The 57,671-nt window shown below is 45.7% G+C and carries 46 protein-coding genes and 1 pseudogene (1 of these 47 running past the window's edge); 21 read left to right on the top strand and 26 right to left on the bottom strand.

The annotated features are described in order from the left end of the window. The 10 genes in view from DWY57_RS07425 to DWY57_RS07380 are tightly spaced (at most 25 nt apart) and all read left to right on the top strand, a layout consistent with a single transcriptional unit that may run on beyond the window. Positions 1–1,842, top strand: the 3' portion of a protein-coding gene (locus DWY57_RS07425; protein ID WP_119961507.1) for an LruC domain-containing protein. The gene continues 441 nt to the left of window position 1, outside the view; 1,842 of the gene's 2,283 nt are visible here — the last part of the coding sequence; its start codon lies beyond the left edge, outside the window; it ends in the stop codon at positions 1,840–1,842. Positions 1,843–1,867: 25 nt separating this feature from the next. After that, positions 1,868–2,227 carry a response regulator gene (locus tag DWY57_RS07420; RefSeq protein WP_119961506.1) on the top strand — a complete coding sequence of 120 codons (360 nt, stop codon included), beginning with the start codon at positions 1,868–1,870 and terminating at the stop codon, positions 2,225–2,227. A gap of 18 nt (positions 2,228–2,245) precedes the next feature. Next, the gene (locus DWY57_RS21525) at positions 2,246–3,412 is read left to right on the top strand and encodes a sugar transferase (RefSeq protein WP_119961587.1); all 1,167 of its coding nucleotides are present in this window, start codon (positions 2,246–2,248) and stop codon (positions 3,410–3,412) included. Between the two features lie 21 nt (positions 3,413–3,433). Then, positions 3,434–4,282, top strand: a complete 849-nt coding sequence (locus DWY57_RS07410; protein WP_119961505.1) for a TolC family protein — start codon at positions 3,434–3,436, stop codon at positions 4,280–4,282. Positions 4,283–4,289: 7 nt separating this feature from the next. After that, complete coding sequence (locus DWY57_RS07405; RefSeq protein ID WP_119961504.1) at positions 4,290–6,449, top strand: hypothetical protein; 2,160 nt, start codon at positions 4,290–4,292, stop codon at positions 6,447–6,449. After that, entirely contained in the window at positions 6,450–7,907 is a 1,458-nt protein-coding gene (locus tag DWY57_RS07400; RefSeq protein WP_117601350.1) for an O-antigen ligase family protein, read from the top strand. A gap of 23 nt (positions 7,908–7,930) precedes the next feature. Continuing rightward, a complete protein-coding gene (locus DWY57_RS07395) occupies positions 7,931–9,136 on the top strand; it encodes a glycosyltransferase family 2 protein (protein WP_117601351.1) in 1,206 nt (401 codons plus the stop codon). Beyond that, complete coding sequence (locus tag DWY57_RS07390) at positions 9,133–10,254, top strand: glycosyltransferase family 1 protein (protein ID WP_117601352.1); 1,122 nt, start codon at positions 9,133–9,135, stop codon at positions 10,252–10,254. Before DWY57_RS07395 ends, DWY57_RS07390 begins: the two co-directional genes overlap by 4 nt. Before the next feature lie 12 nt (positions 10,255–10,266). Beyond that, positions 10,267–11,469, top strand: a complete 1,203-nt coding sequence (locus DWY57_RS07385; protein ID WP_117601353.1) for a glycosyltransferase — start codon at positions 10,267–10,269, stop codon at positions 11,467–11,469. Continuing rightward, entirely contained in the window at positions 11,466–12,419 is a 954-nt protein-coding gene (locus tag DWY57_RS07380) for a phosphoribosyltransferase family protein (RefSeq protein ID WP_117601354.1), read from the top strand. The genes DWY57_RS07385 and DWY57_RS07380 overlap by 4 nt, the downstream gene beginning before the upstream one ends. On the opposite strand, the gene DWY57_RS07375 is transcribed toward DWY57_RS07380, so the two are convergent. Beyond that, a complete protein-coding gene (locus DWY57_RS07375) occupies positions 12,399–13,430 on the bottom strand; it encodes an acyltransferase (RefSeq protein ID WP_243634656.1) in 1,032 nt (343 codons plus the stop codon). The two genes, DWY57_RS07380 and DWY57_RS07375, sit on opposite strands and share 21 nt — an antisense overlap. 362 nt (positions 13,431–13,792) lie before the next feature. On the opposite strand from DWY57_RS07375, the gene DWY57_RS07365 reads away from it, so the two are divergent. Beyond that, positions 13,793–15,079: a hypothetical protein gene (locus DWY57_RS07365; RefSeq protein ID WP_226791187.1), complete on the top strand. Its 1,287-nt coding sequence runs from the start codon at positions 13,793–13,795 to the stop codon at positions 15,077–15,079. 417 nt (positions 15,080–15,496) lie between these two features. On the opposite strand, the gene DWY57_RS07355 is transcribed toward DWY57_RS07365, so the two are convergent. Continuing rightward, a complete protein-coding gene (locus DWY57_RS07355; protein ID WP_117601355.1) occupies positions 15,497–16,423 on the bottom strand; it encodes a hypothetical protein in 927 nt (308 codons plus the stop codon). Between the two features lie 871 nt (positions 16,424–17,294). Between DWY57_RS07355 and DWY57_RS07345 the strand changes: the two are divergent. Next, positions 17,295–17,480 (top strand): annotated as a pseudogene (locus tag DWY57_RS07345) (N-acetylmuramoyl-L-alanine amidase); the annotation flags it as partial. Between the two features lie 149 nt (positions 17,481–17,629). On the opposite strand, the gene DWY57_RS07340 reads toward DWY57_RS07345, so the two are convergent. From DWY57_RS07340 to DWY57_RS07290, 11 genes are all read right to left on the bottom strand, one after another. Then, positions 17,630–18,403, bottom strand: coding sequence for a glycosyltransferase (locus DWY57_RS07340; protein WP_117601357.1), 774 nt, complete (start codon positions 18,401–18,403; stop codon positions 17,630–17,632). A gap of 145 nt (positions 18,404–18,548) precedes the next feature. Beyond that, positions 18,549–20,078 (bottom strand): sugar transporter, encoded by a 1,530-nt coding sequence (locus DWY57_RS07335; protein WP_117964517.1) that lies wholly within the window; start codon positions 20,076–20,078, stop codon positions 18,549–18,551. After that, positions 20,072–20,977 carry a glycosyltransferase gene (locus DWY57_RS07330; RefSeq protein ID WP_117964516.1) on the bottom strand — a complete coding sequence of 302 codons (906 nt, stop codon included), beginning with the start codon at positions 20,975–20,977 and terminating at the stop codon, positions 20,072–20,074. Before DWY57_RS07330 ends, DWY57_RS07335 begins: the two co-directional genes overlap by 7 nt. Positions 20,978–21,003: 26 nt before the next feature. Further along, complete coding sequence (locus tag DWY57_RS07325) at positions 21,004–22,050, bottom strand: glycosyltransferase family 2 protein (protein ID WP_117601360.1); 1,047 nt, start codon at positions 22,048–22,050, stop codon at positions 21,004–21,006. Positions 22,051–22,083: 33 nt separating this feature from the next. Next, on the bottom strand, positions 22,084–23,112 hold the full coding sequence (locus DWY57_RS07320; protein WP_119961503.1) for a glycosyltransferase family 2 protein: 1,029 nt from the start codon (positions 23,110–23,112) through the stop codon (positions 22,084–22,086). Between the two features lie 6 nt (positions 23,113–23,118). After that, complete coding sequence (locus DWY57_RS07315; RefSeq protein WP_227186882.1) at positions 23,119–24,153, bottom strand: glycosyltransferase family 2 protein; 1,035 nt, start codon at positions 24,151–24,153, stop codon at positions 23,119–23,121. A gap of 16 nt (positions 24,154–24,169) precedes the next feature. Then, positions 24,170–26,071: an asparagine synthase C-terminal domain-containing protein gene (locus DWY57_RS07310; protein ID WP_117601363.1), complete on the bottom strand. Its 1,902-nt coding sequence runs from the start codon at positions 26,069–26,071 to the stop codon at positions 24,170–24,172. Between the two features lie 37 nt (positions 26,072–26,108). Then, positions 26,109–27,278, bottom strand: a complete 1,170-nt coding sequence (locus DWY57_RS07305) for a glycosyltransferase family 2 protein (protein ID WP_119961502.1) — start codon at positions 27,276–27,278, stop codon at positions 26,109–26,111. A 639-nt stretch (positions 27,279–27,917) separates the two neighbouring features. Beyond that, positions 27,918–28,586 (bottom strand): bifunctional 4-hydroxy-2-oxoglutarate aldolase/2-dehydro-3-deoxy-phosphogluconate aldolase, encoded by a 669-nt coding sequence (locus DWY57_RS07300; RefSeq protein WP_022401191.1) that lies wholly within the window; start codon positions 28,584–28,586, stop codon positions 27,918–27,920. A 98-nt stretch (positions 28,587–28,684) separates the two neighbouring features. Next, a complete protein-coding gene (locus DWY57_RS07295) occupies positions 28,685–29,050 on the bottom strand; it encodes a four helix bundle protein (RefSeq protein ID WP_117601365.1) in 366 nt (121 codons plus the stop codon). Positions 29,051–29,095: 45 nt separating this feature from the next. Further along, positions 29,096–30,121, bottom strand: coding sequence for a sugar kinase (locus tag DWY57_RS07290; protein WP_117601366.1), 1,026 nt, complete (start codon positions 30,119–30,121; stop codon positions 29,096–29,098). Between the two features lie 271 nt (positions 30,122–30,392). Here DWY57_RS07290 and DWY57_RS07285 point away from each other — a divergent pair, with 271 nt between their 5' ends. The 5 genes from DWY57_RS07285 to DWY57_RS07265 all read left to right on the top strand — a co-directional run bounded on the left by DWY57_RS07285 (position 30,393) and on the right by DWY57_RS07265 (position 36,505). Continuing rightward, positions 30,393–31,448: a LacI family DNA-binding transcriptional regulator gene (locus tag DWY57_RS07285; RefSeq protein WP_117601367.1), complete on the top strand. Its 1,056-nt coding sequence runs from the start codon at positions 30,393–30,395 to the stop codon at positions 31,446–31,448. 114 nt (positions 31,449–31,562) lie between these two features. Continuing rightward, entirely contained in the window at positions 31,563–33,074 is a 1,512-nt protein-coding gene (locus DWY57_RS07280) for an altronate dehydratase family protein (protein ID WP_117601368.1), read from the top strand. Between the two features lie 176 nt (positions 33,075–33,250). After that, positions 33,251–34,561 (top strand): Na+/H+ antiporter NhaC family protein, encoded by a 1,311-nt coding sequence (locus DWY57_RS07275; protein ID WP_117601369.1) that lies wholly within the window; start codon positions 33,251–33,253, stop codon positions 34,559–34,561. A gap of 174 nt (positions 34,562–34,735) precedes the next feature. Next, on the top strand, positions 34,736–35,284 hold the full coding sequence (locus DWY57_RS07270) for a 30S ribosomal protein S16 (RefSeq protein WP_117601370.1): 549 nt from the start codon (positions 34,736–34,738) through the stop codon (positions 35,282–35,284). Positions 35,285–35,407: 123 nt separating this feature from the next. Continuing rightward, complete coding sequence (locus DWY57_RS07265) at positions 35,408–36,505, top strand: TlpA disulfide reductase family protein (protein ID WP_117601371.1); 1,098 nt, start codon at positions 35,408–35,410, stop codon at positions 36,503–36,505. 154 nt (positions 36,506–36,659) lie between these two features. Here the strand turns inward: DWY57_RS07265 and DWY57_RS07260 are convergent, their stop codons facing one another. Beyond that, positions 36,660–37,625 (bottom strand): cobalamin biosynthesis protein, encoded by a 966-nt coding sequence (locus DWY57_RS07260; RefSeq protein ID WP_171030455.1) that lies wholly within the window; start codon positions 37,623–37,625, stop codon positions 36,660–36,662. Positions 37,626–38,050: 425 nt separating this feature from the next. Between DWY57_RS07260 and DWY57_RS07255 the strand changes: the two genes are divergently transcribed. After that, positions 38,051–40,258: an anaerobic ribonucleoside triphosphate reductase gene (locus tag DWY57_RS07255; protein ID WP_098032254.1), complete on the top strand. Its 2,208-nt coding sequence runs from the start codon at positions 38,051–38,053 to the stop codon at positions 40,256–40,258. Positions 40,259–40,388: 130 nt separating this feature from the next. Beyond that, positions 40,389–40,895: an anaerobic ribonucleoside-triphosphate reductase activating protein gene (nrdG, locus tag DWY57_RS07250; protein ID WP_117601373.1), complete on the top strand. Its 507-nt coding sequence runs from the start codon at positions 40,389–40,391 to the stop codon at positions 40,893–40,895. Between the two features lie 50 nt (positions 40,896–40,945). Here the strand turns inward: nrdG and DWY57_RS07245 are convergent, their stop codons facing one another. Continuing rightward, complete coding sequence (locus DWY57_RS07245) at positions 40,946–42,292, bottom strand: threonine/serine exporter family protein (protein ID WP_117601374.1); 1,347 nt, start codon at positions 42,290–42,292, stop codon at positions 40,946–40,948. A gap of 112 nt (positions 42,293–42,404) precedes the next feature. Here DWY57_RS07245 and DWY57_RS07240 point away from each other — a divergent pair, with 112 nt between their 5' ends. Beyond that, positions 42,405–43,127 carry a DUF6064 family protein gene (locus DWY57_RS07240; RefSeq protein WP_117601375.1) on the top strand — a complete coding sequence of 241 codons (723 nt, stop codon included), beginning with the start codon at positions 42,405–42,407 and terminating at the stop codon, positions 43,125–43,127. A 28-nt stretch (positions 43,128–43,155) separates the two neighbouring features. Here DWY57_RS07240 and gpmA read toward each other — a convergent pair whose 3' ends face one another. Next, complete coding sequence (gene gpmA / locus DWY57_RS07235; RefSeq protein ID WP_119961501.1) at positions 43,156–43,902, bottom strand: 2,3-diphosphoglycerate-dependent phosphoglycerate mutase; 747 nt, start codon at positions 43,900–43,902, stop codon at positions 43,156–43,158. 36 nt (positions 43,903–43,938) lie between these two features. Next, positions 43,939–44,235 (bottom strand): hypothetical protein, encoded by a 297-nt coding sequence (locus DWY57_RS07230; protein WP_005837364.1) that lies wholly within the window; start codon positions 44,233–44,235, stop codon positions 43,939–43,941. A gap of 243 nt (positions 44,236–44,478) precedes the next feature. Here DWY57_RS07230 and fldA point away from each other — a divergent pair, with 243 nt between their 5' ends. Then, positions 44,479–44,985: a flavodoxin FldA gene (fldA, locus tag DWY57_RS07225; RefSeq protein ID WP_119961500.1), complete on the top strand. Its 507-nt coding sequence runs from the start codon at positions 44,479–44,481 to the stop codon at positions 44,983–44,985. 125 nt (positions 44,986–45,110) lie between these two features. Here fldA and DWY57_RS07220 read toward each other — a convergent pair whose 3' ends face one another. From DWY57_RS07220 to DWY57_RS07175, 9 genes are all read right to left on the bottom strand, one after another. After that, on the bottom strand, positions 45,111–47,675 hold the full coding sequence (locus tag DWY57_RS07220) for a glycosyltransferase family 1 protein (protein ID WP_119961499.1): 2,565 nt from the start codon (positions 47,673–47,675) through the stop codon (positions 45,111–45,113). A 30-nt stretch (positions 47,676–47,705) separates the two neighbouring features. Further along, entirely contained in the window at positions 47,706–49,367 is a 1,662-nt protein-coding gene (locus tag DWY57_RS07215) for a glycogen/starch synthase (RefSeq protein WP_117601379.1), read from the bottom strand. A gap of 295 nt (positions 49,368–49,662) precedes the next feature. After that, positions 49,663–50,082: an ATPase gene (locus DWY57_RS07205; RefSeq protein ID WP_005827396.1), complete on the bottom strand. Its 420-nt coding sequence runs from the start codon at positions 50,080–50,082 to the stop codon at positions 49,663–49,665. Positions 50,083–50,115: 33 nt separating this feature from the next. After that, positions 50,116–51,942 carry a V-type ATPase 116kDa subunit family protein gene (locus tag DWY57_RS07200; protein WP_117601381.1) on the bottom strand — a complete coding sequence of 609 codons (1,827 nt, stop codon included), beginning with the start codon at positions 51,940–51,942 and terminating at the stop codon, positions 50,116–50,118. Further along, positions 51,939–52,544: a V-type ATP synthase subunit D gene (locus DWY57_RS07195; protein ID WP_117601382.1), complete on the bottom strand. Its 606-nt coding sequence runs from the start codon at positions 52,542–52,544 to the stop codon at positions 51,939–51,941. The genes DWY57_RS07200 and DWY57_RS07195 overlap by 4 nt, the downstream gene beginning before the upstream one ends. Before the next feature lie 120 nt (positions 52,545–52,664). Continuing rightward, complete coding sequence (locus tag DWY57_RS07190) at positions 52,665–53,990, bottom strand: V-type ATP synthase subunit B (protein ID WP_005827389.1); 1,326 nt, start codon at positions 53,988–53,990, stop codon at positions 52,665–52,667. 140 nt (positions 53,991–54,130) lie between these two features. Beyond that, positions 54,131–55,885 (bottom strand): V-type ATP synthase subunit A, encoded by a 1,755-nt coding sequence (locus DWY57_RS07185; RefSeq protein WP_119961498.1) that lies wholly within the window; start codon positions 55,883–55,885, stop codon positions 54,131–54,133. A gap of 19 nt (positions 55,886–55,904) precedes the next feature. Continuing rightward, positions 55,905–56,744 carry a DUF2764 domain-containing protein gene (locus DWY57_RS07180; protein ID WP_117601384.1) on the bottom strand — a complete coding sequence of 280 codons (840 nt, stop codon included), beginning with the start codon at positions 56,742–56,744 and terminating at the stop codon, positions 55,905–55,907. 16 nt (positions 56,745–56,760) lie between these two features. Beyond that, positions 56,761–57,351, bottom strand: a complete 591-nt coding sequence (locus tag DWY57_RS07175; protein ID WP_117601385.1) for a hypothetical protein — start codon at positions 57,349–57,351, stop codon at positions 56,761–56,763. Positions 57,352–57,671: the final 320 nt, after the last annotated feature.

Raw genomic sequence — 57,671 nt, 5'->3', positions numbered from 1 at the left:
CTTGCAACTACACGTACCGCATGGACGCGCAGTGTCAGCATCGAGACCTATTCACCGGAAAAGTCTGAGGCGGAAATCACCGCAATGCTATCAAGCGCCGAAGAAATAAGGCCGAATACCGATTTTCAAAACGGAAAAGCCTACAAAATCTCCAAAGACAATATATATAGGAATAAAATCAGCAAGGACGGCATGGGAAGTGACAATCCGGCCATCATCATCATTGAAGGCAGCTGGGAACCCAATGGAAACAACATGACCGTTGAACGAGGCTTCGAATTCTATGTGATTGACGGAGGGGAAATCGTGATACCGGACGAGCACACCTTCACTTTAGTGCAATCCAGCCGGTTTATCGTCTACGCGGGTGGAACCATCAAAGGGAACGACATCGAATTGACCAATGCATCCGGAGGCAGCTACAACTACAATGCCGGCACCATAGAAATAGATGATTTCCATGTCAGCCAGGGAGGAGTATTCTATAATTGCGGTACCGTACGTGTCGATGAAATGAATTTCGACAGCGGATGCAAATTCATCAACCAGGGCAAAGCCTACATCGGGAAAACCCACAGCAACATCACTATAGACAACGGATGCTATCTATATACGGAAGAATTTGTAGGCACACTGAACATGGGAGACACCTCTTCTGCAGAGATAGAGGATTTCGGGGACCATAGCAACAATTACAACACCAGAATCACAATGGGTGACAACTCCATGATAACCGTACTTGATGAAGCAGAATTGTCACAAGCACAATTTATGGGCTCAAACAATGAATATGCACTGGTAAAAATCAATAAAGTTGAAGATATAGGGAATTTTTCCAGCCAGGGAAACATTCATTATGAAGTGAAAGAAATTGACGATGATATCACTGAGGACATCTGGTGGGAAGCCAAATTCCTTGATGCCATCAAGAATACCGAAGGAACCATATCCAAATGGGGAGAATCCCCCATCACCATTCCCGCCGGAGACTGCACGGGCGAAGGCAATACTCCGAACGAGTCCGGCTCAGAGCCCCCTACAGACCCAGTCTCCTATACGTACGTATTCGAAGACAACTTCCCGTTGGTAGGCGACTATGACTTCAACGACGTGGTCTTGGACGTGGAGACCTACTATCACCGCGAGAAAAAGACGAACCACATCAAGCGCATACAGCTCGACGTGACCCTTGCTGCGGCAGGAGCAAGCAAGCCGTTGGGCGTAGGGCTCCGGATTACCGGAATCAATAAATCCGATATCCGGGAAATCAAGACCGGAGGCGACGATTCGCGTTTCCAGGAGTCATTCAACAGCTCGTACAACAAATTCAAGTACAATAACGCTACTTATATGGAAGATTCCGATCCGAATGTCATAATCCCCATCGCAGGCGAAGTACACAATGTATTTGGAGTTGAATCGGGTAAGATGGTAAATACCGGCATTGGAGTGACCGCCAAAGAGTATACTTATAAAGTCATTATTGAACTGGCAGACCAAAACCGGACAGAACCCCTATTCTCAAAAGACAATCTGGACTTCTTCATCTGTTATCAATATAAAAGCATGGAACAACGCATGGAAGTTCATCTTTACGAATTTTGGGGATATGGCGCCACTGCCGCCGGAACCATACAGCAAGAGAATCTTGACTTAGCAGGCAACAACACATGGGCAATCTGCGTGCCGTATGGCTTCCGCTATCCCAAGGAAACCATCAATATTTCACGCACTGATATCCCCGAAGCAAGCGCATATCCGGAATTCATCTATTGGGCCCAAGACAGAACCCAGTATACGGAATGGTACGAACACCCGGTAGAAGAAAATGTATATAGATAAATATAGCAAACAATTATCATAAGCAATGAAACAAATATTATTTGTAGATGACAAACCTGCCATAGGCAAGGTACTCTCGGTCTATTTAGGAAAAGAAAATGAGCTGGTCTATTTCGAAGATCCCGTCAGAGCCATAGAATGGCTGAATGAGGGGAACGAGCCCGCTCTCATCATTTCGGACATACGCATGCCCAAAATGACCGGAGGTGAATTTCTGGCATATCTGAAAGGCAATTCACTGTTCAAGGACATTCCGGTTGTGATGCTTTCCAGTGAGGAAAGTACCACCGAGCGCATCAACCTGCTCGAAGCAGGAGCCGAGGATTTCATACTGAAACCTTTCAATCCTATGGAGCTGAAGGCCCGCATCAAGAAATTTCTCTAAACAACAAAATCAATGGATATGTTATATTATATCTACATAGGTAGCAACCGCGTCACCATCGGCCACTTGAGCAAAATTGCGGGAGGCATGTTCATGGCTGTTTCATCCTGCAACAAAGCGGCGAAAGTCATCGACGGTATCCGCGAACGGTACAACACATCCATTCTTTACGAAGAAAGTACCCCTCAAAAGGACAGCCAGGACATCACTTTCCTGCACAAGCGCTTCCCCCGTGTCTACATCATCCTCATCACCGAAGGGTTGCAGAAGGAACACCGCAAGCTCTATCTGCAGGCAGGTGTCAACAACACCCTTTCCCCTATGGCCAGCGAAGAGAGCCTCCAGCAAATGACGAAATCCCTCCGGTTGCGCAAGGAGCACAAACTGCAGGAATTCAGCCAGTCACACCGTAAGATATTCAACACCTTCCACCTGCCTATGTGGAAACGTATCTTCGATATACTGTTTGCGTGTGCAGTGCTCGTTGTGCTTTCTCCGCTACTCATTGCCACAGCCATAGCCATCCGCATGGAGAGTAAAGGCAAAGTGATTTACAAATCCCAGCGTGTAGGCAGCAACTACCAGATATTCAACTTCTTGAAGTTCCGCTCCATGTACACCAATGCAGACAAGCGCCTGAAAGAACTGAATGCCCTCAACCAATATAAGATAGAGGAAGAGCTTACGGACGAGCAGCCCGATATCCGCTTCGACGACCTGACCGGCACTTCCGAAGAGGAGGCTACCCTGCTGATTTCGGACGATTTTGTCATCTCCGAAGAAGATTTCCTTAAAAAGAAGGCCCAAGAAAAACAGAATACGTTTGTCAAGATAGAGAACGATCCCCGTGTCACCCGCGTAGGCCGTTTCATCCGCAAGTACAGCATTGACGAACTGCCGCAGCTGTTCAACGTCCTCAAAGGGGACATGAGCATCGTGGGCAACCGCCCGCTCCCCCTCTACGAAGCCGAGCTGCTGACCAGCGACGCATATATCGAACGCTTCATGGCCCCTGCCGGACTGACAGGACTGTGGCAAGTGGAGAAACGAGGTGGCGCCGGGAAGATGTCGGCCGAAGAACGCAAACAACTGGACATTAAATACGCCAAAGAATTCTCATTCTGGCTGGACATGAAGATACTGTGCAAAACGCTGACGGCATTTGTACAAAAAGAGAATGTATAAAATAAAGATAACAGGAATTATATGGCTTTAGAGACAATAAAAAGATATATCAGTTCCATCATTTACAGTGTAATCCTCTTAGGATTGTTGGGGGTGTCTTTGTCTGTGGCTGCGCAGCAGGAGTTGACACGGGAGGAGCGCATCAAGATATTGGAACAGCTCAAAATGGAGGACAAAAAAATAGAAGTCAACACATTGGGTTTAATCAGTTCGAAGACATCAATAGATATTGAGAATTTAGAGTTGCCTCCTCTATCCGTCTTTCTTGATGCAGTAACAGAGAATGCGTCAGTAAAAAGAGCCCAATCCCAAGTAGAGCAAGTCAAGAACCAATATCGCCTGGAAAAAAGGAATTGGTGGAACTACTTCAGGCTGAACGGTAACTATTCTTACGGACGCTACAACATCATAGGCAATGCCAGTGACGAGTTCACCCCTATGTACCAGACAACGATGTCAAGTGCCCAGCACAACTTCAATGTCGGGGCCAGCGTCGGTGTCAGCCTGGGTGATCTATTCAACCGTCCGTTGAAACTGAAAGATTATCGCTACCAGATAGAACAATTGCAATATGTACAAGAAGATGTCATGGAAGAACGGAGACTAAAGGTCTTGGAAGCCTACAATGCAGTTACCGAACAATTAGCCACCATCAAAGCCAAAGCAGAAACGGCTGCCTTGTATAATGCACAAATGAAAATATCTGAAAACAATTTCATACAAGGAGCCATCGACATCATTGCACTTTCTTTAGAGCGTGCGCGCCGCACCGGTGCCGTGACCACGTATGAGCAGAGTCGTGTAGCTTTACACAATTCAATTGTATTATTGGAAATGTTGACTAATGTAAAAGTTATAACAGACAAGTAAACTAATTATGAATATAGTACAATTTTTGGCAAGCTTCTTTTACCGCATCCGTTATTGGTTATTGTGGGGAAGTCTTCTTGTTACGGCATTGGTCATATACTTTACCCAATTTTTACCATACAGTTATACGGTAAACAGTAGTTTATATGCAGGCGTAACCAATAGTACCAATTTGGATGGAAGCCAGCTTATCAACATCAACAGTACTTTCGACAATATCATTAATATTGGCAAGTCCAAAAACACTTTGGCAAAGGTTTCCGTTCGACTGCTTGCAACCAATCTTGTACACGGTGATGAATGGAAAGACAATATGTACATTCAAGCCAAACATTACAGACAACTTGTCCAAATCCTTCCAAAAGAAGTATTGGCTTTGGTAGACCGTTCCTCTTTGGATAAAACCGTAACTAATTTAATGAATTACAGAAAGGAGAACAGTAGCAATTTTGTCTATTCCATATTCAACCGCCCTTATCCGTTTTATAGCTATAACGCATTAAATTCAATCACCATTAAACGATTGGGTACCAGTGACCTGATAGAATTGGTATATACCTCCTCCGATCCCGGTATTACGCAAAACACCCTCAAGATATTGGAAGATGAACTGTTAAAGGCTTATGAGCAACTCCGGTTCAGTGCCACAAACAGTGCTATCGCCTATTTTGAAGAACAAGTGCGAATAGCCAAAAAAGCACTTACTGCAGAAGAAGATGATTTGACAGACTATAGTGTTCAAAAACAAGTCATCAACTACGACGAACAATCCAAGGCATTGGCTTTGACCAAATATGCGACAGACGACCGTATGGAAGCAGTGCAACGAAATTATGGAAGTGCAGTAGCCTTGCGCCAAATGTTAGAGAATAAAATGGACATACGGGCCAAGATTATACGCACAAATACGAATTTATTACAAGAGTTGGAAAAAGTCAGCACCTTGAACCAAAGCATTCTCGAACAAGAAATTTTTACCACAGAACAAAGTCAGAAGAAAAGTGATAAACTTCAAAGAGAAAAAGATGCTCTGCAAAAGGCAGAAGAAAAAATAAGCCATCTCTCCGATAATTTAAACGAGTATGGTTTCTCCAAGGAGGGTGTAGGCATTCGAGAAATGGTGACAGAATGGCTGACGGCATGCATCAATGAGGCGAAAGCCAAAGCTGAAGTGAAAGTATTGGTTGACCGCCAACGGGACATTATCGGCCAATACCGGGAATTCTCACCCGTAGGCACTCAAATCAAGCGAAAAGAACGTGCCGTAGGCATTGCCGAAGACAATTACCGCCGACAAATAGGAGGCCTTGCTGAAGCACACCTCCGTTTGCAGAATATCAAGATGACAACTGCCAACCTGCAGGTCATAGCATCACCCGAGTATCCGCTGACAGACAATGGCAGAAAAAGAATTATCTACGTCCTTGCGGCATTCTTCGGCAGTTTAATATTCATAAGCGGTTACTTCCTGCTGATTGAATTGTTAGACCGCACTCTCCGAGACCCTGACCGCAGCAAACGTCTGACCGGACTATCTGTCATTGCAGCATTCAACGGTGTAAGCAACTTAAAATTCCGTGGATTCCTCAAGGCTTGCAACCGGCTTGCCGCAGCCTACAGTTGCCGACAATTCAACAACTACTTACATCCGGATCGTCCCACCGTCATAAACCTGCTCAGCATGGAGAAACGTGAAGGGAAATCATTCCTTGCCAAATATTTCATCGATTACTGGGAAACTGAGGGTATGAAAGTGCGCCTTGTAAAATACGACCACGATTTCGACACCCAAAACAAGGGATATGTACAAGCTCAAGAATTGTCTGACTTCTGGGCTTTAAATGAAGCAGAAGAAATACCGGACATTATTTTAGTGGAATATCCTGCTGTCAGTACCGCCACTTTACCTATGTCGGTATTGAAAAAAGCAGATTTCAATTTGCTGATAGCCAACGCTGCCCGATTGTGGGGCAGAGATGACGACACCCGATTGAAACCGTTAAAGGAAGAATTGGAAGGAACTCCTCTATTTATGTATCTCAACAATGCAGACCGCGAAGTGGTTGAAAGCTTTACCGGAGAATTACCTCCTCATACTCCGGTCCACAGTTTCTTCAGCCGGTTGGCACAATTAGGTTTAACATCAAAATCAGCAGCTGTCAAATAAATGCAAACGGATATCAAAGGACATAGCATATCTCCCTTGGCGGTAACATTATTAGTGTTCATCATCGGACTGGGTGCACTCATCTATAGCATATTATTCAGTACTTGGGATATCATTGCATACGTTTGCCTTTCCCCTTTCTTCTTGATAATAGCAATACAAGCATTAAGAAACCCTTTTGCCGGTGTATGTTTCCTATTCACATTCAATTACTTTTTCATTCCCTGGTACAGATACACGCAAGGTAGTGGGTTGAGTGTCTGGTATGATGTTGCAACCGTCACCCTGCTTATAACACTTTTGATATATTCCTATCATCAACAAGGTAAGATTGCATGGAAATACACCAAAAATATTCTGACGTTTGGAGGTTGCATATGGGCCATATATACTGCGGCTGAAATCATAAACCCAACAGCTCTCACGGAAGCTTGGATTTACTCTCGTGGAATCATATACAGCACCCTTGTCATGTCATTAATTGGCGTTTTAACAATGACCTCCTATAAGCGATTGCGCATCATTATGCTTTTTCTGTCCATATTCACATTGACAGCCGTAGCCAAAACTGTTTACCAGAAATATGTAGGTTTTGATGAGACAGAAACAACCATGCTGATTGAAACGGAAATGTACAAGACACACCTTTTATCCGATGTCACCCGATATTTTTCCTTTTTCACAGATGCTGGAAATTTCGGTTCCAACATGGGTTTTGCTGCCATTCTGTTCGGTATCTCGGCTATCTTCGTGAAAGAACGTTTCATAAGACTCTATTATATAATTATTGCCCTTTGTTCCATATATGCCTTGTTCATTTCCGGAACTCGCGGTGCACTGTTTGTCCCCATCGGAGGAAGCATATTGTTTACTTTCCTCAGTAAAAATATCAAGCTCATGGGAGCTACAGTCATATTCGGCTTATTTTTTTATATCTTTTTCGCCCATACCTATATCGGTGAAAGTAACTCTTCAATCAGACGCATGCGCACAGCTTTCAGACCTACAGAAGATGCCTCATACACTGTCCGCAAAGAAAACCAAAAAAGATTGGCTGAATATCTAAAATACAAACCTTTCGGAGAAGGACTCGGTTTGGGAGGGGTAGAAGCCAGAAAATATGGTTCCCGTCTCACAACACTCATTCCCCATGATTCTTTTTATGTCAAGATATGGATGGAAACCGGTATTGTAGGATTAGTGCTTTTTCTTACCATATATGTCAGTACATTGTTAAGAGGTTGCTATCTTATCATGTTTCGGATTAAGAATAACGAGCTACGTGGAATACTCACGGCCATTGCTTGCGGCATTTTCGGACTAATGATAAGCGCCTATGGAAATGCTTTTTTCTTCCAATTCCCTACAGGATTCATGGTTATTTTATTTTTGTCAGTCCTGATTAATGGGGAGCATATCGACCAACTGCTGACCCAACAAAAAATGAAAAAGAAATAGAAAATATTAAATAGAAAACATATATGAACGACATTTTTTCCATATTCAATCCCGACTGGTGGATGGACGAGAACAACAATGCCTTGCAAATGACAGACGCGGTTCTTTTCTTATTGCTGGCCATCCCCGTAGCCTACTTGTTTATCTATGCATTGGCCTCCTTGCGGAAATACAAGAATCCCTATCCACCGTCCCCCAAGCAACATCGTTTCCTGGTCCTCTTTGTTGTGTTGAAAAACGGCAAGGAAGTGATAGAGTCCATCAATCATTTCCTTGATACGCAGATGTATCCGAGAGAAAAATACGACATCGCAGTAGCTGCCACACAACTGTCCGAAGAAGACTTAGTTACGCTGCTCCAGATGCCGGTCAATATTGTCGTGCCCGATAAAGAGCATTGCACAAAGATATATGCCATACAGCAGGTTATGGAGCGTTATTCTCCTCATGAGTACGATGCCATCACCATATTCAATTCAGACAACAAAGTTGTTCCTAACGCATTGGAGCTTTTCAACAACGCCTACTACTCCGGATGCGATGCCATCCAAGCCCACCGCATGACGGAAAACCTGAATACCAACATCGCCGTATTAAACGCCACCAGCGAAGAAATCAACAACCACCTCTTCCGCAAGGCACATACGGCACTGGGATTCTCCTCCGCCCTCATCGGTTCGGGCATGATGTTTGATTTTGAAATGTTCCAGGAAATCGCTCCCAGATTATCAGGAAGCGATTTGGCCAAAGCTACAGAAATGGAACTCTTGAAGGAAAACATATATACCGAATACATGGAAGAAATAGTCTGCTATTGCAAAAAGACGGACGATACATCGGGGTACAGCAAAGAACGCCAACGCTGGTTGGGCTCACAGTATCGCAGCTCCATACTGGCATTGCAACAATTTCCGATAGCCTTCTTACAAGGAAAGTGGGATTTATGCGAAAAATTATTCCAATGGCTACTTCCATCCCGTTTTCTGCTCATCTTATATATCACGATATGTGCCGTGGCAATAACATTCCTGGAGTGGCCGCTTGCTACAAAATGGTATGCACTTTTAGCCGTTTTATTCATCACTTTTTTGATGGCTATGCCCGAAGGGGAAATCAGCCGCAAGTTCCGGAGCGCTTTCTGGTCTCTGCCCATATTGGTAGTCACCTCTTCCATGAGCCACATCACAAGAATCTTTAAACGAAAAAAGAAAAGAAAGGCAGCAAAATGAAAATCGCCATCGAAGCCCAACGCATTTTCCGCAAAGACAAGCATGGCATGGACTTTGTCATCTTGGAAACACTGAAAGAACTGCAAAAGCGGAAAGACGGTAATGAATATTACGTATTCGTTGCCCCGGGAGAGGACCGGTGCCTGGAAGAATCGGAGAATCTCCATATCATTGAGCTTCGCTGCCCTACTTATCCACTGTGGGAGCAGATAGCATTGCCCCGGGCTGTCAGGAAGTTGAAAGCAGACTTGCTGCATTGTACATCGAATACAGCTCCGCTATGGTGTCCCGTCCCATTGGTGCTGACGCTTCATGACATTATTTATCTGGAACCGCGTCAGCATCGCAGTCCTTCCTTCTACCAGGAAATGGGATGGCATTACCGCCGCCTGATTGTTCCCCGCATCCTGAAGAAAGCAAGAAAGATTATTACAGTTTCGCAGTTCGAGTGTACCCGCATACGGGAAGCTTTGCAGCTTCCCAAAGAAGTCATTAAAGCCGTGTACAACGGCTACAGCACTTACTTTACGATGCAGGAAACACCCGATGAGAGTATTGTGCAGAAATACATACCGCACCCGGACTTTCTTTTCTTTCTTGGAAATACAGACCCCAAAAAGAATGCGGCGCGTACCCTGAAAGCATACGCGTTATATCTGCAAGCATCCCAAACGAAACGCCCCCTTCTCATTGCCGATTTAAAAGAAGAATATATCGACCAGCTTCTTCAGCAAGAAGGAATCACCGGGATAAAAAAACACCTGTATTATCCGGGATATATCAGCAACAAAGATTTAGTAACCCTTTATAATGCAGCATTTGCATTCCTCTATCCTTCCTTGCGTGAAAGTTTCGGAATTCCTATGCTGGAGGCTATGGCTTGCGGCACTCCTGTAGTGACGAGCAACGTTTCGGCAATGCCCGAAGTTGCCGGTAAAGGTGCCATTTTAGTCGACCCTCAAGAACCGCAAAAAATAGCAGATGCCTTGCTACGTCTGGAGAATGATGCAACATTCTATCGGCAACAAGTAAATTACAGTCTGGAACGTGTAAAACTGTTCTCCTGGAAACACACAGCAGAAGAATATGTAAAGATATATCACAGTATTCACCAGTAATCGGCAAACATCATGAGAGACTTCATCATCACCAGCCTGCAAACATGGGACATCGAAATAGGTAGTACCATCAAGAATACTGCATTGGAAATTTCAAAGCAGAACCGGGTGCTCTACATAAACACTCCGATGGACATTTCCATCCGGCTGAGAGGGAACAAACAATCTCCATCCTACATCCGGCGTATGGCTGTCATCAAAGGAGAGGCTTCACCACTCCGGCAAATCAACGCCAACATGTGGGTACTGGACTGTCCTTTCACCGTGCTCTCGGCCAATTTCCTGCCCGCATCGCTTTTCAATATCGTCAACAGAAAAAACAATGCCCGCATAGCCCGATGGATTGTAGAGCAGGCCACCGCGCTCGGCTTCAAGAATTACATTCACCTCATTGATACAGACATTTACCGCAGCCGCTATCTGAAGGAGTATATCCATCCGGCTGTCAGCATCTATTATCGGCGCGACTACATCATAGGCGAGGCCTACTGGCGCAGACACGGCACCCGCCTTGAACCGGAACTGGCTGCTTCGGCCGACCTTGTTCTGGCAAACTCCACCCGCTTTGCTGCAGAACTGCAAGCCTACAACCCGCATACCTACCCCATCGAAACCGGAGTAAACCTGACGCTATACAATCCTGCCAAAGAGTATGAAACGCCCGATGATGTACAAAATATTCCACATCCTATCATCGGATATATGGGTACGATAAACAGTACCCGCCTTGACGGAGAACTGCTTTATCAGATAATAAGTCAGCGTCCCGATTATAGTTTTGTGTTCACCGGCCCGGAAGATGATATTTTCCGTCGGGACCGTATCCATAGTTTGAAAAATGCCTATTTCACCGGACAAAAAAAAGTGGACGAATTACCGGCCTACATAGCTGCCTACGATGTCTGCATCAATCCGCAAATGGTGAACGAGATTACCGACGGCAACTATCCGTTGAAAATAGACGAATATCTGGCTATGGGTAAACCCACTGTCGCAACCAGTACCCACACCATGCGCAACATATTCGCAGGTCACACGCACCTGGCCATCAACCCGGAGGAATGGCTTGCGGCCATAGACCGTGCTGTGACCGAAGCTGACGACAAAGAACTGGCCAAACAGCGCATAACCTTTGCCGAGACCCACAGTTGGGGGCATAGCGTGAAGAAAATCTATGAAATAATCGACTCATTCCTAAAGAAGAAAACTACATGAACTATCGTAACATAGACGACTTGAACCATTGCATCCTGCAACATCTCAGCATTCTGCCACGGGATTTCGACCTCATTGTCGGTGTGCCCCGCAGTGGCATGTTTCCCGCCAACCTGCTGGCACTCTATCTGAACCTGCCCGTCACAGACATTGATTCTTTCCGCAACGGGCATATTTATCAGACCGGAGAACGGGGGAAAACTTTCAACATGACCCACATACACAAAGTATTGGTTGTGGACGACAGCATAGCCACGGGAAAAGCTGTGAAGAAATGCCGCGAGCTCCTGAAGGACATAGAACATTTATACAACATCAAATACTGTGCCATTTATGCAGTTCCACTACACACTCATTCTGTTGATTATTTTTTCGAAATAGTCGATTATCCCCGTTTCTTCCAGTGGAACATAATGAACCACTCCATCCTGCAAAAATCATGCATGGACATTGACGGCGTGCTTTGCGCAGACCCCACTCCGGAAGAGAACGATGACGGCGAGAAGTACCGTCATTTCCTGCTGAACGCTCCTCCGCTATTCATTCCCAAAGTCACCATTGGCACACTGGTCACTTCACGCTTGGAGAAATACCGTCCGGAGACGGAAGCCTGGCTCCGGAAGAACCATGTGAAATACAATAAGCTTGTCATGCTGGACCTGCCGGATATGGCTGCACGCCAACGGGCGAATTGCCACGCCTCCTTCAAAGCCAAAGAATACGGTTCATCCACCGACTACATGCTGTTTGTAGAAAGCTCTATGCCGCAGGCTGTGGAAATCAACCGCCTGACCAAGAAACCGGTACTTTGTACAGAAACTTTCCGGATGATTTATGAGTCCAAATCACTATACTATAATCTGAAGTCGGGAGAAACATGCCCGTGGCTACGGCGTTTTATGATAAGGGTGCGCAACAGACTGAGAGCATTATCTCCTTCCAAGAAATAGCATTCGCAGCATTTTGGAACAGTTAAACAGTTTATCTACTAATACCGGCCCGATTGTTGCAATAAAAGTTGCAGACAGCAATATGGGGACAATCGCATCAATCCCCATCATTTTCAGTATAATCCGCCCACCGGAAGTACCGAAACCATGAAAAAGATAAATACTGTACGCATAGCCGCCTATCCAGACAAAAAAACGGTTGTGCCACTTCGATGCCAGCAGCAGGAACAAGGTGGGAATCAACGTCACGGGATAAAGCAGCATGCTCAAAGAGGCACATTTACCGGGATAGAACCACACTATCTGCATCAAGACAATCCCCCATAGCGCCACGGCAAGCAAGACACGCCTGACAGCCAAACGACTGTAGAGCGACACAGCAAAACGGCAGGCAGCCACGCCGACAAAGAAATAGGGCAACTGCCCCAAAGCGCCCTTGAAACTGAACAGGTCGGGAACCTCATGCAGAATCCATACATCATTTATCCTACTGAAAATCAGCGCCACAATGCAACAAACAGCCCACTTGCCCGGAGTGTCCATCCACTTCCGGCTGTCCATCCACCATTGCACTACAAAAATCAAGAACAACGACGGCAGATACCAATATATGGTATAAGGGAATACATAAATGCGCCACATTTGGCTAAGCTCCCCTTTATTATTAGTGCCCGGCATCAGATACTGTACCAGAAAATACAACGTGCCCACCGCTACCATCGGCACCAGCAGACGCAAAGCTTTCTTCCGGACAAAACTTCCAAAACCGGAAGATGCAGAGAAAGGCTTCAACGCATAAACCCAGCCGGCAATAGCCGTAAACAACGGCATCTGAATATAATCTATCCATACGTAAAGATAACGCAATGGATGTGGAAAATCAATTTTCATGCCCCCACCAGGTCCGGAACCGATAACATGCCCCACCACTACCAATAAAATAGCGATACCACGCAAAGTTTCAATAGATAAGTTTTTTTCCTGATTCACCATGAAACAAATATAGTGCATTTGTTCGAAAGAACAGAATTAAAGAACGTGAAAAAAGAACGGATTTAAAGAACCGCCTTATGTATCTCTTAAAGGTCTTGCAGAATAATACAAAAGTAATTTCCGTTTACCGAAAACTGAGATTTGGGATAACACGTGAGCATATTAACTATCTTCCATTATAAATTCAAGCATAGAGTATGAGGAAAACAAGAGATGTACACACAAGAGTAAGTGTCTGTTTTACTAAATATAATTAATTGTTAAAACAACAATGAATTAAAAAAAAAGTTATAGATTTAAATCGTCAAACAATATCAATTTAAATTATGATTGCAAATTTAGATTGCATCAGTTAATAATTTTCTAAAACTTTTTTTATAATGGGGACAAATGTTTTTTTAAAAGCCGGTTTGCGGAATTCAGATAGCAAACGTTTTTTTAAAATTCTTTGGGTGGTTATACTTGCGTTATATCCTTGGTTATTGTCTGCACAGACGTTTGCTAAGGCAAAGAAGGCAGTATATGTAATTGTTGACGGAATTCCTGCCGACCAGATTGAAAGGCTTCATACACCGGCTATATTCGATATTGCTTCAAAAGGCGCTTACAGTCGGGCATATACCGGAGGAGAAATTGGTGGATATTCACAGACGGCGACAATCTCAGCTATTGGCTATACCAATCTGCTGACAGCAACTTGGTTTAATAAGCATAACGTAGGAGGCAATTCCGACCTGAAACCGAATTACAATTACTGGACGATCTTTCGGATTGCCAAAGAGCAACCCAAAAAATATAAAACGGCTATCTATTCCAGTTGGACGAATAACCGGACAGTTTTGATTGGGGAGGGGAAAAAGGAAACAAACTATCTCAAGATTGATTATGTAAAAGACGGTTACGATTTGGACAGCATCCGTTTTCCGAAAAAAGAGAAGGATTTGCATATTTTCGATATAGACGAACAAATTTCGAAAGATGCAGCTGAAGGTATCCGCACAGATGCGCCCGATCTGAGTTGGGTGTATTTATGGTACACTGACGATGCAGGGCATATTGCCGGTAACGGAGCATTTTTCGATGAATATGTGCGTAAAGCAGACGAGCAGGTTGCCCGCATTTGGGAAGCCGTGAAATATAGGGAGGCCAATTTTGATGAAGAATGGATGGTCGTTATTACCACCGATCATGGACGCGGAGAGAATGGACACGACCACGGGGGACAGTCCTGGCGTGAACGTACGACCTGGGTTTCAACGAATGTACCGGTAAACAGTCATTTCACATCCGGCAATTTGGCAATCACCGATATTGCACCTTCCATCTGCCGGTTCATGGACTTTGAGGTTCCACAATCTGTCTTGTGGGAACAAGATGGCATGTCCTTTGTCGGGGATGCTGACATTTACGATTTGCAGACAATGCCTTATGATAATACGGTCGGTTTATCCTGGAAATGTTATTCGGAGAATGTTCCAGTGACCGTTTATGTTGCCGTCACAAATAAATTCAAAGAGGGAGATGAAGACGAATGGATCAAATTGGTGACGCTACCGGCCGGAAAGAGAAGTTACACAGTCGATCTACAAGCTTTGCCAGAATCGAAGTTCTATAAGTTTGTCATCGTTGCTCCTGGTAATCACTTGAATCGTTGGCTAGAAAAATAAGGGCATGCAAAAACCTTTTCTGTCTAAAGGAGCTTACAAGAACCAACAACAAGTCCAATGGGTATTTCAGGAGGTTTCTTATCGTTCCGATACCCAGGTCAGAAATGGATCCGAAGCTGGCTGAGAAGATTGTTGATACAGAGTTGCCCGGAATTACGAACCGGAGAAGGAAATCATAATCCGACTCCGGTTATTTTTTATGTTTCCAAGAGTGGTAATTTCTCCATTCTGGTATTCATTCACGACGAAATGATCACTGCCTTCAGACCGAGCACCCCAAGATTTATTCAGTTGTTCAATTGTCCGATTGATTTTTTTTGCATTATAAATCAGGTAGCAGGCGAATATTTTTAACGCCAAAGTCCTTACTTTTATCAAAAAATACATATTAAAGATTTTCTTTCATGAAGTAAAAAACTATAGATTCTTTTTTTCCTTATTCATCAAAAACCAGATTTTTCGCTGCCATTCATACACTGCAAATCTCTCATCATCGGAGTCGTCAGTCTTTTCCACATATGTTCTTATACTTGGGGCGGAAGGATATTTGGCCCGGATAATATCATCTATCAGATAGCCGTTCAGCCCCTTGAATTGCTTGAAAAGGAAACTTTTGAACATAAGGTTGATATATATAGGATTATTGCATATATACGTTTTATATGCCTGATATGCTTTAGACTTCATATAGTCTGAAACCCTGCTGCTGAAATTGAGTTTACCAAGCTCTTCTTTTAATGCCTCTTCCAGTTTTTTATACTCAGTAGAGTCCGTTATACTGTACCAATAATGTTCATCGGGTTTAGTTATTAGATCCACCCATGCACTGGCTTCCCAATAATCGGTTACCATTCTTATGGAATCTCTTTGTTCCGGAGACATCGCGTAAAACAAGGAGTCTTTTTCCCAGCCTTCAAAAAGAGCTTCAATAGAATTGATCTTCTCTTGCTTCAGTCGTTCATATATATCCGGTAATTCTTTATCAAGAATGGAAGTTATCTGGAAAGCCCCACTTTCTATTCTACAATTAACACGTGGATTGGTTATGATAGAGTCGTTGAATACAAAAGCGATCTGCCTGCCTATTGCCTTTTCCGTTTCTTTAGCCCATTTGTTCAATTTGTATTTACTGATTTGCCCACTAATCACATTTTTCCCAAAATAGTCCGTTTCCAATCTAAGTGAAATAAAATCTTTTATCGTCACGATAGGTTCTCGGGAGATACTATCTGTTTGTCCGGATAAAATATGATACCAACCATTTTCCCGAAATTTATTTTGGCAAACTGAAAAATATGGAAGGAAAGAAAACAATGCCAATATTCCAAATAATTTTTTACACATAACCTAATGTTTTTTAAATTCTGATTTCAAATACCGTTCTCCTTCGGGTACAATTCTAACAGAGTTCCGGACACATACACTTATTAAGATTCAAAAAATGATGAGAATAACAACGACAGTAATTGTTACAACTATTATTTTTTATGAGTTCCGAGTATTTCATGCTATTCATTGTAGAAATCACTATTAAACCGAAATTCTAAAAGTTTACGCAAATTTAATAATAAAAACAATCAAAAAGCATGATATTTATATATTGTCTAAAAAATGCCCCAAAATCATGCAGTCATGGATTTGGACTTTAAAAAACAATAAGTGGAATGCCAGCTTCAAGAACATCACTATCCTGGTTCCTTCATTAGTGATACAAACTACATTCTTCTCTTATTGTATCAAAGCCATTGCAGAAAAGACATCAGCACACATGCTTTTATCAATTCTAAATATAGGATATAAAATAATATTCAATACCTTTGCAGTATAGGTTAAACTTATTATTCCCGCCAAATACTTTTAGTGTTTAAATCATGAAAAAGAAAATTCTATTCATTCAAACGTTTGGTTTCTTTGCCACTTATCTTTGTCTCGATTTCCTTTTTACAGAAGAAGTTCATATAATTGAAATCTCTTTATCCGCTGTCATGTATTTTGTACTGATGTATTTTCTGAATAGAAATAAGAAGTAAGTTTTTACAATGCGATCCATAGAATAAGGAATCTCCACCTTATTCCAATGGTGCTGTATTATTCCTATAAAACTTCATCCTCTTCTTATTTTTTCATACCTTCGCACCATTTTTTAAGTACAAACGAAAAAACAATGGCAATCATGGAAAAAAATCAATTTAAACGTGACAGATAAATCCTGACCACACGCACGGAATGGCAACACCACTCGCTCCGCGTATTGGTACGTGCTTTGCTGATGGACTATCCGGGAGCAAAAGTAGCGGGACATCACAACCTCAGTCCCGACCATAACAACAACGGAGAAGTGGAACCGATGGAATGGACGAAACAATGCCCGTGTTTTGAGGTGAAAAAAGAGAAGTGGTAACTAAGAAAATGGAGATGGCAAAGCATGACAAAAGCTTTGTCACCTCATTTTTTATTCATACATCTGTTCTAATTAAGCAAAATGCGCATCCAACAAAGTTTAGCCGTATAATATAAATGAGAGAGTAAATCTTTTACTACCTCCAATGATTACTTCTGAGCCCTGAAAATCTTTCGATAAAAATTAAGTTTTGTAAGAATGCTCCGTAACCATGTACGCTTACGCCAACTTCCTTTACTTAAATGAACGGCAATAGTATCATCTGTGACTTGTTTCCAAGCAGCTCCTAATATACGAGAAGGAAGAATGAGCATTCTTTCTTCTAATTGTTGTTCTATTTCATTATTATACTTTAATCCGAATTTTTCAGCAGCCAACGCCAGCACATCTGGTGCTATCTCCTTTGTATACCAACTACCGTCTTCTTGTATAAAATGGCGACCTTCATAGAATTTCATAGCTTCCACTAAATAAGGATGTCCCCTTTCAGCTCCTAATATGGCTGATAACAAACCTAAGCCTGGTACACGTACACCAGGGAAACGATTTGTTCCATCCGGTCCAAGACGTTTACCTGCCATCTCATCTCCCTCTATCATTTCCGGATGATATTCTATAGCAGTAAAAAAGCCATTGGATAATAGTGGATCAAAAGATTTTTTCACCATGACATCGGTATCCATATATATTCCTCCTTCGGTATATAATGCATGTAAACGCACATAATCTGCCACAAAAGCTAAAGCACCTACACTAAAGGCCTCTTTGGTCCATGACAAAGAATTTACATCAAAATCCTTTAAACTCCATAATTTCCATTTATAGTCAGGGAGATTTTTCTTCCATGAATCCATACACACCTGTAAACTATAAGGTATCGGCGTATCATTGAACCAGCAATAATGAATCGTTTTGGGTATCATTTCAAGTCATCTTTAGATTATTTTGCAAAAAGCCTACCACACAAAGATAAAATAAAATTCTAAGAATCAGCATAAGAATAACGAAATAATCGTCCTCTATCCATACACACAGCTTTCCAATATAACGCATCATACACCTTGAAAATTACAAATGAATAAAACGTCCCAACAACGTTCGAATACCCTTTGAAAAGCAATAAAAGAAAATGGTTAAAATCACCAAAAATAACAGTGAAGAAATCAAAGCATAGAAAATCCATTCCAAGTAGCCTTCCATAGGTTCTGATAAAGGTAATAATGAAAGAATGACATCCGCTAATAGCCAAGACAAAGCACACAGACATAAATACAACAAGATATTCTTCCAATAAACACTAACGTTCATTTTAAAACCGTCACGATATAAGAAATAAGGTTTCCAAATGCTTATGACAGTTATGGAACTGGCAACATCCCCCAGTAACACTCCCGGCAACCCCCAATAATACCCGCCAACCAATGCTACCAATATCGTAATTCCAAGTGTAGCAATAGGCGCCCAAGTATCTTGAAAAAGCCCATAACCATAAATAAACTGATCATTCGTGCCACGGAACTGACTGATAAAAAAGTTGGCAAGAATCACTATCAATACAGAATGAGGCAGCACATACTCTGCTCCTAACCATACAATAATAAAAGAATCCATCAAATGATAGAGAGCAAATGTTAAAAAGGAAGCTACCATAAAACGTAAAGAGCTGAGTTCCCAAAATACTTGTTGTATGCGCTTTGAGTCACCTTCGGCAATCAAATTACCCACTCCTGCTCCCGTACTTCCTAAGAAATTATTAACGAGCTGGTTCAATTTCGTCAACAGCAACATGTAATTGCTATAATAGGCTACCAATTTTAAGGAAGTAAACGCGTAAACCAAAAAAGGAAGTAATTGAGACCGCCCCATTCCTGCCAATTGATGTACAAACATTTGGCGTGCCTTGCGTACGATTATCTTATTCTCCGGATATTTTCGACGACCTTCAGCAATACTACACTTCAGCCATGGATATACCCTATTTATCTTCCAGTTAAGTATATATGAATATAAGATGCCAAAAAGTAATTCAATGGCAATCCATAGATAAAAACTACCTATGTAGCAAACAAGCATCATCTGTACCAATATCTTTATAATATTTGCAGTCTGGAAATAGGCCGTTACAACATAATTACGTTGATCGGCTCCTAACAAAGTTTGCCGATAATTAATAAAGTAACTGATGAGGGCAGAAGACAAAAAAGCAAAATAGGCAAAATAGACTACACCTAAATCAATACTGATATTTGCAAATATCAAAGGAAGAAAACAAGCCAATATGAGCCCTACCCCTATAATTATCAATCCGACGTTGCGATAAAGATACCCCAATACAGAAATAATATCTCGTATCTTGTCCTTGTCATCATTAAATAAAGGTTTATAAAGTACAAAACCAATAGATGCCCCAATTCCTAATTCGGCCAAATTCAAGAAACCCAATAAATTTTGTAATGTCCCCATTAGACCCACAAAATCTGCTCCCAACATATCCAAGAATATCTTGCGAGAAAAAAAAGAGATGAATAGGGTAATAAAATAAAAAAGCACATTTACCCGGGCATTCAAATAGCTTTTTTTGAGACGAGACTCTACCATAATTTCAACTTTTCGCAAATATTTTTCATTTTATCCATAAAAACACCCCTAAAGGTACCATACACGATATTCCATTGTTCATTGCATATAAAAATCCACAAGGCTTTGTAATATCCCCGCCTTCCGAAATACTTTCTGCATTGCATCACACGGTAATAGCTGCTCACAAGTCTATCTTCCCGATTTATTTTTCTCAGAAACCGGTTACAGCGACATGCTACCCAAACCCGTGCCAACAAATTGTCGAGCAAAACACTATATTGTAAAGAACCCTCACGTATTGTAGCACAATAAATGGCTACAGAGCATATTGCCACATTCCGAGCGTAATAATCCAAATAATACGAGAACATTACATCATTTCCAGCCAATGTCTCATCAAATTGGATGGAATGCTTCTGAACTATATTTCTGGAAACCATTTTTGCCCAGGGTACATCATTCCGATATTTCAGTCTCTCCGCATCTATGCTTTCAGTCACATCAAAACCTAAAAAATCAGATTGACGTGAACGCATAGGAACTAAAGTTTCCGAATCTGCACTTGTAGCTCTGAATGTTATCAAATCGTAGTCCGTAGCACAATAACAATCCAGTACCTCTAAAAAACCGGGCAGAAAAAAATCATCAGCATCAGCAAACAGCAGCCACTTGCCTCGAGCATGAAGCAGGCCACAATTACGGGCATATCCAGCTCCCTTCCCTTCTTTGGTGAAAATGATTTCCACATCTTCCCGACTACTTCCCGGAAAGTCCATAAAATCCACGACATCAGAAGAACTGTCATCATCAACCACAATAATTTGGATGTCATCACGGAAAGGAATAGAATCCAAACAGCGCTGCAACAACAACGGAGCATTCTTATGAGGTATAATAATAGTATAAGTATAATCCATACTCCTTACTTTTGACAACAAATCAGTTAATACATATGTTTAGGCCCATAAAATACCGGCCCTATATTCAAACGGAACAAAAGACGAATATAGAAATCATATAATATATAGCAGTTGAATCCTAAAAGAACCTTTCCCAATTTATCTGTCTTAAATACCGGATGATAATATTTCAAAAAAACATCCCTACTTTCTGAAATCATCCTCTTCAGATGCTTTACCCTCATCTCACGCGGGATAGTCCTATCCGGCTGATAATCACTTTTCAAAGCTCTTCGGAATGGAACCAGCATAGAATTAACTGTAACTACCATATCTCCCGCTGGTATTTTCCATACTTTCATCATTTCTGCCAGAAGCTGTTGATATTTCACGAAACAACAGTATTCAGATTCAAATGAATGAATACGGTGGGATAGTGAAAAGGAATGTTTCACGTACACATAATTCTGCATATGGTTCAATACAAGATAATCACAATGCAACAAGTACTGATACATAAACAACAAATCTTCAAGACAATGTATATTCTCATCAAAGCGAATTGAAAATTCTTCTATTATACTCCTTGCATAAATTTTTGACACAGCATATCCCATTTCACAAATATTATTCTCTGCAAAAGATTTACCTATACTGGAGAAAGGCAAATAACGATCCGGCAAAGATAAAGAAGGCAAAGAGGTACCATCAGTTCTCCTACACAACATCCCTTGAATCACTAATCCTCTTCCTGAATAGGCTGCCTGCAAATTATAAAGCCCCAAGCAATAATCAGGCAGTATCCAGTCATCCGGATCTACAAAAACCACATACTTCCCGGTGGCGTGATCCAGCCCTCGGTTTCGTGCAACACTGACTCCAGAGTTCTCCTGATGAAATACTCTGACACGATAATCCTTAGATGCCCATTCGTCACAAATTTCTCCACAACGATCGGGACTACCATCATCAATCAGCAATAGTTCAAAATCCGCAAATGTCTGCGAAAGAATACTGGAAACACAGCGCGACAAATATTGTTCCACTTTATAAATAGGAACAATGACGGATATAATAGGTTCTTCTTTCATCTTGAATTTCTATCTATATTATCATATTTATAGTCAATGCATCCCGAAACTTTTTTTGAACCGGAGAAAACGTAACAAAGAAATCCAGCAATCAAAGAAACCGCCTCCCATGTGGCAAAGAAGATATTTCGCTATGCAATCTGCTTTATAATCTGGCATGAATCTTTCTTCTATCCATTCCTTTTCCTTGGACAATAAATCGTCCAGACAAGCCACCCGCTGCCTGAATGGGTAGCCATTAGTATGGAGGGATAGCAGTACACGCTGAAAAACCAGACTTACGGAGTGCCTCAAATAGCGGGTAAGTTCATCCGACAGGCAACAAACGTCCTCAAATCTTTCCATTCTGCTTCTATAAGCTGAAAAAATATTGTACTCATCGCTGTATGTATTCATACGGGAAGAAAGCGTTTCTGCAGAATAGGCTATCCTATAATTATAGTCCATGAAATTGCAAAGACGGATATAATCTGAAAGCAATATGTAATCTATCATAAAAATCAAATCTTCCATGCAATGGACATTACAATCAAAACATAATTTATTTTCACGAATCAATTCTGCACTATATAGTTTTGAACAAGAAAATCCAAAACGGTCAAGGCCATACTCCGCGAAACCTTCACCTATATTACTTCCTATGAATATTTCTGGAAGTGTAATCTTTCCTATTAACTTACCATCAATTGAATATTTTAAAGCTCCTCCCATCACCAAACCAATACCCGTATCGGGCAGGCTCTTATATAAATGCAACAAATAATCCGTGGAAACCCAATCATCTGAATCCACAAAAACAATATATGTACCCTTAGCATGCTGCAATCCTATATTACGTGCAACGCTAACGCCACTGTTCTGTTGATGGAACACCCGTATCCTCGTATCCTTTCCGGCATACTCTTCACAAATCTCCCCGCAACGGTCTGGGCTCCCGTCATCTACCAGCAACAGCTCAAAATTCGTAAAGGTCTGTACAAGAATACTGTCAACGCACTGAGGCAAGTACTCTTCTACCTTATAAACGGGGACTATAACGGATATTTCCGGGACATGATTCATATTCGCTCATTTTGTATGCAACACTGCCTTCATTTTTATAGACAACACCAACAAATAGTAGGCTGACTTTACAAAAGCCTTAAAATACAAATAGCCGGCATACGTAGGAAGCACATAATGGATGTTCTGCAACATCAGCTTCCATTCGGGACGCAGGCCCGTCATCTCCAACAAAGACGCATACTTTTTGTTCCTGAATACCAAATAACTCTGATAATGAAAGGATGTGTCTTTCGTGAAATACAGAATACGGTCAAAATATTTTGCCTTCAGAGTCTCAAAAAAAATATATATATCCCGGTTATCCTGCAAACACCGAGAAGACCGGATAAAATCGTAGATATAACCCAGCACCAGCACACGACATTCCAAATTACGCATAGACGGCGCCCGCATGATGGAGTCTGGCTGCATAGAATAATAGTAAGTGGTCTCACCGACGACATACATACTTTGAGCCATACATGCCAACTTAAATGACCATAAATCATCCTCGTGTACAATTCCCTCCTGGAAGTAGAGTTTATGCTGCAAAACGAGGGGACGACTCACCAGTTTGTTCCATGCCATGACATACCATTTTCCCTGCACATAAGTGGAAAGTACAAGAGCATTCCCTTCATAAAACCCGGTGCCTAATGATAAAGGAGGAGCCCAACGTCTGGCACCGGTCACCTCGTAATTGCCTATCACAAAATCCGGTCGCTTCTGCACCGCTGCATCTGCCAAAAGCTCTATTGCATTCGCAGAAATATAGTCGTCGCTATCCAAGAAGTACAGATAATCGCCAACAGACGCTAAAATACCGGTGTTTCTTGCAGCAGAAAGCCCTCTGTTCTCTTCATGTTCCAGACATCTCACCACCGCTCCGCGCGGATGCGAAGCCACCACCCGTCTGACTATCTCCATAGAGTTATCCGGAGTGCAGTCATTCACAAGAATAACTTCCAAATCCGGCCAGGTCTGGTTCAACACAGACAGCAGACACCGTTCTATGTACTTGGCAACATTATAAACCGGAACAATAATGGAAACTTTCATACTTTCAATCATATTTTCAGAATTTCACCTCATGGCCTTCCACAAACTCTTCCCACCACACAACAAGCGTCAACAGATTGAAATATTGCAAAGCCTTGTTCTGCCTATGCCAGAACCAACCGCCCGCCTTCTCTGCAACTTGTTCATAATCTGTAAGAAACTTCTTCACTGCATCACGACGCAGATAGTTGTCCATAATGCCGGAAGCAAGAATGAATTCCTTAAAGAGAGCACGTCGGGCCCTATCACGGAAGAACAGTGGCATAGGTGCAAAACCGCCCTGCTTCTTCTTCAAGGTAATGGCCTCGGGAAGTAAAGGTTTATAATGGTGCTTTAACAGATATTTAGAAACGGAACGACCCCGCGCAATGTCCAGTACACTGCTGCCCCTGCACTTCAACCCTACCGGTAGCTCCTGCAGGAAATGGAAAAGCTCCAGGTCCATAAAAGGATACGTCAGATTGTTACCGAACATGCGTGCCATGCTGGAAGCCTTGAAAAGAATGATACGGTTGATTACAGTCTCCAAATCGGAAAGAATGGCATGCTGCGCGTAAAGATGCTCGAAACTATGGATATCAGGCCGTAGTGATTTTACCGGCTCAAAATCTTCTTCCGGATTTTGCAGAAGGGCACACAAGGCAGAGTCGGAAAAGCCGAAACGCTCCCCTTCCAGAATATGAAGTATCTTATCCAAATGGAAATTGATGCGGGAAAGCTCTCCGCCGGTATCAAAGGTTTCATGCTCCACCAGACGGCTGATGCCACGCAGCAAGGGACGCAATCCTATGCGGGCGGCTAGATAATGCAACGCCACTTCGCGACCGGAAGTACCGAAATACTGGTCACTGCCGTCACCTCCCAGAATCACGTCGGGCTTGTCATCGCCTATCATGCGCATGGCACAATAGTTTACCATCAGCCCGCCTTCCATAAAAGGCTCACCCAGAAAACGGACAATGTCGGGCAAGGCACTGGTTTCCGTACCGTCAATCTCGTACTCATGATGGCGCGTGCCGAAGGTTTCGGACATCAGACGGGCCATGGGCAGCTCCGTCCAGGCATCTCCTTTAAAGCCCACGGAATAGGAGTCAATCTGGCCGTCGTAAATGCTGCGCAGCGCAGCAAGGTTGGACCCGGAATCATAGCCGCCACTCAGCAGGATGCCTACCTTGCGGCTGTCTCCGATACGCCGACGGATGGCTTGCGCATGCAATTCTCCATAACGGCGGGAATAGGCCTCGACATCCGGATTCCGTTCAGTCGCCACCTTGGGTTCATGCTCAAAAACGCTGTCGCGCTTCAGACAATAAATGTCATCTGCCACCTTCTCATATAAGCCGGGATTTCTTTCCTTCAGCGAATCAAACATGGAATGTACGTTCGCTTGTGTCTCTAACTTTACAGAAGCCCAAACCGGCATCAGATAACCAAGCTCTGTCAACATGTAGAACTTTTCGCCGGCACCTAAAGAATGAACATCGAATAGGGCGAAATTATTCTTCTTCAAAATGCCACGCTGAAGGAATGTACTCAATGAAACCAGATTAGGCTCGAAATTTTCTTCCAGTTGGTCCTCTAAAAATTGCCAGGAAGTGGCAAAATTACCATCAATGTGACAATAGACGGGATAATGCGTGCCATGATGGTCGCGCACCACTCCGCATTCATTTTCTGAATAATATACTATGGTGAACGAACCGTCCAGACGTGAAAAGCCATATGCCGGATCGGATAGAAACGCATCGGCAGCAAGCTTGGCATTGGTATCATCCGGAGTTGCCTGCAAGGTGTCCCGATTATACAAAGTTCCGAAAAAGAAAAGTCTCAGATTATAACTTTCAAAAGAAGATTCCGGCTCTTCTCCCTCTACACAGGCTGTACGCCAATCTTCTAAAGTGATTTTTCCGTATATCATTTGTTTGCTTATAGACTTGTTTATTGTGTATCCCTTTCTATTCCACCACCCCATGCCTGGTATGTATAAAGGTCTTGTTTGCTCCCCTCAGCTTGAAGATGTTTCCTGCCATCAGCAGGAATGTATAGGGTATCTTTTGCAGGGCCATTGCCAGGCGGCTGGTGCAGAACCTTTTGGGAACGGCAACGAGCAGTGCGACAGCGAGCAACACCAAGAGCAGCCACCACTTCAGCCCCCATGTCCAGCGATAAACCGTGAACAACACGGAGAAGAGGAACGTGAAGCCCACCAACAGCAGGCGAGGAATGGAAAGCTGCTGGAAAAGCTTGTCGCAGAAGTCCCAGTTACGCGCAACAAGCGCCTTCCACAGAAACTTGGCGAAAGTCTGGCAGTAGTGCCATTGTGCCGACAGCCAGCGGCGGCGCTGACGGGAGAAATCACCGGTGTTCTGTATCTTCTCATCAAATACAAAGGTTTCGGGCAGATAATAAAAGCGCTTGCCGCGATAGAGCAGGGTCAGCTCCAATTCACGGTCGAAACCGCCTACAGCCTTGATGTCAGCCATCGTATCACGGAACAAGTCATAACGGAACGCCATGCCGGAACCGATAAGGGCGGCCGACAAGCCCAGCTTGGCATGCCCCAAACGGAAAATGGTGTTATTGATTTCCTCACTGATGGCATCGAGCAAGGCCATGTCATTGTTCAGGTTCTTTGCACTCCGGTGGGTCTGCACAATCTCGACTTCCGGATTGGCGAAGAGGTCGTTAATATCACTCAGATAATCGTAAGGGATGACATTGTCCGCATCGAGCACCAAAGCGATGTCATAATTATTACCGATGGCAGTCATGGCGGCATTCAGAGATTTGGACTTGGTACTTTTCTCAAAATGCACTTCAACCAGGCGGACAGGAAGCATAGCGAGGGAAGCGTTGGTTTCGGGCTGCATACGGTCCGAAATGACAACCGTATCAAAACAGTCGGCGGGATAATCCTGCTCCAGGCATGAATGAACACACTCGTGTATCACGGCATCTTCGCGATAGGCAGGAATCAATATGGCAAAACGTTTGTGTTCCTTGGCTGGAGGGGGTAGAGGCAGGTCACGTCGGCGTGACGCCAGACTGTAAACCAATAGATACAGTATGTTTATTGCAAACAATATGTACAAAAGCCAATCAAGTATATTCAATATATGTTCCAAATTCAGGGCTATTTAAGCTTTAGAGCTGCTGCTTGTTTTTAATGGGTATCCGACACAAAGATACAAAAAAGAAGTAGAGTTTGGATAAAATATACAAAAAATGCGAAGAATATAGGAATAAAAAAACGAGCAAGCTCTCACGAACCCCTCGCCCCTATAAGAAAAGCCTTTAAGGCTTTTCTTTTAAACTACATCAATGTTACCTAAAAATCAATCTTTCTCTTTACCTAAAAAAATAAAACTTCAATTACCTATTCTGAAAACTTCAAAATCCAATTTTACCTTTACCTAATTTACCTATTTATTCAAAACATTTAGCTTATGAAAAAAATCTATTTTCAATCCTTTTACCTAATAACTAATATCCTTTATTGAAAACTGTTTTATTATTTATCAAATCCAAATGCAGTTTCCCAACTGCACTGCAAAGGTAAGTGTTTTATCCGCGCGCACAAAATGCCGACACATTTTTCGCGCGTTTTATAACATTGTTTTAGAGTTTAAGAGTATAGTTTACACTTATAAACAATTTGTTGTTCATCGGGAGCATACTTTCCAGTAAAAAACAAGCCACCGAAACGCCGAAACGCTTCGATGACTGTCCCCTTTAAACACCTTTAAACAAAATGAATTTCTTATTTATTTCCTCGCTTCAGCAATATAGCCCAAAGCTTCTTTACATTTTTCCGTAACATAAGTCCAGTCTTCAGCAGCGACCTTATCCTTCGGGAAGAGTTTGGAACCCATACCTACGCAGAACACACCCGCCTTAATCCAAGAGGTCAGGTTTTCCTGGGTCGGCTCCACTCCACCGGTCACCATCAGCTTGGACCAAGGCATCGGAGCCAGCAAACCTTTCACAAGTTTGGCACCAAGCACATCGCCCGGGAATATCTTGCAGAGATCGCAACCTGCTTCTTGCGCGAAGCCTACTTCTGAAACGCTGCCGCACCCCGGAGTATAAGCTACCAGACGACGGTTACAAATCTTAGCAATCTCCGGGTTGAACAACGGGCCTACAACGAAACATGCCCCCAACTGCAAATACAGCGCCGCAGTAGCAGGGTCGACGATGGAACCTACACCCATAGCCATCTCCGGGCACTCTTTTGCCGCAAACTTCACAACTTCCGCAAACACCTCGTGGGCAAAGTCACCACGGTTCGTGAACTCGAACGCACGAACACCTCCATCGTAACAAGCCTTTACTACTTTCTTTGCAACTTCTGCATCCTTATGATAAAAGACGGGCACCATTCCAGTAGAACCAATCTTATTCAATACTGCGATTTTATCAAATTTACTCATCTTTTTATTTACTATTTACAATGTACAATTTGCCATGCGGACTACTTGTACAATGCTTAATTGTCATATTACTTATATATTATACTTACCTCTATATATTATACTTTACCATTTACTTTATCACGCATAGTGAGTATAGATTTTACTACAATCTTCAAAAGCTCCTTGTTTTCAAGATACAAATCCTGCAACAAATCAGGTTTAACAAGTTCCAATTCTATTATAAGCTCCAACCAATAGGCCGTTTCATCAAGTTCTTCCTCTATCATTTTTAATTTGTTTAAGAAATCCTTGTCTGATTTTCCAACACAAGCTGCTCGATAATTGGCACCGGGAGAAGTACCGGAACGGACAATCTGGTTGCCAATAGCTCTACCTGCTGATGTATTAGGCAACTTGTCTACCAGCCTTATTATTCGTACCGCAAACATCTTCAAGCGGTTTTTCATATCATCTCGATTCATCAGCAGCACAAATTGTACATTGTAAATGATAAATTGTAAATGAACTTATCTCTGTACTCGTCCGCTTGCATCCCCCCCTGCCAGCGCTTCTACCTCTTCTGTAGAAACGAGGTTGAAGTCACCGTTGATAGTATGCTTCAAGGCAGAAGCCGCTACTGCAAATTCGAGGGCGGCACCCTGGTTAGGTTTTGTCAGCAGGCCGTGGATGATACCGCCTGAGAAAGAGTCGCCACCACCTACGCGGTCGATGATAGGATTGATGTCGTAACGCTTTGATTCGTAGAATTCCTCACCGTTGTAAATCATTGCCTTCCAGCCGTTGTGGGTGGCAGAGAAAGACTCGCGCAACGTAGAGATGACATATTTGAAGCCGAATTCCTTCGCCATCGCCTTGAAGATTCCCTTGTAGCCTTCAGCGTCCGTCTTGCCGCCTTCCACGTCTGCATCGGGCTTGAAGCCCAGACAGAGTTCAGCATCCTCTTCATTGCCGATGCAGACATCCACATACTGCATCAAAGGCTTCATGATGGACTGGGCTTTTTCTTTGGTCCAGAGTTTTTTACGGAAATTGAGGTCTACCGACACCATAACGCCGTGACGCTTGGCAGCTTCGCAAGCCAAGCGAGTCAGTTCCGCAGCCTTGTCGGAGATGGCGGGAGTGATACCTGACCAATGGAACCAGTCTGCACCTTCCATGATGGCATCGAAATCAAAGTCTGCCGCATCTGCCTCGGCAATGGCAGAGTGTGCACGGTCATAGATTACCTTACTGGGACGCATGGAAGCACCAGTTTCAAGATAGTAGATACCTACACGATCACCACCACGCGCAATGAAATCTGTCTTTACGCCATACTTGCGCAATGCGTTGACAGCCGACTGGCCTATTTCATGTTTCGGCAACTTGGTTACAAAATAAGCATCATGCCCGTAGTTGGCACAGCTGACAGCTACGTTGGCCTCACCACCGCCATATACCACATCAAAAGAGTCGGACTGCACAAAACGGGTATTTCCCGGAGTAGACAGTCTCAGCATTATTTCACCTAATGTAACTACTTTCTTTCCCATAATCTTTCTATATTTTATTTTAATATGAAATTAATTTATTTCCTTTCAATTTATCATCACGAGGTATAAAAAGAACTTAAACACTTGAAAATATGAATAGTAAATCAAAACAACATTCATTCTTCACAGTCTTCGTGTGCGGGCACAAAGATACAACAATTTTTGAAATACAAAAAATTATCATATATTTGTAGCGGAAATATCAAGATTATTATTGTGCACGAGCACAAGACATATACTCTACTTGGTACATTGTAAATTATAAATATAGATGGAAAGAGTCAGAATAAAAGATATCGCCAAGATGGCAGACGTATCAGTGGGAACCGTCGACCGTGTGATTCACGGACGCAGCGGTGTGTCCGAATCCAGCCGGAAACGGGTGGAAGAAATCCTGAAACAGCTGGATTACCAACCAAATATGTATGCCAGTGCACTGGCTTCGAACAAGAAGTACACATTTGCCTGCCTGCTGCCACTGCACGAGAAAGGCGAATACTGGACAGACGTAGAGACAGGCATACACAACGCCGTAGAGACTTATTCTGACTTTAACGTCGCCGTGCACCTCTCCTACTATGACCCGTATGACTATCATTCATTCGCGGAAGCCTCCAGACAGATTCTGTCACTGGAGCCGGACGGAGTGATGTTTGCCCCCACCGTTCCGCAATACACCAAGCCCTTTACGGATGAGTTGACGCAACATAATATACCTTATATATATATAGACTCCAATATAAAGGAAGAGCCCGCCCTATCCTTCTACGGGCAGAACTCGCACCAAAGCGGATATTTTGCCGCCCGCATGCTGATGCTGCTTGCCGGAGAAGACGCGCAGGAAATCGTCATCTTCCGCAAAATAAACGAAGGCATCGTTGGGTCGAACCAGCAGGAACGCCGCGAAATAGGTTTCCGCGAATACATGCAGAAGCATCATCCCGCCTGCCGCATCTGGGAACTGGACCTGCATGCCAAGCGCGACAGCGAGGACACACTGATGCTAGACGAGTTCTTCCAAGAGCATCCTACCGTAAAGAACGGAATCACCTTCAACTCCAAAGCATACATCATCGGGGAATACCTGCTGAAGAAGCAGAAAAAAAACTTCAACCTGATGGGCTATGACCTGCTGCAACGCAATGTAGACTGTCTGAAACAAGGAAGCATCTTCTTCCTCATAGCACAACAGCCCACCCTGCAAGGATTCGACGGCATCAAGGCCTTGTGCGAATACCTGATTCTGAAGAAGGAAATCACAAGGGAAAACTTCATGCCAATTGACTTGCTAACGAAGGAGAATATAGAGTTTTATTACAATAAATAGTTGCATGTACAATGTACCATCTACAATGTACAATTCGGGCATGCGGAAGGGGACTAATACTAGTGCAGCGCAGCCAAATTGTACATTGTAGATGGTAAATGGGGAATTTAAAAAATGGAGGCAAAGTACCTGAAAATCAATCCTTCCGACAATGTTGCAGTGGCTATCACAGCACTTCCGGCTGGTGAAAAACTCACGGTGGACGGAAAGGAAATCACCTTGAATGAGGATGTTCCTGCCGGACACAAATTTGCACTGAAAGACTTTGAGGAAGGCGAAAACGTCATTAAATACGGATACCCCATCGGCCATGCCCGGAAAGCGCAGAAGCAGGGAGACTGGATGAATGAAAACAATATCAAGACCAACTTGTCCGGGTTGCTGGAATACACATACAACCCCGTCAATGTAGACCTCAATACTACGGTCCTAAACCTCAATACTGGCGCGCCAAACCTGACCTTTAGAGGGTACAAACGCAAAAACGGAGATGTAGGCGTGCGCAATGAGATATGGATTATTCCGACAGTGGGCTGTGTAAACGGAATCATCAACCAACTTGCCGAAGGCCTGCGCCGCGAAACGGGCGGAAAGGGCGTGGATGCTATCATGGCTTATCCCCATAATTACGGCTGCTCCCAGTTGGGTGACGACCACGAGAATACAAAGAAAATCCTCCGCGACATGGTGCTGCATCCCAATGCGGGAGCCGTACTCGTGGTAGGCCTGGGATGTGAGAATAACCAGCCAGATGTATTCTGCGAGTTTCTGGGAGACTATGACCGGGATCGCGTAAAGTTTATGGTGACCCAGAAAGTGGGTGATGAATACGAAGAAGGCATGGAGCTGCTGCGCGAACTTTATGCCAAAGTCATCCAGGACCAGCGCGAGGATATTCCCTTAAGTGAATTGCGCGTAGGCTTGAAGTGTGGCGGTTCGGACGGTTTCTCCGGCATCACCGCCAATCCGCTACTGGGCATGTTCTCCGACTTCCTGGTAGCACAAGGCGGCACCAGCGTACTGACGGAAGTACCGGAAATGTTCGGTGCAGAAACCATTCTGATGAACCGCTGCCGCACCAAAGAGTTGTTTGAGGACACGGTGAAGCTGATTAATGACTTCAAGGAATATTTCCTCTCACACGGTGAACCGGTAGGCGAAAACCCGTCTCCGGGAAATAAGGCAGGTGGCATCTCTACATTGGAGGACAAGGCCTTGGGATGCACCCAGAAATGCGGCACAAGCTACGTGGAAGGGGTACTTCCATATGGCGAACGCCTGAAAGTAAAGGGACTGAACCTGCTGTCTGCTCCGGGAAACGACCTTGTAGCCGCCACTGCCCTTGCCTCTTGCGGATGCCACATGGTGCTGTTCACCACAGGACGCGGAACACCCTTCGGAACCTATGTGCCGACCATGAAGATTTCCACCAACTCCACTTTAGCAAAGAACAAACCGGGCTGGATAGACTTCAACGCCGGAGTTATCGTCGAGAACGAACCGATGAAGCAAACCTGCGAACGCTTCATCGAGTATATCATCAAAGTAGCAAGCGGTGAATTCGTGAACAACGAAAAGAAAGGCTACAAGGAAATAGCCATCTTCAAGACCGGAGTAACTTTGTAAATTGAAAATTAAAGACTGATAGATGGAGGGCGGGACAAAACCATTTTGTGCCGCCCTTTGTTTTTGTTACCTTTGCGGCGGAATTGATTTCACCACAGATTACCCCGATTAACATGGAATTGATTGAAAGGTAGAAATCTGTGGTGAACCATTAATCTCAACCAAACAATACAACTATGTCAGCAACAACCGATACAACCCCTAAAACCCAAAGCGGCTGGTGGGCACTCAGCCCGTTGGCGGTGTTCCTTTGCCTCTATCTGGTGACTTCGCTCCTGGTGAACGACTTCTATAAAGTCCCCATCACGGTAGCCTTCCTCGCCTCGTCCTGCTATGCCATCGCCATCACGCGCGGCCTGAATCTGGAACAGCGCATCTACCAGTTTTCCGTGGGCGCCAGTAACAAGAACATCATGCTGATGGTATGGATATTCATCCTTGCAGGAGCATTCGCCCAAAGCGCCAAGCAGATGGGCGCCATTGATGCGACCGTAAATCTGACCCTGCATATACTGCCGGACAACCTGCTGCTGGCGGGCATCTTCATCGCCGCCTGCTTCATCTCCCTCTCGATAGGAACAAGCGTAGGAACTATCGTCGCACTGACTCCCGTAGCCGTGGGGCTGGCGGAAAAGACGGGCATCGACCTGCCCTACATGGTTGCCATCGTGGTGGGAGGCTCGTTCTTCGGAGACAATCTTTCCTTCATATCCGACACCACCATTGCATCGACCAAGACGCAGGACTGCGTGATGAGGGACAAGTTCCGTGTCAACTTTATGATTGTGGTACCGGCAGCACTTATCATACTGGGCATCTATATCTTTCAAGGACTGTCCGTCTCTGCCCCACCACAAGTACAGACCATCGAGTGGATAAAGGTAATCCCCTACCTCATCGTACTGGGTACGGCCGTAGCAGGCGTCAACGTCATGCTGGTACTGCTGCTGGGCATCCTCTCTACCGGAATTATCGGTATCTATACCGGCACCGCCTTCTTCGACTGGTTCGGAGCCATGGGAACGGGCATCACCGGCATGGGCGAGCTCATCATCATCACCCTGCTGGCCGGAGGCATGCTCGAAACCATCCGCTACAACGGCGGCATCGACTTCATCATCTCCCGGCTGACCCGCCACGTCAGCGGCAAGCGGGGAGCCGAATTCAGCATCGCCGCCCTGGTCAGCATCGCCAATCTCTGCACCGCCAACAACACCATTGCCATCATCACCACCGGCCCCATAGCCAAGGACATCGCCATCCGCTTCCACCTGGACCGCCGGAAAACAGCCAGCATACTGGACACCTTCTCATGCCTTGTGCAAGGTATCATCCCCTACGGAGCACAAATGCTGATAGCCGCCGGACTTGCCGGCATCTCCCCCATCAGCATCATCGGAAACCTATACTACCCCTTCTGCATGGGAGCCTGCGCCATACTCGCCATTCTCCTGAGATACCCCAGGAAATACTCGGGAGAAGGATGAGTGATAAGTGATGAGTGATGAGTGGTGTTGTGTGAACATTTAAAAAAAACACCCTCATGCCAACAAATAACTCATAACTCATAACTCATAACTCAAAATCTTTTCTTACCTTTGCACCCGCTATTACGAGATAGTAGCATAATTCAAATCATTAACTAAAAATATTTTAATTAAATGGCAACAAAAATCAGATTGCAAAGACATGGACGTAAGAGCTACGCTTTTTACTCTATCGTTATTGCAGACGTAAGAGCACCACGTGATGGTAAATTTATTGAGAAGATTGGTACTTACAATCCTAACACCAATCCTGCCACAGTAGATTTGAAGTTCGACCGCGCACTTGACTGGGTGTTGAAGGGTGCACAACCTACTGACACAGTTCGTAACATCCTCTCTCGCGAAGGTGTTTACATGAAGAAGCACTTGCTGGGCGGTGTAGCAAAAGGCGCATTTGGCGAAGCGGAAGCTGACGCTAAGTTCGAAGCTTGGAAGAACAACAAACAAAGCGGTTTGGCTGCTCTGAAGGCTAAGGAAGACGAAGCTAAGAAAGCTGAAGCAAAGGCACGTCTGGAAGCAGAAAAGAAAGTAAACGAAGAAAAAGCAAAAGCATTGGCAGAAAAGAAAGCTGCTGAAGCTGCCGCAAAAGCTGCTGCTGAAGCATCGGCTGAAGAGGCTCCTGCAGAAGAAACCCCTGCTGCTGAAGAAACTGCTGCCGAATAATAGTAAGCACAGCATTATCGCTAAAAATGGGATTAAAACTATAAAAATCCTCTCCGGTTCATATCGGAGGGGATTTTTTATTACTATATTTGCAGCTATAATCATTCATTAAAAAAACAAGCAATGAAAAAGTTTACTTATCTGCTCGCTGTAGCCGCTGTGTTTACGGCTTGTAACAGTGGAAACAACGGTTACACCGTAACCGGAACTGTAGAGGGTGCAGCCGACGGCGACACCGTATATCTGGAAACCGTGGAAGGACGCCAATTCGTCAAATTGGATTCTGCTGTCATCAAAGGTGGAACATTTACCTTCAAGGGCACACAAGATACTGCTGTCAACCGCTACATCTCTTACAAAGCCGAAGGAAAAGACGGCGCAGCCATCGACTTCTTCCTGGAAAACGGCAAGATTATAATCAACTTGTCGCAGGAAAACAACTCTGCCACCGGTACTGCCAACAATGATGCCTACCAGGAAATCAGAGCCCAAATCAACGGTCTGAACAAACAGATGATGAGCATCTACGAATCCATGTCGGACACCACACTGACCGACGAACAGCGTGAAACCAAAGGCAAAGAGATGGAAAATCTGGAAAACAGCATGATATCTGCCATCAAAGCCGGCATCAAAAAGAACATCACCAACCCGGTGGGTGTACTCCTGCTGAAGCAGAACTATTACTACATGGATGTGGCAGACCTCAACCCGCTGATGCCCCAAATCCCCGCAGCTTACGACAACGACGAAGCCATCGTCAAGATAAAGAACAACGTTGAGAAAATGAAAGCCACTGCCGTAGGCCAGAAGTTCACAGACTTCGAGATGCAGACGCCGGAAGGAAAAACGGTAAAACTATCCGACTACGTAGGCAAGGGCAAAGTTGTCCTTGTTGACTTCTGGGCAAGCTGGTGCGGCCCCTGCCGTCGCGAGATGCCCAACCTGGTGGAAGCTTACGCCAAATACAAGAACAAGAACTTCGAGATTGTAGGCGTATCCCTGGACCAGAGTGCTGACGCATGGAAAGAAGCCATCAAGAAGCTGAACATCACTTGGCCGCAAATGTCCGACCTGAAATACTGGAACTGCGAAGGCGCACAGCTTTATGCCGTAAGCAGCATCCCCCACACTGTGTTGATTGACGGTGAAGGAACTATCCTTGCACGCGGATTGCACGGTGACGAACTTCAGGAAAAGATAGCTGAAGCTGTTAAATAATAAAGCCGGACACACCGGAAGCTAAAGAAGAATGCCACACTTCGCAAAGGCAAATGCTATTGATTGCGCCTTGCGAAGTGTGGCATTTCAATTGATAAAATGTTGCATTTCGGTCAATGAAGTGCGGCATTCGGGATGATGAAGTGCGGCATTTTCAAGAGAAGATGCGTGCCGCCATTTCCATACCCAACCGTACGGTTTCCCACTGCTTTTCCTCATCGGCCTCCGAAGGGGAAAGAAGCGCATTCGCATCCGGCAGGCACAAAGTGAAACGTTTCAAGGGGATATAGTTCAACACGCTCTCGGTCTTCGCCTGCAATTCATCCAGTTCGTCTTCCTGGGGATAATGGGACAGCACGAAACCGAATACCGCCTCTTTCTCGTGTATAAACCAGAGCAGACGGTTGCGGTCGCACGCGCCACAGTCGTAATTCAAGAAATAGGCATCGGCCCCATGCAGCTGCACCAACATATCCGTAGGTGCATGGAATGCAACATACATCCCTGCAGGACGCTCGCGCAAAACACGGTTATTCAGCCGAACGGTATCTTCCATTATCACCGAATGCACCCCGTCGAACTGGACGTAGCGACAACCGGCATCATAGAGTTGGGTAAGCAAAAGTTTGTAGCAGGAAGCAATATCATCCGTCAAAAGCCGAATGTCGGAATAAACGGTTTCTATCTGAGTCCGCTCCACGCGTTGAATAATCTGGGTCAAGAGTTCTGCCGGCGAGGGGATATGCTGTTTCTTCATCACCTCCCCACCCGCAATGGAATCAAGAAATGCAAATTCTTCCAGAACCGGATGCCGGAGCAAGCCGAGCCGTTCCGTAACCTCCAAAGGAGAACCTTCGGAGAAAAACTGGCCGTCTTTGGAACGGATACCCTCCCAGCTTTCCAAAAAATCACGACTTCGGAAACCACCGTCGGAAACCACCTTCATGCCTCCCTGTTCCAGCCGTTCCACAAGATTGCGCACTGACGCATCTTCAACCGCCTGCAAAGCCTGCCGGCTCACTTGTCCGTTCTGATATTGCTCGCGGGCATCCTTCAATGCACGAGGTACGCAAAAAGCTCCAGCGATGTCTATTTTAAACGGAGGAAATACATTTGCCATATTCATCCTTTCTTTGATTATTAAAATAATGATACTTCAGCCCCTATGCCACGGGCAATAAAGCAATACAATTGAACGGTAACAAGAGACATTATCAAGGATTGAGAACCTTAAATAAACCAATTCGTTACAAATATAACTAAAGAATCCGAAAATCCACAATCCGCTCCAAAGATTTATCTTCATTTGACACTTGAAAATTCAGAGAATGCTCAAGTATACAACAACAGCCTATAACGAACAACTTTAAAAAGTAATTTTTATTCAAAGTTTTCCATTTACAAATAAAATACCACTAATTATCAAGCGATTAACACTTTTTAAATCACAAAAAGTTTCCCAAAAAGTAAAACCTATCAATAACTATAATACCTTTGTTTCCGCATTTAAACTAAATAGATAGTCACATTTAAGTATAAAAGGTTATGATACAGACAGTACTCAAGCGCGACGGGCGCGTCGTCGGATTCAACGAAGAAAAAATAGCCACCGCCATCCGGAAAGCCATGTTGCATACAGATAAAGGTGAAGACCTGCAACTGATACACCAGATTACGGACCGCATCTCTTTCAAGGGGGATTCGCAGATGACGGTGGAAGCCATCCAGGATTTGGTGGAAGTGGAGCTGATGAAGAGCAGCCGTAAGGACGTTGCCCAAAAATACATCGCCTACCGCAACCAGCGAAGCATTGCCCGCAAGGCAAAGACGCGCGACATGTTCCTGGAGATTATCAACATCAAGTCCAACGACATCACACGCGAAAATGCCAATATGAATGCTGATACCCCGGCAGGCATGATGATGAAATTTGCCAGCGAAACCACCAAGCCTTTTGTGGACGACTATCTGCTGAGTGAAGAAGTTCTGGATGCCGTCACCCAGAACTATCTGCACATCCATGACAAGGATTATTATCCCACCAAGAGCCTGACATGCGTGCAACATCCGCTGGACCATATTCTGAAATACGGCTTCTCTGCCGGACACGGCGAATCGCGCCCGGCCAAACGCATCGAGACTGCCAGTATCCTGGGATGTATCTCGCTGGAAACAGCCCAGAACGAGATGCACGGCGGACAAGCCATCCCTGCATTCGATTTCTACCTTGCCCCCTACGTGCGCAACAGCTTCATCGAGGAAGTCAAGAACCTGGAAGAACTGAATGGAAAAGACTATTCCCATCTCTATCAGAAGGAACTGGCCGACTATCTGCTACAGCCGTTGGACGGACTGACGGACGAGGACCGCATCGTGCAGCATGCTGTCAACAAGACCGTATCGCGCGTGCACCAGTCCATGGAGGCGTTTATCCATAACATGAACACCATCCACTCACGCGGCGGCAACCAAGTGGTGTTCAGCTCCATCAACTACGGCACAGACACCTCTGCCGAGGGGCGCTGCATCATCCGCGAGCTGCTGAAAAGCACCTATCAGGGGGTAGGAAACGGAGAAACCGCCATCTTCCCCATCCAGATATGGAAAAAGAAACGGGGTGTGAGCTACCTGCCTGAAGACCGCAACTACGACCTCTACCAACTGGCCTGCAAGGTGACGGCACGGCGTTTCTTCCCGAACTTCCTGAACCTGGACGCCACCTTCAACCAAAGCGAGGACTGGAAAGCCGATGACCCGAAACGCTACCAGCATGAAGTTGCTACCATGGGATGCCGTACCCGTGTATTCGAAAACCGTTTCGGACCGAAGACCTCCATCGGACGCGGCAACATCTCTTTCTCTACCATCAACATCGTCCGTCTGGGCATTGAGTGCATGAACATCGAAGACAAGGAACAGCGCATCGCCCGGTTCTTTGCCAAGCTGGATAGTATGCTCGAAGTGACCGCACGCCAGCTGCACGAGCGCATGGAGTTTCAAAAGACCGCCTTCGCCAAGCAGTTCCCGCTACTGATGTCTGCCTTGTGGATAGGCAGCGAGAAGCTGAAACCGAACGATACGATTGCTTCCGTCATCAACCAGGGAACACTGGGAATCGGTTTCATCGGATTGGCAGAATGTCTCGTGGCATTGCTCGGAAAACATCACGGCGAATCTGGCGAAGCCCAGGAGCTGGGACTGAAAATCGTGACCTATATGCGCGACCGTGCCAACCAGTTCTCGGAGCAATACCAGCACAACTACAGCGTGCTTGCCACTCCTGCCGAAGGGCTGTCGGGCAAGTTCACCCGCATCGACCGTAAGAAGTTCGGCACGCTGCCGGGCATTACGGACCGTGACTACTACACCAACTCCAACCACGTGCCCGTATACTACAAATGCAGCGCCCGCCACAAAGCGGAAGTGGAGGCTCCTTATCATGAGCTGACCCGCGGCGGACACATCTTCTATGTGGAGATAGACGGTGACGCCACCCACAATCCGGAAGTCATTATGCGTGTAGTGGACATGATGGACCAATACAACATCGGCTACGGTTCGGTAAACCACAACCGTAACCGCTGTCTGGAGTGCGGCCACGAAAACTCCACCCCAAACCTGGAAGAATGCCCGAAGTGCGGCAGCAAGCATATCGACAAGCTGCAACGCATCACCGGCTACCTGGTGGGGACAACCGACCGCTGGAACAATGCCAAGCTGGCAGAGTTGAACGACAGGGTCGTTCATAATTAAAAATTAAAGGGCTGCGCAGTGCAAAGCGGAGCTTCATTTTTAATGGTTGACGTTTAATTTTTAATGATTAATGTTCAGCTTCCTACCTGCGATGTTTAATTTTTAATTTTTAATTATTAATTCCCTACTCATGCTTTCTATTCTCGACATTTTAGAAGATACCACAGTAGACGGTCCGGGCTTCCGGACCGCCATTTATGCTGCCGGATGCCCCAACGGTTGTCCCGGTTGCCACAATCCGGAGTCGTGGGACATCAACCGCGGGCACTGGATGAGTACGGAAGAGATTCTGGAAAAAGTCCTTGCCGACAACTTTGCAGACGTCACCTTCAGTGGTGGAGACCCGATGTTCCAGCCGGAAGGATTCACCCAACTGGCACATGCCATCAAGGAGCGGAGCCGGAAAAACATCTGGTGCTATACGGGCTATACTTTTGAAAAACTACTGCGCAACCCGCGCCAAGCCCAACTGCTGAAGTACATCGACGTACTGGTGGACGGCAAATTCAAGAAAGAACTGAGGGATGAGGAACTCTATTTCCGGGGAAGCCGCAACCAGCGTCTGATTGACGTACAGACATCCCTGCAAAAGGGGGAAACCGTAATTTACCACTATAATCCCCAAAAGGGCATTTAAAAAAGTATCCCGTCATTCTTCGCTTCGCTCCGAATGACGGGATACCTACATCACCATTCTATAAATTTCCCTCTTTCCCTGCGCTTCTGCAGCTCCTCCTGAAGAAAGCGCTGCCTATCCTTGGCGATATACCGGCGGGCAAAAATATTGGGCACCGCTACCCCCAGCGCTATGCAGAGAATAATCAGTGAAGCCGTGATGCCGTTGGAAACAACCGCCGTCACCTCGCCTACCACACCGTGCATATTGATAAGCCCGAAAAGCGAACGATACATCAACACTCCCGGAATCATCGGGATGACGGAAGGAATCGTCAAGACGTGATTGGGAACATGGAACCAATGCACTGCCTTCACGGCTATCAGGCTGACAACCATGCTGCCCATGAACGAACCTATCACCGGTCCGTAACCCAGCTCGAAATTGACAAAGTTACGCGTACAAACGGCGATGATACCGCCCACCGCAACAACCCACAACAAGCGCCGCTGTATATTGAATATCATGGAAAATCCCATGGCAGCTATCGCCGCCGCAATGGCATACACCAGATAACTATCATGAGGCACCATACTCAATTCGCTAAACTTCTTGTCAATCACAACATCCTCCACCGTCAGCAGACGCATGGCTATCACAATGCCGAAGGCCATTGCACAGACCATCAGCACCGTATTCACAGCCCGGACAATGCCCACCTGGATATAATTGTCAATCATATCATCCACAAAGTTTATCAACGGCACACCCGGAACAATGAACAGTGCACACGCCAACAACGGATGATAGGGAGTTTCCGAGAGTCCGGCAAAAGAAGACACATAGGCCAAGCAGGTCGAAATCAATGCGGCAATGGCAATACTCATATAGTGATTGATGCCGAACTCCATACAACGGACACGGACACGAAAACCGGCAAAAGCGCAGATGGAAGTAAACAGAAACGCCATCCAGTCACCACCGAACAGCTTGCAGAAACCTCCGCAGGCAAAGCCGGCACCGATGGCAACAACGTATGGCACATAGTTCCGCTTCTTGTTTTTGATTCTTTCCAGTTCCTCCTCATACTGGTCGAGGGAGTAGTCATTCTCAATGGCCCGCCAGGACAGTTTGCTGATTTCGGAAATGGCTGTCATGTTGATGCCATGCTTCTCGCACTTCTGGAATTTGGAGAACGAATGCAGGCCGTCGCTCACATTCACCACCAGCATGGTATAACTTACGTCGATGTGGAGCTTTTCTTCCGGCAGCCCCAGATAGGCGGCAACACGGTTTAGGTTACGAACAACACGGTTTGTATCAGCCGCACTCTCCACCAGCAGCTGTCCGGTACGAAGCAATAAATCGAGTTTCCTGCGCAGCAGGGCAATCTCTTGTTCAGTCAAAGTCTTATCCATGAATCTTTTTACCTATTTTTTTGGAGGCACAAAGATAGGCAAAATGTAGAAAACGATTTCATTCTTTCGGCAGAAAACTCTACCTTTGCAGCCGTTTTTTTAATGGACACAAATGGAAATATTCTGGAATACTATCGCACAATACAACGAGGCCACCTGGTGGACACAGCTCCTCATCACCGCAGCAGGTATCCTGCTCACCACGCAGCTCTACCGGAAACCGACCTTATGGGCAAAACGCTCCATGAAAATCTACATGGTATTTCTGAACGGGTGGATATCCGTCGTGTACTACATGATGTATTGCGGAGCGCGCGGACACCACTATATACTCGCCATCTTCTGGGGAGTGATTGCACTATTGTGGCTATGGGATTTGTTTACCGACTACACTCCGTTCGAGCGCAACCCGAAATACAAAGTACTGGTGGGGGTACTCTATGCAATGCCTTTCCTCTACCCGCTCCTTTCGTGGGCACGCGGAATGGAATTTCCCATGATGACCACCACCGTGATGCCCTGCTCGGTAGCAGTTTTCACCATCGGGCTACTGCTGGCTTTCTCGCGCAGGGTCAACCTGCTCGTCATTCTGTTCCTTTGCCACTGGGCGCTCATCGCCTTTTCCAAAGTCTACATCTACAAGATTCCCGAAGACCTCCTGCTGGCAAGCGCCACCGTACCTGCCATCTATCTGTTCTTCAAGAACTACTTTGAACAGAACTTACACAAGGAAACCAAGCTGGGCGCACGGCTCATGAACTGTTTCCTTATCCTCATCTGCATAGTGGTCGGGGTACTGCTCAGCATGACGCTGCTTCATGGAATGAAAGGATAAAGAAATAGAGCGCTTCCGCGCACCAAAATCATTTCTTCTTTCCTTGATTGGCCACAGCCTCCATTAATTTCTTTATCTCCTCAGGGTTACCCAAGAAATAGTCTTCCGTCAAGTTTAGCTCATTATCAAACTCAAAAACATAGGGCACCGCCGTAGGCAGGTTCAGATGCACGATTTCATCGTCCGAAATATGCTTCAGATGTTTGATAATACCCCGCAGGCTATTGCCATGAGCCACTACCAGCAATTCATCGGCCATTTTCAGATTCGGGAAGATGATACACTTCCAGTAAGGCATGATACGCTCAATCGTATCTTTCAACGACTCCGTACGGGGCAGTTCGGCATCGGGCACTTCTTGATAACGGTCCTCAAAACGCGGATTACGCGGGTCATCCTCGGCCAATGCATGCGGAGCCACATCAAAGCTCCGGCGCCATACCAACACCTGCTCGTCACCGTACTTGGCAGCCGTCTCTGCCTTGTTCAGCCCTTGCAACTGGCCGTAGTGTTTCTCATTCAACCTCCACGATTTCTCCACCGGAATCCAGTCCTGGTCGAGGCGGTCCAGCACACAATCCAGTGTCTTCACGGCACGCTTCAGATAGGAAGTATACGCCTTCTTGAAGCGGAATCCCTTTTCTGCCAGCAGCTCACCCGCTCTTACAGCTTCAGCAACGCCTTTCTCTGTCAAATCAACATCCGTCCACCCCGTGAAGCGGTTTTCCTTATTCCATGCACTCTCGCCGTGGCGAAGCAAAACAATCTTTTTCATATAGTCTCCTTTCAGTTTTACCTATAGAACACCCGGCTACCTCCTCTTGTTCATGCAATAGCGGACCACATATACCAAAAGTATCAGAAACGCCACCCACACCATGCTGATGACCGGCAGGTAGCGGTTATACAAATATTCCCCTTCCTTCGGGACACGGTTGAAAGTACAGATTATGCAATTACAGCACGCATCGAGTGCATCATGCGAGAATACCGAAAAAACAATGATAGCCACCCCCGCAAGAAGCATCATCAAAGTCCCCCACACCAGCCACTTACCAGCCACGGAAGGATGGAATTGCGAATGAGTGGAATGTACGAATCTAACCATAAACACTTGTCTATTATTACCGGTACAAATGTCCTTCATTTTTAACAATCCGGCAATACCTACTTTTCATCAAAAAGAGAGTCTGCCATCCCAATTAGTAGGTAGCCACGACCTCTATAAACCACGCCACAAGCTAACCCGAAATGGGGAGCGGCACAACACTAAAAGCCCTACATGTAGGTATTTCACGTTCTCCGGCAAAGCCTTTACTTTGCAGCAAACAATTTAATCACTTTATTTACAATGAAAAAGACTGGTGTTTTTTATGGTTCCAGTACCGGAACCTGCGAAGAGTTGGCTAACCAGATAGCCAAAAAGTTGGGAGTTTCCTCCACCGACGTACATAGTGTTGACAAGATGACCGCCGATAAAATCAAGGAATATGAAGTGCTGGTTCTAGGTACCTCCACTTGGGGAGACGGCGAACTGCAGGACGACTGGTATGACGGCGTAAAAGTACTGAAGAGCACCGACCTTTCCATGAAGCTCGTAGCCCTATTCGGTTGCGGCGACTCCGAATCCTACTGCGACACATTCTGCGACGGCATCGGAGTACTCTACGAGGACTTGAAGGATAGTGGGTGTACCTTCTTGGGCAACAAAGTCAGCACGGACGGGTATTCCTTCTCCTCTTCCATCGCCGTGGTAGACGATGCATTCGTAGGACTTCCCCTCGACGAAGTGAACGAGAGTGACAAAACCGCCGAACGCATTGACGCCTGGACAGCCGAAATAAAAAGCAAGCTCTAGAAAAGAAACAGACCATCCGTTTAAAGTAAACGGATGGTCTGCCTGCATCATGCAGATGATATCTTTCATCTGAACAGACAATGTGTTCTGCCATATCGCAAACACATTATCTGTTTTTTATGCTCTTATACGAACCAGCGAACATAGCAGAAGTCTTGACGGTGAGGCAGGTCTGCATTCTTCGGGAACATACGGTAAGAAACCTTGAAGCTACCCGCATTTTCCAACTTGTGCTTAGCCTGGAATGTATAGAGGGTACCTTCTTTCTTCACTACATTGAACGGTTCTACGGAGTAAACGTGCTGTTTGCCATCCTGAGCCGTATAAGTAGTCACCAGTTCCAGACCGATGGCATCGTTCAAGCCCTTCTCGTCGATAACGTAAGTAATGGTGTATTCCTTACCGCTCTCGATGGAGCCTTTCACCAGGTCTTCAGTCTTTTCGCAAGACACCACTTCAATGCTGTCCCATTTTTCGGCAACTTCTTCCTTCCAGGCAGCTATTTCCTTAGCCTTGGCATAACCGTCGGCAGCCAGCATCTTGAAACGTTTGGCTTCCTTGATGTAGAACTTATCGTAATAGTCATCCAACTGGCGCTTCATTGTATAGTGGGGGGCAATCTGTGCGATGGAGTTTTTGATAGTCTTCACCCAACCTTCAGAATATCCCTTCTTGTTGCGTGCATAGAACAACGGCAGAATTTCCTGCTCAAGAATGCTGTAGATAGTAGCGGCATCGAGTTGGTCCTGATGTTCCTGATTCTGGTAAGTACGCTTTTCGGTCAATGCCCAACCGGCACCTTCGCGATAGCCCTCCAGCCACCAGCCGTCGAGTACGGAGAAGTTTACAACACCGTTCATCAACGCCTTCTCGCCGGAAGTACCGGATGCTTCGAGCGGACGTGTCGGAGTGTTCAGCCAGATATCCACACCTGAAACGAGGCGACGTGCCAACTGCATATCATAATTTTCCAGGAAGATAATCTTACCCAGGAACTCCGGACGGCGGGAAATCTCGATGATTCTCTTAATCAAGCCCTGACCTGCACCATCGTGCGGGTGAGCCTTGCCGGTGAAAAGGAACTGTACCGGATAGTCAGGGTTATTCACGATCTTGGACAGACGATCGAGGTCGGTGAACAGTAAGTGTGCACGCTTGTAGGTGGCGAAACGGCGTCCGAAACCTATCAGCAGGGCATTCGGATTGATTTTGTCCAGCAGGGAAACGATGCGTGAGGGATCACCTTGATTCTTCAACCAAGTTTCACGGTATTGCTTGCGGACATAGTCAATCAGTTTGTTCTTCATCACCATGCGCGTCTTCCAAATTTCTTCGTCGGACACGTTATAGATAGCCTCCCAAATCTTGGGGTTGGACTGGTCGTAGAGGAAGTTTTCATCAAAATGCGCAGCATAGAGATGTTTCCACTCCGTAGCGCTCCAAGTGGGGAAGTGTACACCGTTGGTAACGTAGCCCACATGACTTTCTTCGGGGAAGTAGCCCTTCCAGATGGAAGCGAACATCTCCTGGGAAACCTTCCCGTGCAACCAGCTCACACCGTTCACCTCTTGAGAAGTGTTGCAAGCGAATACAGACATACAGAAACGCTCGCCCTTGTCGCCCGGATTGTTACGTCCGAGGTCCATCAGGTCATCCCAGCTGATACCCATTCTTGAAGGATAGCCGCCCATGTACTTGCCGAAAAGACCTTCGTCGAAGTAGTCGTGACCGGCAGGAACCGGAGTATGTACAGTATAGAGAGAGGAAGCACGTACCAACTCGATAGCCTGGTCGTAAGTCAGACCTTCGGCCACGTAGTCACAGATGCGCTGTACGTTGATCAAAGCAGCATGTCCTTCGTTGCAGTGATAAATATCTTTCTTGATGCCCAGCTTCTTCAGCGTCAGAATACCGCCGATACCCAACAAAATCTCCTGCTTCAGACGGTTTTCCCAGTCACCGCCATACAGTTGGTGAGTGATGGAACGGTCGAACTCACTGTTCATTTCATTGTCTGTATCAAGCAGATAGAGGGAGATGCGTCCTACATTTACTCTCCACACATAAGCATGCACGTAGTAATCCAGATAAGGAACATCCACCACCACCTGTTGTCCATTCTCGTCCAATACACGATCGATGGGTAACTGTCCGAAGTTTTGCGCCTCGTAGTTGGCGATCTGCTGACCGTCCATAGACAAGGTTTGGGTAAAGTAACCATAGCGATACAAGAAACCGACTGCACACAAGTCAACGTTACTGTCGGAAGCCTCTTTCAAATAGTCACCGGCAAGTACGCCCAGACCACCGGAATATATCTTAAGTACGTGGTTCAAACCATACTCCATGCTGAAATAGGCAACAGACGGGCGCTTGCTGTCAGGCGTCACATCCATGTATGTACGGAATTTTGAATATACATCTTCCATTCTGCGCAGAATAACCTTATCGTTGGCAAGCGCTTCAAGTTTGGCATAACTCATACGCTCCAGCAGAAGTACGGGGTTCTGTCCCACTTCTTTCCAAAGGGCAGGTTCAAGATCTCTGAAGAGTTCGGTGGCTTCATAATTCCATGACCACCAAATGTTACGTGCCAGTTCAGACAGTTTCTCCAGTTCGGCAGGAATGTGCGATTTCACATTCACGTCTTTCCAGTTAGGAGTGTTTACATTACTAACTTTAATCTTCATTGTATGATAACTAATTGATTAATAATTCTTTTATCTTAATTGACGCTTCATGGCGTTGCACAGCGCAATATCATAAGCCTCATAGTAATACTTTATAAAATGCTTCCATAAGGCCTGCTCTGCCACCTGACCTGCACGTTTACGGATTTCCTTGATTTCGGCTTCTGTCTTGGTCGAGAACAAGGCTACGGTATCCTTTATGCCGTCTGCCACTTCGGAATAATTGTAATCCGAACGGTGCAGCACCTCCACTCCGTCGTCAATGCCATGCTGATTCTTCAGACTGTTCACCCAAAGTCCAAAACCGGCAAGGTCGGTGGTGATAGTGGGCACGCGGAAAGCCACGCTTTCCAGCGGGGTATATCCCCATGGTTCGTAATAAGACGGATAAACACTAAGATCTTCGCCTAAAATCAAGTCATAATAATGCTTGTTGAGAATACCGTCGTGGCCATCCTGATAGCAGGGTACAAAAATCACTTTCACCTTATCTTCGGGACGATTGCCCATACCGAGGTATTTCAGCATATCCAGCACCTGGTCGTGCGTCATATTGTGCAGCCAGTGAGTGATGAAAGGGCACTGTAACGGCTCGGTAAACTTATCCTTGCTCTTAAGGCGTTTCTGCAAATCCTCGCGGGGGTCTCCCACCCAACTAGGCACGTTGACAAACGCCAATACTTTCTTTTTCAAATCCTTATCCCGGTTCAGCCTATTCAATGATTCCAGGAACACATCAATGCCCTTATTCTTGAACTCATAGCGTCCGCTGGTACCGATAATCAGCGTATCATCACCCAAGTCCTCACCCAGCAGGCAGTTTGCCACACGCAACATGGTGGAACGGGCACGTTTTCGCTTGCCCGTGAAAGTGGCGCCTTTCGGTACAAAATCATCTTCAAAACCGTTCATCAGCACAACGTCCGCAGGCTTGTCAAGCAACTCCTTGCATTCGTTGTTTGTGATTTCGCTCACGGTAGTGAAACAGTCCACATAATGAGCCGTCTGCTTTTCTATGGAATGCTTAGACTGCATATTCAACTCCTCCGCCATCTGGTCGCCGTTGTAAGCGAAGAGATAATCGTAGAGCGGCTTATTGTTGCCTGCTATGGAACGGCCGATGGACGTGGCATGTGTGGTGAAGATAGTCCCTATCTCGGGAACGGCAGACTGAAGATAGAGGGCGGCCATACCGGTCATCCACTCGTGTGCCTGGAACACCACTTTGTCTGTTTCCGTCAGATTATAGCGGTAGAAACTCTCTATCACCTTTCCGGTAGCGAAAGCAAACATGGATGCTTCGTCATAATCGCCATATCCATGCAGCGAATCCACTTGATAGCGGTTCCACATCTCTGTATAAATCTCATTTTTTTCTGCAAAGAACGGTTGGAAATCAACCAATATAACAATAGGTTCCCCCGGAATGTTCCAGCGTCCTACACGAACAGAGAGATTGTCTTTCAACGCAGCATATTTTTTCCACGCTGCGCAAAGGTTATCAGACTCAATGAACAAAGGGTTCTCTTTTCCCTGCCAGAAATCCGGCCCTATAAAGAATAATCTATCGCGAAATTTAGTCTGTAAAGTATTTGCCCTTGTAGACAAAACCGTATAGATACCGCCTACTTTATTACACACTTCCCAGCTCGCTTCGAAGATGTAATCGGGGGTAAGTAGTTCTTTAGTCATATTATGTTATAATCTCTTTATCTTAATTACGGCTGCAAAAGTACGTATTATTCTTTGAAAAATAGCCTTTTAATCGAAAAAACTGATTAAATATGCATAAACAATCGTTTACGGAATATCATAGTTTAGCCACAAAAGCCTCATGGGTTCGCCCATCCCTGCATTTTTCGTCTAAACTTCCCGAAGTTTATACGGAGAATCCCTGGAGCTTTCAGTTGAATCCCCAAGGATTTAAACAAAAAGCTCCAGAGATTTCAGTTGTAAATCCCTGGAGCTTATTTTCTTATAATCCGGATTATACCATCAATGCAGCTACCAGCGCCAAAATAGCGTAGAATTCAGGAAGTGCGGCGTAAATCATTGTATTGGTCTGTACGTCGTGTCCTTGTGAGATACCCACGATACCGCTGGCACAAATCTGTCCCTGACGGATAGCGGAGAACAGACATACCAGCCCGACACCCAGTCCGATACCCAGCATCAAAGGGCCGTCCGTAGCAAAATCCCTGCCCATAGACATCAGGAAAGCCACGAAGCCGTAAAGTCCCTGCGTAGCCGGAAGAGCCGACAAAATCATATAACTTGCTGACTTGGAAGGGTCTTTCTTCAAAGCTCCTTCTGCCGCACTACCGGCGATTGTTGTACCGAAGCAACTGCCAATTCCTGCAAGGGCCAACATCAGGCCCAGACCGAGATAACCTAAAATTTCATTCATAATGTTTCTATTTTTATTTGTTTTTTAATTTGTTTATTTCTTTACTACTGTAAAAGGTTTGTAGGCTTCGCCCTTGCCTTCGTAACCGGAATTCTTGAAGTATTCCACGAATGTCAGACGGAGAGGATGGACGAAAGCGCTCAGGCAAGACATGGCGATATTCAGCGTATGCCCGAATATCAGTATCAGTCCGCAGAACAGCCAGCCCAGGGCAGGTCCTGCCGCATCGTTCACCATGAAGGCAAGCTGATTGAACACGCCGCCAAGCATACCGCCTGCCAGACCGAGGGCATAGAGACGGATGTAGGAAAGTATATCGCCCATCAGTCCGGTTGCCATGTTATAGGTGTCCCATACCCCGGCACCGATGTTGACAAATACATTCCGGTGGATGTTGTTCAGCAGGTAGATGCCAATGGCGGAAACACCGCCAATCACGATGAATGCCCATGTAGACACATCTTCCGAAATTATCTTGAAGAAGGAAAGTCCGCCGGTACAGATAAATCCCACTACCAGCAACAGCCATCCCCAGGCACTGAGCGACTCCTTGAAGCCGAAGCGCACGGTCTGCCCCACTGCCTTCACCGTCATGGCAATGCAGATATGCACCGCACCGATAATCAGCGCCAGCAGCATTTGTTTGTCATAGGTGGTCTCGCCTATCTTGCCCACAATCATGAATTCCTTCAGTTTGGCGGGTATCTCCAGGTCGAAGAGGCTTACACCGAAGAATGTTCCCAGTATGGCACCGATGACGGCCGTGAATATACCCAGCGTAATCACCAGATTCATCATGCCTTTCATGGACTCGGACATCTTCTTTTTCAGGATGAACCCGAGTGCTATCAGCACCAAGCCGTAGCCCGCGTCTCCCATACAGAAGGCAAAGAAGAGCGAGAAGAACGGCGCAAGTATTGGCGTCGGGTCGAACTCTGCATAGTCGGGCATGCCGTACATTTTTGTAAGCACTTCGTACATGCGTGTATAGGCGTTGTTTTTCAACTTGATGGGAGCGTTGTCCTCGCGTCTGGCCGCCCTTATCTCATAATAAGTGCCGTTTTCATCGAGAAGTTTCCTCACATCCGCCTCGCAGTCTTCGGGAATCCAGCCTTCCATCAGCACTACGGCTCCTTCCGCCATCTGCTCGCTGTTCAGCTTGACTTTCAGCAGGTCTATTTCTCCTTGAAGCTGGAGGTTGTATTTCTCCAACGTACAGTAATTCGCCTTGCAGAAGTCTTTCAGCCCGGCATGTGCCTGCACAAGGGCTTCTTCCGTACCGGCTTTCTTCCGGCTCAGCTCGGAGAGGCTGAGTGAAGGCAGACGGAGCGGTTCCACATCCAGCTCTACCGGCTGGGGAGTGACGGTCACAAAATAAAGATGTCCGCCGTTCTCTTTCACCACGATGGCATTGTAGTCCTCTGCCCACGCTTCGTTATAGTCTTTCTCCGGGCAGGTGTAGAACTGCACGAACCAGCCGGCATCTTCCAGCCGGCGGATGGATTCCCAATCGAAATCACCCCAAGCCTCCATCTGTGCCACGTCCTTGTCAATGGCGGGAATCTGCTGGTTCAAGTCTTGTATACGTGCCTGCAAATCCTCATAGGATTTCACCAAAGCATCGGCAGACAACTCTTTATGCACCTTTTCTTCCGGCTGTTTGTCCGCCAGGGTGTACATGCTCTGAAGCATATTCTTGTAGAGCGTACGCTTCTGCATGAATCGCTGCAAGGTGTCGTCCATCTCGCCGCACTGCCTTTCCACAACGTGCACCACGCCCAGTTCCCGGATCTGTGCCAGAAACGCTTCGTACTCCTTATGATACACAAGGAACGTGAGCTTCTTCATTTTCGTAATCATGCCTCTGCCTCCTTCCTTTTCTCCTGATGGGACTTCATGATTTTCTGCGATGACTTGGAGAGGTTCTCCTCGTCTTCCATAAACCGCTTGATTTTGCGCAGAGCATCCTGATAGCCCGGAATCTGTACTTTCTCAAAAAGATTCACCTTCTGGGTGGTCTTTTTACGCGCATGTTCCAACAAATTCAACTTGGCAACGATAAATTCACGCTCGATGGCAGTATGTGCCAGCGACTTGAGCAGATGTAACCCGTCCGCATACCATTTGGGCGCATTGAACAAGCTGTAGGGACGTATCTCGAAATCTACATTCTCGAGCAATGGCACCCGTACACCGGCAATCTTCTTCACACCGAGATGAACATCGCTGACCTTTATCAATGAAGCGTCGAACTCATTCCAAAGGGCGAACATGGCTTCGTAAGCTTGGATTTCCTTTTCCAACCTCGCATCCAGCGCGGCAGCATCGCCCTTGCAACGCTTCACTTCCATACGCAGGGCACTCTCCTTGTTCTTGATGATGGGGAGTGTACGCACGCGCACCTTCAGTTGCTTTTCCAACTGCTGGAGGGAGGTTTTGTTATATTGAAACTTAATAGCCATTTTATTTACGATTTAACGATTTACGATTAGACGACTGAAGCTACTCAATTTCTCAATTTACAGATTTACAATTTCAGTAATATCAATCGTAAACCGTAAATCGTCTAATCGTACATTTATTTAGTTTGCTTTCGGCCAGAACTGGTCCACAAGCTCTTTCTTGATATTCACCTCTTCTGGACGGAAATACTTGCCGAACAGACTCCATGCCACATCGAGCATCTCTGTGGTATCGAGGTTGACATCGATGGCCAGTAGCTGGTTGGAGTAGTCCTTGGCAAAGGCAAGGGTACGTTCGTCGTAGTTCGTCAGGTCGAAACCGTTTTCAAGCTTGGTCTTGGCGTTGGCAGCGTCGGCATACAGACGCACGGCGGCATTCATCACCTGCGGATGGTCCTTACGCGTCTTTTTACCCGTAACAAGCTGCTTCAGACGGGACAAGGAACGGAATGGGTCAACGATAACCTTACCGATGTCGCTGTCACGACGGAGGAACAACTGGCCTTCCGTGATATAACCCGTATTGTCGGGCACGGCATGCGTAATGTCGCCACCGGACAGAGTCGTCACCGCAATAATCGTGATGGAACCGCCGCTTGGGAATTGCACCGCCTTTTCGTATATTTTCGCCAAGTCCGAATAAAGGGAACCCGGCATGGAGTCCTTCGAAGGAATCTGGTCCATACGGTTGGACACGATGGCGAGCGCATCGGCGTAGGAAGTCATATCCGTAAGCAGCACCAGCACCTTTTCATTATTGTTCACAGCGAAATACTCGGCTGCCGTCAGTGCCATATCCGGAATCAGCAGACGCTCTACCGGAGGATTCTCGGTGGTATTCATAAAGCTGACGATACGGTCGAGCGCACCGGCATTGGAGAATACGTTCTTGAAGTAGAGGTAGTCATCGTTCGTCATACCCATACCGCCAAGGATAATCTTGTCAGTCTCCGCACGCAGAGCCACATTCGCCATCACCTGGTTGAAGGGCTGGTCGGGGTCGGCAAAGAACGGAATCTTCTGTCCGGACACCAGCGTATTGTTCAGGTCGATGCCTGCAATACCGGTTGCAATCAGTTCCGAAGGCTGCTTACGGCGCACCGGATTCACGGACGGACCGCCAATTTCCACCTCCTCGCCTTCAATGGCCGGACCACCGTCGATGGGGTCGCCAAAGGCGTTGAAGAACCGTCCGGCAAGCTGCTCGCTCACTTTGATTGTAGGAGCCTTGCCCAAGAATACTACCTCTGCATTGGTGGGAATACCTTCCGTACCCTCGAACACCTGCAAAGTCACTTCGTCGCCGGCAATCTTCACCACCTGGGCAAGTTTGCCGTTTACGGTCGCCAACTCGTCATACCCCACTCCGGTTGCCTTCAGCGAACACGTAGCTTTCGTAATCTGAGTAATCTTGGTATATATCTTTTGAAATGCTTTTGTTGCCATCTATTTATTTACTATTTGACAATTTACTATTTACTATTTAAATCTCTGCCATCCTATTCTACTATTTTCCTATCTACAACCTCCGTGCACCTGCATCCGCAAGGCAAATAGTAAATTGTAAACAGTCAAATAGTACATCCTTAGGCTTTCCGTTCCTCAACCAGTTCCTGCAACTGCTTATGGAACTTCTCGTATTCTTCCGACTTGAACTTCGAGTAGTTCATCTGCTTGCAGATGTTAATCATCTTCTTGAAGTAATCCATTACTTCGTTGAAGTTGTCGAACTCAAATTCGGTATGACAGATTTCTATTACCATATTCAGAATCTCCTCCTGACGCTCCATCGGAGTCACGGCATCAACTTCGTCAAAGGCATCCTGCTGCAGGATAACGAAGTCAATCAGTTCCGATTTCCAGAAAGTCACGTGATATTCTACGGGCACGCCGTCGTCACCCAGGATGTTGATTTGCTCGGCAATCTCCTTACCACGCTGCAAACGGGTCTTGATTTCATTCACCTTGCCAATCCAATCACCGTTGATGTGCTTGGTGATATACTCCTCGAATTCAGGGTATTCAATGTATTTGGAATACGAGTCAATCGGATTTACGGCAGGATAACGCTTCTTGTCGGCACGGTCCTGCTCAAGGGCATAGAAGCAGCGAGCCACCTTCTTCGTATTCTCGGTTACCGGCTCCTTCAGGTTACCGCCCGCAGGCGATACCGTACCAATGAAAGTAATGGAACCGGACTCGCCGTTGTTCAGCTTCACATAACCCGCACGGCCGTAGAAGTTGGAGATGATGGAGGACAAGTCCATCGGGAAGGCATCGGGACCGGGCAACTCCTCCATACGGTTGGACATCTCGCGCAATGCCTGCGCCCAACGTGAGGTGGAGTCCGCCATCAGCAGCACCTTCAATCCCATGCTCCGGTAGTATTCCGCAATCGTCATTGCCGTGTAGACAGATGCCTCACGGGCAGCCACCGGCATGTTCGAAGTATTGGCGATGATAATCGTACGTTCCATCAGCTTCCGTCCCGTATGCGGGTCAACCAATTCGGGGAATTCTGTAAAGATTTCCACAACCTCGTTGGCACGCTCACCGCAGGCAGCGATGATTACGATGTCCGCTTCCGCCTGTTTTGAAATGGCATGCTGTAGTACCGTCTTTCCTGTACCGAACGGACCGGGGATAAAGCCCGTACCACCTTCCACAATCGGGTTCACGGTATCGATTACGCGCACACCGGTTTCCAGCAGTTTGAAAGGACGCGGTTTTTCCTTATAGTTGGTCATGGCACGCTTCACGGGCCATTTCTGTATCATGTTCACCCGGATGTCATTGCCTTCGCCATCCGTCAGCACTGCAATGGTATCCTCAATGCTGTAATCACCTTCCTTTGCGATGGATTTCACGGTGCACACACCTTTCTGTTCAAAAGGCACCATGATTTTCAGAGGCTGGAAGTTCTCGTCCACTTGTCCCAGCCAGGCAGCGGCTTCCACTTGGTCGCCCACCTTTGCCAAAGGCACAAAATGCCATTTGCTTCCTTTATCCAGCGGATAGGTATATTGCCCGCGTTTCAGGAAAACGCCATCCATCTTGTCGAGGTCGTTTTGCAGACCGTCGTAGTTCTTCGAAAGCATACCGGGCCCCAGTGTCACTTCGAGCATATGTCCGGTAAACTCGGCTTCGGCCCCCACTCTCAGTCCGCGGGTACTCTCAAATACCTGCACGTAGACCTGGGTACCTACTACCTTAATCACCTCCGCCATCAACTTGTCTCCTCCGGTCGAGATATAACAAATCTCATTCTGCGCTACCGGTCCGTCGACGACGAGGGTCACCATGTTGGCTATTACGCCACTAACAGTTCCTTTTGTTGCCATATATTTTTAGTTGTTTATTTTATCTGAATTCTGCGGGTATCTGCACATCGTCTTTCAAGGCAGCGATAATGCTGCGGAACAGTTGGTTACCCTTCTCTTTATCCAACGAAATCCACCGTTCTATCATCTCCAGCTGTAGCAGGAAGACAAACAGACGTTCCACGGTAAAGTAATCGAAGAATGTGGCCTCCTCCATCCAGTCCCAGCGAAGCTGGTCCAGCTTCTTTTCCCGGTCCACCAGTTCCTCCATCTCACTGATTTTCACCAGCTGCTCCAGATAATCCACCTCAGTACCCAGACCGAAGTCACGGGCATTGGAAGTACGCAGAGCCTCGCACACTTCCGTATCACCCACAATCAGCGGAGCAATGTCCAGCTTGAACTTACGTGCTGTGAGCGCCACCAATATATTATTGAGAGTGAGGTTGAAACCAAACCAGGAAGACACAAACTGATTCTTACATTCCATGGCATAGGCGTAATAGAGCGCTGCCAGGCGGTCTTCATACAAGAAACCGTCCTCGGCAGGCAGGCTGAAGTATTCGGAAATGAACGTGGAGAGATAAGATGGGAATACACTGTCAGAGACTTCGTCGCCATCCTTCAGTCGTGAGATATATTCCGCCAGTTCCTCCGACGAATAGTTTCCGCGCGGGTCGATGGCAGCATCCTTATCCTTCAATAGTTTCAAGACATTCGCATTGTCGAATTTCAGATAAAACAAATCTATCAACTTTTTATCATCTTCCGACAAGGCAGGATATAGTTCCGTCCTGAAATCGGCTACTGTATAGCTCAGTTTACTGTCTTCCAGAGTAAGTTCAGGCAAACCGGCTACCAAGTAATAGTATTTACTCATAATCCTGTGGGAGTTTTTAGAACAGCATTTCCACTAATTGCGGACGCAGGAATTCCTTGAAGTAATTCATAAATTCTTCTTCGCCGAAGTTCACCTTGTACGAACCATCGGCAGGCGATACGGAGAACAAGGTTTTGATGCCATTCACTTGCTCAATCTTCACACCCTTGTCCAGCAGGTCTTTCGCCTTCGCTGCGAAATATTTCGTCAAGCCTTCCGCATCCGCAGTAGAGATAACGATTGGTTCGTTCACACTCCATTTGGACGCCAATGCAACGATGAAGGCATTAAGATAATTCTTGTTTGCAGCAAATGCCTTTACATCGGCATTCACAATGTTGTCCGTCACCAACGTAGCGATTTCGGACTTCAGAGCATTCACAGCCTGACCGGCAAACAACTTTAATTCAGATTTTGTATTCTCTGCCAGTTCATCGGCAGACTTATGGGCGGTAGCCACGATAGAATCCGCTTCCTTACGTGCATCCTCTATAATTCTCTTGGCTTCTTCCTGAGCTTTTGCGATAAGTTTCTGTGCCTCTTCATTTCCTTTCTCTACGCCTTCGCGGTAGATCTTATCGGTCAGCTCTTGAATCTTGTTTTCCATATTTGCAGGAGTTATTATATGATTTATATTACAATATTAATTGCGTGATTTTTTCCCTTCCTATTAGATTCACGCCAAATTTACAAAAATCCATTTGATATTGAATAGAAAGAAAGGAAGAAAAGTTCTTGCTCTTCCAAAAAAAACTCGTTTTACACCAACTTTGTTCTGTAATGATAACAAAAGAATGACAAAAGAAGCAGAAAATACGTCTACAACAACGCATGGCAAGGATTAAGGGGAGCAGTTCCGGAGGTATCTAAAACGAACGAAGCCTCCGTATCCTTATCAGACACGGAGGCTTCTTCTGAAAAACGGCG

The sequence above is a fragment of the Bacteroides sp. AF25-5LB genome (assembly GCF_003602965.1).
In the GTDB taxonomy this organism is placed as follows: domain Bacteria; phylum Bacteroidota; class Bacteroidia; order Bacteroidales; family Bacteroidaceae; genus Bacteroides; species Bacteroides uniformis.
This window is presented reverse-complemented; position numbering and strand designations above follow the sequence as displayed.

Bases quoted from the DNA above. Each gene is read 5' to 3' on its own strand.
- DWY57_RS07420 (WP_119961506.1), top strand. From the start codon at position 1,868: ATGAAACAAATATTATTTGTAGATGACAAACCTGCCATAGGCAAGGTA.
- DWY57_RS07205 (WP_005827396.1), bottom strand. From the start codon at position 50,082: ATGAATGAAATTTTAGGTTATCTCGGTCTGGGCCTGATGTTGGCCCTT.
- DWY57_RS07185 (WP_119961498.1), bottom strand. From the start codon at position 55,885: ATGGCAACAAAAGGAACTGTTAGTGGCGTAATAGCCAACATGGTGACC.
- DWY57_RS07340 (WP_117601357.1), bottom strand. From the start codon at position 18,403: ATGATACCCAAAACGATTCATTATTGCTGGTTCAATGATACGCCGATA.
- DWY57_RS07290 (WP_117601366.1), bottom strand. From the start codon at position 30,121: ATGGGAAAGAAAGTAGTTACATTAGGTGAAATAATGCTGAGACTGTCT.
- DWY57_RS07220 (WP_119961499.1), bottom strand. From the start codon at position 47,675: ATGAAGATTAAAGTTAGTAATGTAAACACTCCTAACTGGAAAGACGTG.
- DWY57_RS07285 (WP_117601367.1), top strand. From the start codon at position 30,393: ATGGAAAGAGTCAGAATAAAAGATATCGCCAAGATGGCAGACGTATCA.
- DWY57_RS07365 (WP_226791187.1), top strand. From the start codon at position 13,793: ATGGGGACAAATGTTTTTTTAAAAGCCGGTTTGCGGAATTCAGATAGC.
- DWY57_RS07275 (WP_117601369.1), top strand. From the start codon at position 33,251: ATGTCAGCAACAACCGATACAACCCCTAAAACCCAAAGCGGCTGGTGG.
- nrdG (WP_117601373.1), top strand. From the start codon at position 40,389: ATGCTTTCTATTCTCGACATTTTAGAAGATACCACAGTAGACGGTCCG.
- DWY57_RS07390 (WP_117601352.1), top strand. From the start codon at position 9,133: ATGAAAATCGCCATCGAAGCCCAACGCATTTTCCGCAAAGACAAGCAT.
- DWY57_RS07375 (WP_243634656.1), bottom strand. From the start codon at position 13,430: ATGCACTATATTTGTTTCATGGTGAATCAGGAAAAAAACTTATCTATT.
- DWY57_RS07265 (WP_117601371.1), top strand. From the start codon at position 35,408: ATGAAAAAGTTTACTTATCTGCTCGCTGTAGCCGCTGTGTTTACGGCT.
- DWY57_RS07215 (WP_117601379.1), bottom strand. From the start codon at position 49,367: ATGACTAAAGAACTACTTACCCCCGATTACATCTTCGAAGCGAGCTGG.
- fldA (WP_119961500.1), top strand. From the start codon at position 44,479: ATGAAAAAGACTGGTGTTTTTTATGGTTCCAGTACCGGAACCTGCGAA.
- DWY57_RS07385 (WP_117601353.1), top strand. From the start codon at position 10,267: ATGAGAGACTTCATCATCACCAGCCTGCAAACATGGGACATCGAAATA.
- DWY57_RS07190 (WP_005827389.1), bottom strand. From the start codon at position 53,990: ATGGCAACAAAAGCATTTCAAAAGATATATACCAAGATTACTCAGATT.
- DWY57_RS07400 (WP_117601350.1), top strand. From the start codon at position 6,450: ATGCAAACGGATATCAAAGGACATAGCATATCTCCCTTGGCGGTAACA.
- DWY57_RS07175 (WP_117601385.1), bottom strand. From the start codon at position 57,351: ATGGAAAACAAGATTCAAGAGCTGACCGATAAGATCTACCGCGAAGGC.
- DWY57_RS07295 (WP_117601365.1), bottom strand. From the start codon at position 29,050: ATGAATCGAGATGATATGAAAAACCGCTTGAAGATGTTTGCGGTACGA.
- DWY57_RS07230 (WP_005837364.1), bottom strand. From the start codon at position 44,235: ATGGTTAGATTCGTACATTCCACTCATTCGCAATTCCATCCTTCCGTG.
- DWY57_RS07355 (WP_117601355.1), bottom strand. From the start codon at position 16,423: ATGTGTAAAAAATTATTTGGAATATTGGCATTGTTTTCTTTCCTTCCA.
- DWY57_RS07270 (WP_117601370.1), top strand. From the start codon at position 34,736: ATGGCAACAAAAATCAGATTGCAAAGACATGGACGTAAGAGCTACGCT.
- DWY57_RS07330 (WP_117964516.1), bottom strand. From the start codon at position 20,977: ATGGATTATACTTATACTATTATTATACCTCATAAGAATGCTCCGTTG.
- DWY57_RS07300 (WP_022401191.1), bottom strand. From the start codon at position 28,586: ATGAGTAAATTTGATAAAATCGCAGTATTGAATAAGATTGGTTCTACT.
- DWY57_RS07280 (WP_117601368.1), top strand. From the start codon at position 31,563: ATGGAGGCAAAGTACCTGAAAATCAATCCTTCCGACAATGTTGCAGTG.
- DWY57_RS07335 (WP_117964517.1), bottom strand. From the start codon at position 20,078: ATGGTAGAGTCTCGTCTCAAAAAAAGCTATTTGAATGCCCGGGTAAAT.
- DWY57_RS07195 (WP_117601382.1), bottom strand. From the start codon at position 52,544: ATGGCTATTAAGTTTCAATATAACAAAACCTCCCTCCAGCAGTTGGAA.
- DWY57_RS07200 (WP_117601381.1), bottom strand. From the start codon at position 51,942: ATGATTACGAAAATGAAGAAGCTCACGTTCCTTGTGTATCATAAGGAG.
- DWY57_RS07310 (WP_117601363.1), bottom strand. From the start codon at position 26,071: ATGATATACGGAAAAATCACTTTAGAAGATTGGCGTACAGCCTGTGTA.
- DWY57_RS07315 (WP_227186882.1), bottom strand. From the start codon at position 24,153: ATGAAAGTTTCCATTATTGTTCCGGTTTATAATGTTGCCAAGTACATA.
- DWY57_RS07395 (WP_117601351.1), top strand. From the start codon at position 7,931: ATGAACGACATTTTTTCCATATTCAATCCCGACTGGTGGATGGACGAG.
- DWY57_RS07405 (WP_119961504.1), top strand. From the start codon at position 4,290: ATGAATATAGTACAATTTTTGGCAAGCTTCTTTTACCGCATCCGTTAT.
- gpmA (WP_119961501.1), bottom strand. From the start codon at position 43,902: ATGAAAAAGATTGTTTTGCTTCGCCACGGCGAGAGTGCATGGAATAAG.
- DWY57_RS07180 (WP_117601384.1), bottom strand. From the start codon at position 56,744: ATGAGTAAATACTATTACTTGGTAGCCGGTTTGCCTGAACTTACTCTG.
- DWY57_RS07240 (WP_117601375.1), top strand. From the start codon at position 42,405: ATGGAAATATTCTGGAATACTATCGCACAATACAACGAGGCCACCTGG.
- DWY57_RS21525 (WP_119961587.1), top strand. From the start codon at position 2,246: ATGTTATATTATATCTACATAGGTAGCAACCGCGTCACCATCGGCCAC.
- DWY57_RS07325 (WP_117601360.1), bottom strand. From the start codon at position 22,050: ATGAAAGAAGAACCTATTATATCCGTCATTGTTCCTATTTATAAAGTG.
- DWY57_RS07320 (WP_119961503.1), bottom strand. From the start codon at position 23,112: ATGAATCATGTCCCGGAAATATCCGTTATAGTCCCCGTTTATAAGGTA.
- DWY57_RS07410 (WP_119961505.1), top strand. From the start codon at position 3,434: ATGGCTTTAGAGACAATAAAAAGATATATCAGTTCCATCATTTACAGT.
- DWY57_RS07245 (WP_117601374.1), bottom strand. From the start codon at position 42,292: ATGGATAAGACTTTGACTGAACAAGAGATTGCCCTGCTGCGCAGGAAA.
- DWY57_RS07260 (WP_171030455.1), bottom strand. From the start codon at position 37,625: ATGGCAAATGTATTTCCTCCGTTTAAAATAGACATCGCTGGAGCTTTT.
- DWY57_RS07255 (WP_098032254.1), top strand. From the start codon at position 38,051: ATGATACAGACAGTACTCAAGCGCGACGGGCGCGTCGTCGGATTCAAC.
- DWY57_RS07380 (WP_117601354.1), top strand. From the start codon at position 11,466: ATGAACTATCGTAACATAGACGACTTGAACCATTGCATCCTGCAACAT.